The following is a 42,847-nucleotide window of genomic DNA, read 5'->3' as shown; positions in this document are numbered from 1 at the left end:
GGCTGGAACCACTCAGCCCGTCCGGCGTTTGAGGACGAGCCCTTAGGGCGATATCGGGTGCCCCAGGGCCGACGGAGTCGGCTGATTCGGGAAGGGGCGGGATTGGGGAAGAAGCCGCCGGAGGCGAGGCGGCGCCCTACCTCCGCAGCCACTTCACCTCATACCCCGCCATGTCGAACCGCTTCCCGTCCACCTTCGCACTGATGGTCCGATCAAGCGTGTTCACCACAAGAAGATCCTCCCCATCAGCGAGCACCTTCACATTGGGCCGGTCATCGGCCGCGACGGACACCCGCTGAAACCTTGTCCCGGGCGAAAACGCATCCCCGAACCGCTCCACAAGCTCCAGCATGGGCAACTCCCGCCCCCCGTCACCGAGTTGCGTGGAGCTCCACAGACACCCCGCACACGCCCGCCCCCTGTTCTGCGGATTCCAGTAGAACCCGCTGCTCACCCCGCCCTTGGCCATCGCGATCATCCCCGACGCCTGCACGGCGACCCGATGCCGCTCGGCCCACCCGTCCCGGTCGTCGTTGCTGTCCCCGGGCTCCACGTAGTACTCGGCCCACCACAACGGCAGCCCTCCGGTCTGCTTCCGCACCCACCGGCTCACGGCCGTGAACTTGTCCGTGGCCCCGAACTCGTCCGGGATCATGTCGTCGTCACGGGTGTAGCTGGAGCCGTCCACGACCACGAAGTCGGCGCCCGCCTTGTTCTTGTTCCAGTAGTCGAAGGCGTCGATGATCCGCTGGTCGACGCGCCCCCAGGGGCCCTTGAGGGTGTCCGAGGACTCCTCGGTGTCGCGCGGGTCGACGCTGTCCATCACCAGGTAGGGCCCGCCCACCATGATGTCCTTGTCGACCTTCTTGAGCTCCTTGTAGACGAGGTTGTAGAGCTCCGTGTACCCCTCGTAGTCCCAGCGCCCCTTCTCGTTGCTCCAGAAGCCCTTGAACTCGTTCCACACGATGAAGTGCTTGACGTCCGGGTAGCGTCGCGCGATCGTCCCGGCGAGCTTCGCGAAGTCCTTGTAGTGCTCGGGTTCGGGGGCCGTCTCCAGAGCGCCCTTGCTCCAGTCGGTGTTGTCGGCGCCGGGCTTGCCGCCCTTCATCCAGTCCGGGGAGCAGCACAGGGTGATGACCGGCGTGCCGTCGGTCCTGCGGATGAAGTCGATGCGGCTGTCCAGCTCGGAGAAGTCGTAACGCCCCTTCACCGGCTCGGGGTTGCCCGCGCCCCAGCCCATGATGTGCTGGTTCTGCGGGACGGACCGCTTCTTGTCGGAGAGCAGCGACTCGACCTTCTTGGTGGCCCCGTCCTCTCCCTGGTCGGCGCTGTACCGGGTGTGCGTGAAGCCCCAGCCCACGTCGGGGCCGGTCTTTCCGGGGACCTCGGGGGTGCCGTGCACCTTGTCGCCGTCACGCGTGGTTCCGGTGGTGTCCCCCTTGCCCTCGGGCAGTGTGGTGATGACGGTGAGGATCAGGGCCAGTGCGGCCACACCAACGCCGAGCAGTGCGGTGAGGCGCCACCGACCTGCTCCCGATTTCCACCCATGACGTCCCATCAAGGGCAAGCGTAACGGCGTGAGTTGGCGGTGGCACAGGTTCCGCGCGACAGCTCGGTAACGACGCACGGACCCGGCGTGAGGTGCCCCCAAGCCCGGACAGATCCCACGATCCGGGACGCACTGCAGAATGTGGATGCACGAGACGCATGGGTGCCGGATCATGGCGGCATGTCTGCGAACCCTCAGGACGCCCTGCCGATCCGGCTCAACGTCGACGACAGCGACTCGCCCTCGGACGTCGTGGACGCGCTGTTCCTCGGCCGCTTCGCCTCCGGGGAGCAGCCGTTCTCGCACAGCGTCAACATCGACCGGGTCAAGTCCGGCTCCACGCTGCTCCCCAAGGACGCGCGGGTGCTGCGCGCCGCCCGCGACGACGACCGCAGCGCCACGCTCGCCGAGGGCGACGGCTGGACACTGCTCGTCTCCCGCTGGAACAGGGGCGCGGACGTGACGGCCACGGCGACCACGGCGGAGCTCGCCGAGTCGGTCGTCAAGCAGGCGACGGACGGCGCGCAGGACGAGCCCGAACCCCAGCCGGAGAACGTGACGATGGGGTTCTGGTACGTGTCGCCGCGCCGCGGCCCGCACCGCACCACCCGGCAGATCTCGGCGGGCACATGGGAGGAGGTGCGGGAGAACTACACGGCGCCGGTGGCCGACGCGATGGACAAGCTGATGAAGACGGCGCCCGAGGACATCTCGGGCCGCCTGCTCCTCCTGCACGGCCCGCCCGGCACGGGCAAGACGTCGGCGCTGCGCACGCTCGCCCGCTCCTGGCGCGACTGGTGCCAGGTCGACTGCGTCCTGGACCCGGAGCGCCTCTTCTCGGACGTCGGCTATCTGATGGACATCGCGATCGGCGAGGACGACGGCTCGGCGAAGGGCCGCTGGCGGCTGCTGCTCCTGGAGGACTGCGACGAGCTGATCCGCGGCGAGGCCAAGCACACGGCGGGCCAAGCGCTCTCCCGGTTGCTGAACCTGACGGACGGGCTGCTCGGCCAGGGCCGCAACGTCCTGGTCGGGGTCACGACCAACGAGGACCTGGAGCGCCTCCACCCCGCCGTGGTCCGCCCCGGCCGCTGTCTGGCCCGCATCGAGGTGGGACCGCTGACGCGCACGGAGTCGGTGAACTGGCTGGGCCGCGAGGAGGGCGTGAGCCGCGAGGGCGCCACCCTGGCGGAGCTGTTCGCGCTGCGCAGGGGCTCGGGCCCGACGTCGGTCCCGGACCCGCGGGAGGGCGCGGACGCGGGGCTGTACCTGTAGGCGGCCCCGTCGCGTTCAGCCGGAGTCCCCGTAGGCGGCACGCAGCGCATCCCGTACGGCGGCCAGGGCGTCCTCCTCGGACAGCCCGAGCCGCCGGACCCGCTCGGCGAACGCCTGCGCCTCGTCGGCCGCGCCCTTCGCCGCCGCGTCCCCCGCGGCGGCGACGAAGGTCCCGTTGCGCCCGCGCGTCTCGATGACGCCGTCCGCCTCGAGGGCCCGGTACGCCTTGGCCACGGTGTTCGCGGCAAGCCCGAGCGACTCGGCGAAGCCGCGGACGGTGGGCAGCTTGTACCCGACGGGCAGCACGCCGGAGCGGGCCTGCTCGGCGATCTGGGCCCGAATCTGCTCATAGGGCGCGGCGCCCCCGCCCCGGCCATCGATATCGATCTTCAAGGTCACGGGGAGAGTCTCCCACTGAAGCCATCAGCCGGCCCCCTCCAGCCATCCGACGCCCCCTTCAGTCCGTCCGGCGCCCCCTTCAGCCCGTCCGGCGTTTGAGGACGAGGCCGTCCAGGCCGAAAGGGGGTCTAGGGGCAAAGCCCCAGGAAGGGCACCCCAGGGGCGACGGAGTCGCCGGATTCGGGAAGGGGCGGGATCGGGGAAGAAAAAACAAGAGGCGCCCACCCCCACGCGCCCGTACCGTGCGACCCCATGACAGTGCTCGTCCGCGACCTGGACCTCACCAACCCGTCGGACGCCGAGGCATTCGCCCACGTCCGCCGAGCCACCCTCCCCGCGATGCTCTCGACCGCCGCCTCCGTGGCGTTCGACGCAGCCCACGCACACCCCCACGCCCGCCACCGCCTCCTGGTGGCCGAGCACGAGGGCCAGGTCATCGGCACGGCCCAGGTGGGCCTCGCCCACGACAGCCCCGAGCCGGGCCTCGGCTTCGCCAACGTCTACGTCCACCCGGACCACCGCGGCCTGGGCGCGGGCTCGCTGACCCTCCGTACGGCCGAGGAGCACTTGGCGAGAGAGGGCGCGACGTCCGTCTACTCCTGGGTCCTGGAGACCCCGGAGAACCTGGCCTTCGCGGCGGCCCGCGGCTACGAGGCCCGCCGCCCCGCCCACTTCCTCCGCCTCGACCTGGCAACGGGCACGCTCCCTCCCCTGACCCCGCCGCCCCCCGGCGTGGAACTGCGCACGGCGGCGGACTACGCGGACGACCCGCGCCCCCTGTTCGACCTGGACGCGGAGACCGTCGCGGACGAACCGGGCGACATCCCCACGGAGTTCACGGACTACGCGCAGTGGCTGGCCGAGACCTGGCACCACCCGCTCCAGAACCACGAACTCACCACGGTGGCCGTGGCGGACGGCCGCCCCGTCGCGTTCAGCGTGGCCCGGACGGACGACGGCACGCGCTACTCGACCGGCATGACGGGCACCGCCCGCGCCTACCGGGGCCGCGGCCTGGCGAAGCTCGCCAAGAACGACTCGCTGCACCGCGCCCGCGCGGCCGGCTGCACGGAGGCGTTCACGGGCAACGACGCCGGCAACGAGCCGATGCTGGCGATCAACCACTGGTTCGGCTACGAGATCTGCGCGACGGAGGTACGCCATGTCCACCAGCTCACCTGAGGAACCGCCGATGACGACCATGTCGACCACGCCGAGCACGCCGAGCACGCCGACGATCGAGGTCACCCTCCTCAAATCAGGCCGCGAGAAGGTGAGTTACCCGGCGAGCCTCCTCCACGACGACGGCACCCGCATCACGGTCCAGGCGCCATGGGTGTACGAGGACAAGGTCCGCGACTTCGGCTTCGTGCGCTTCGAGCCGGGCGACGTCTTCACGGAGCACTACTGGCGCGACCGCTGGTACTCGGTGAAGGAGATCCGCGCGGCCGACGGCACCCTGAAGGGCTGGTACTGCGACATCACCCGCCCCGCGGCCCTGCACGGCACCCGCCTCTCGGTGGAAGACCTGGACCTGGACCTGTGGTGCTCGGCGGACCGCACCGAGGTGATCCGCCTGGACGAGGACGAGTTCGAGGAAAGCGCCCTGCGCACGACGGACCCCGCGGCGGCGAAGGCGGCCCTCCGGGCCCTGGACACCCTGGAACACCTGGCCAGGACAACGGGCCTACCCGTCCCCGTCAGTTGACGCCCGCACCCCGAGCACCGCATACCGCTCGTCCTCGACCGCTCTCCCCCACAGCGCCGGGTCGTCCGAGAGGCGCTCGACCCTGAGCTCCGTGGCCAGCGGTGCCAGGGCCCTCGTCACCCGCTGGGCCTCGATGCCCGCCGGGCTCAGCGTGCCCCAGACGCCCTCGATGAGGATCAGGCGGCCGCCGGGGCGGAGCAGGGTGCACCAGTGGCGGATTGCTGCCTCTGGGTCAGGGAGCATCCACAGGACGTGACGGGCGAGGACGACGTCGAAGGTGCGGTCCGGCACCGGGGGCGCGGCCGCGTCGCCGACCAGGAGCTCCGCCTCCCGGCCCGCCGCCGCGAACTTCTCGCGGGCCCGGGCCACCATCTTCGGCGCCAGGTCGACCGCCGTGACGCGGTGGCCGCGCTCGGCGGCGAGGAGCGCGAGGCTGCCCGTGCCGCACCCCAGGTCCAGGACCGTGGCGGAGGTGGGCGGGAGCCAGCTCGTGAGGCGGGCGGCCCAGGCCGTGCGGATTTCCGGGGCGCGCAGGCCGTGGTCCGGCTCGTCGTCGAAGGTCTCGGCCTCGTCGTCCCAGTTCACCGTGCTGATCGCGGTCATCTCGATTGCCATGCCCCGATCGTGACACCCGCCACTGACAACGGGCCTCCGATGAGAAAGCATCCCCGCACAGGTCTACAGCCTTGCCACCAGGGAAACCCGTAGGTACAAGGAGGCAGCCATGCGCCGTATGACCATGCAGAAGCCGGTGGTGAAGTCCGAGACCCGCAGCCGCCGGGTGCGGGACGAGCGGGAGCGGGACACCGAGGAGCGGGCCAGACCGCGCCCGGAAGTGCGCCGCGACATCCAGCGGACCTGGTGGCCCGACGGGTGAGACGGCCGTGCGGGAGCTCCGGACGGGGAAACCTCAACTGACCGGCCCCGGCAGCCTCTTGCGGTAGTGCAGGCGGTCGTAGGGGCCTGTCACCCTGCGCTCCACCAGCTCGTAGCCGTACCGGGGATAGATCTTCTGGTTCTCCCACATCAGCGCGTTGGTGAGCAGCCGCACCTCCGGCAGGCCGAGCCCGTGCGCATGGCGGTCGACGAAGTGCAGCAGCGCGCGGCCCACCCCGCGCCCGTGGGCGTCGGGGTGGACGGCGATGGTGTCCAGGTAGAGGTGGTCCTCGTGCGGGAGCAGGACCAGGACGCCGATGACCGGGTCACCGGTCACATACACCCGGCCCGCCGCCACGTCCGCCGCGTGGTCCCGTTCCATCGGGGCGGGGACGAGCCCGATGCGGGCGATGTAGGGGCGGAACGCGGCGTCGATCAGGGCCGACACCGCGGGCACGTCGGCGGCGGTGGCGAGCCGGATGTCTTCAGCGGTCAGGTCACTCATGCCTCTACGTCTACGCCACGGCGCCTCCCGCGCACCACCAGCTTGCGCACCAACGGCCACACCACGATGAGCGCGATCACCGCGTAGACCGTCACGGAGAACGGGGTGTCCACGAGTCCGCTGACGCTGCCGTCGCTGATCTGCAGGGCGCGGCGCAGCTGCTGTTCCGCGTTGGGGCCGAGGATCACGCCGATCACGGCGGGCAGCACCGGGAGCCCGTAGCGCCGCATGCCGAAGCCGATCAGGCCGATGATCAGGAGGATCACCAGGTCCAGGGCCTCGCCGCCCACCGCGTAGGCGCCGACCGCCGCGAAGAAGAGGATGCCCGCGTACAGGTAGGGCCGCGGGATGCGCAGGAGCTTCGCCCAGACCGGGGCCAGGGGGAGGTTCAGGGCCAGGAGCAGGATCATGCCGACGAAGAGGGACGCGATCAGGCCCCAGACCAGGTCGGGTTCGCGCTCGAACAGGAGCGGGCCCGGCTGGATGCCGTACTGCTGGAAGGCGGCGAGCATCACGGCCGCCACGGCGGTGGTGGGGAGGCCAAGTGTCAGCATCGACACGAGCGTTCCGGCCGCGGACGCCGAGGACGCCGACTCCGGTCCCGCCACGCCCTCGATCGCGCCCTTGCCCCACTCCTCCTTGTGCTTGGAGAGCCGCTTCTCGGTGACGTACGACAAGAAGGTGGGGATCTCCGCGCCGCCCGCCGGGATCGCCCCGAACGGGAAGCCGATCAGCGGGCCGCGCAGCCAGGACTTCCAGGTGCGCTGCACGTCCTGCCTGCCGAGCCAGGGGCGGCCCACGGGAATGGCCTCGCCGCCGGTGCGCCGCAGGTGCGCGGCGACCCACAGGGCCTCGCCGATCGCGAAGAGCCCGACCGCGACGATGACGACGTCGATGCCGTCGGCGAGCTGCAACGAGCCGAAGGTGAGCCGCTGTTGGCCGGTCATCTGGTCGAGGCCCACCAGGCCGATGGTCAGCCCGATCAGCAGCGAGGCGAGCCCTCGTATCCGCGACGAACCGAGCACCGACGTCACCGCGATGAACGCGAGCACCATGATGGCGAAGTAGTCCGGCGCCCCGATGTCGACGGCGAGCGAGGCGACCTTGGGCGCGAGCGCCACCAGGAGCACCGTGCCGATCATGCCGCCCGCGAAGTGGCCGATGGCGGCGGCCGCCAACGCCTGTGCCCCGCGGCCCGACTTGGCCATCGGGTTGCCCTCCATGGCGGCGACCACGGCGGCGGACTCGCCCGGGGTGTTGAGCAGGATGGAGGTCGTGGAGCCGCCGAACATCGCCCCGTAGTAGATGCCCGCGAACATGATGAACGCGCCGGTGGGTTCGAGCCCGTAGGTCACCGGCAGGAGCAGCGCGACGGCCATGGCGGGGCCGATGCCGGGCAGTACGCCGATGGCGGTGCCGAGGAGCACGCCGACGGCGGCCCAGAGGAGGTTGACGGGGGTGAGGGCGGTACCGAAGCCGTCCATCAGGGAGTTGAAGGAGTTCATGGCGTCACAGCACTCCCATCAGGGGCCCGCCCGGCAGCGGCACCCCGAGCAGGTTGTCGAAGACGAAGAAGGTGGCCACGGAGAGCCCGGCCGCGATCAGCGGGTCCCGGTCGAGGTGCCGGCTCCCCAAGGCGTAGGCGGCGCCCCAGAAGAGCAGCGCGCCCGCGACGGGGAAGCCGAGCGGCTCGATGAGGACGGCGGTGGCCAGGAAGACCCCGGCGAGCAGCAGCACGGTGCGCCAGTCGGCGGGCTCGGACAGGTCGATGTCCTCACCGCCCTCGGCCTCGCCGCGTCCTCCCCGCAGCACGTCGACGGCAAGGAGGACCGCGACGACAAGGAGACCGATGCCGACGACCACGGGCACGGTCTTCGGCCCGACGGGCCCGCGCTGGGTGATCTCGACGTCCATGGTGAGCGCGTCGGTGAGGACGAGGGCACCGAGCGCCAACAGCAGCACGCAGACGCCGAGTTCGGAGTGCTCGCGCAGCCAGCCGCGCCGGGACCCCTCTTGTTGAGCGGGGGCTTCCTTGGTCGTCGTGTTCACAGCCCCAGCTCCTTCAGTACGGACACCACGCGCCGGTCCTGGGCGTCGAGGAAGTCGCCGAACTCCGCGCCGCTCAGGTACGCGTCCTGCCAGCCGTTCTTCTTCAGGGAGGCGCGCCACTCCTTGGAGGCGTGCAGTTTCCTGACGAGCCCGGTGAGCTTGGCGCGCTGGGCGTCGGTCAGGCCGGGCGGGGCCACGATGCCGCGCCAGTTGGTGAAGTCGACGTCGTAGCCGGACTCCTTGAGGGTCGGCCCGTCGAGTCCCTTGACCCGCTTCGGCCCGGTGACGGCGAGCAGCCGCAGCTCACCGGCCTTGATCTGATCGAGATACTCACCGACTCCCGACACCCCGAAGGCGACCTTGTTCCCGAGGATGGAGGCAAGAAGCTCCCCGCCCCCGTCGAAGGGAACGTAGTTGACCTTCTTCGGCTCGATCCCGGCGGCGCGCGCCATCAGCATGGGCGCGAGGTGGTCGGGCCCGCCCGGCGAGGAGCCGCCGCCCACCGGCAGCTTCCCGGGCCGCTCCTTCCAGGCGTCGACGAGCTGCCGGATGTTCTTGTACGGGGAGTCCTTGGCGACCACCACGACGTCCGGCTCCTCGGTGAGCCGGGCGATGGGCGTGGTGTCGGCGAGGGTCTTGGGCGCGTGGTTGGAGCGCGCGGCGCCCACCACTCCGAGCCCCATGGACATGGCGAGCCTGCCGTTGCCGTGCTCGCCGACGAGCCGGGTGAGGCCGACGGTGCCGCCGGCGCCGGGGAGGTTGAACACCTCGATGTTGTGGGTGAGTCCGGCGTCCTCGGCGTTCTTCGCCGCGGTGCGGGCGGTGATGTCGTAGCCGCCGCCGGGGGTGTTGGGGACCATGAGGCGCAGGCCCGGGATCTGGGTGCCGGTGTCGGCGCCGCTGCCCGTGGTGAGCAGCGGCGGCGCCACGAGCACGAGGAGCGCGGCCCCGAGCAGGGCGAGGGGTGTGCGCGGTCGCACGTGTGCCACCACCTGTTTCTCGGCTTCTGTGAGGTGGCCCACATGTTGCCCACGCGTTAACGGGCTGTCTCCCTTCCGCGCTTAAGGAACGTTGTGGCCGTTGTGGTCACGGGGACCGCGCACCTACGCTGCGCCAGTGACAAAGGTGCTGGTCGTGGACGACGACTTCATGGTCGCCAAGCTGCACAGCCGGTACGTGTCCGCGATGGACGGATTCGTGGTGGCGGGCGTGGCGCACAGCGGCGCCCAGGCCCTGCGCGCGGCGGAGGCGGTCCGCCCCGATCTGGTGCTGCTCGACGTGTATCTGCCCGACATGGACGGCATCGGCGTCCTGCGGGAACTGCGCGCCGCGGAGGAGCGCGATCCGTCCCGGACGCCGGTGGACGCGCTGTTCATCACGGCGGCCCGGGACGCGGAGATCATCCGCGCCGCGCTGCGGGCGGGCGCCCTGCACTACCTCATCAAGCCCTTCAACCAGGCGGCCCTGCAGGAGCAGTTGAGGCACGTGGCGGCCCTGCGCGCCCGCCTCGACAACCTCGACGAGGCCCGCCAGGAGGACGTCGACCAGATCTTCGGCGCCCGCCCACCGGGTTCACGGGAGCTCCCCAAGGGCCTCGCTCCCCACACGGCAGACCTGGTGGAACGCACCCTGCGCGCCCACCCCGACGGCCTCTCCGCCACGGAGTGCGCCTCGGCGGGCACCCTCTCCCGCGTCAGCGCCCGCCGCTATCTGGAGTTCTTCACGGACACGGGCCGGGCGGAGGTCACGCTCCGGTACGGGGGCACGGGGCGCCCGGAGCGCCGCTACCGCTGGGTGGGCTGAGCCCTCCCGGGCAAGGCTCCGAATCGGGCATCCCGCGGGCTCCGGAATCGGGCATCTTGGACGCGACCTGAGTACAGCCTGAGCGCTCCCTTAAAGCGACCATAAGGATCTCCATCACGGGCTCCCAGCAGGCGATTTCGCGATTTCGAGGGGCTAGCTTTCTCGTCGCCCCCAACGTTGAACCGCTGATCGGAGAACCACCCATGGCCTCTCGCCGCAAGGTCGCCGCGATCGCCGCCACCGGCATCGCCCCGCTCGCCCTCACCGCCCTGGCCGCCTCCCCGGCCGCCGCGCACGGTTCGATGACGGACCCGGTGAGCCGCGTCTCCGCCTGCTACGCGGAGGGCCCGGACTCCCCGAAGTCGGCCGCCTGCAAGGCCGCCGTCGCGGCCAGCGGTGCCCAGGCGTTCTACGACTGGAACGCGGTGAACATCGCCAACGCCGCGGGCAAGTCGAAGGAGATCATCCCCGACGGCAAGCTGTGCAGCGCGGGCAACGACAAGTACAAGGGCCTGGACCTGCCGCGCGCCGACTGGCCGTCCACCGCGCTGAAGTCGGGGAACCACACCTTCCGCTACAAGGGCACCGCCCCGCACAAGGGCTCCTTCGAGCTGTTCATCACGAAGGCCGGCTACGACCCGTCGAAGCCGCTGAAGTGGTCGGACCTGGAGTCGAAGCCGTTCCTCAAGGTCACCGACCCGAAGATGGAGAACGGCGACTACGTCTTCGACGGCAAGATCCCCTCGCGCTCCGGCCGCCACCTGATCTACTCGATCTGGCAGCGCTCGGACTCCCCCGAGGCGTTCTACACCTGCTCGGACGTGACGTTCGGCAAGGACAGCGGCGGCTCGGCGAGCGCCCCGGCCCCGGCCGCCTCCGCCCCCTCCGAGAAGGAGATCGCGGACGGCGCCGACAAGTCCACCGTCGAGCACCACGGCCACGGCGACGCCAACGCCCACACGGGCGCCGACGCCACCGAGGCCGCCCCGGCCCCCGCCGGCGACGACGCCGCCTCGGGCGACAACCAGCCGGAGGTCAACGGCGGCGCCGACAAGCCCGTCAAGGCCGCGGGCGAGGGCGCGAACGAGAACCTCGCGGAGACCGGTGGCGACAGCAACACCCCGTACATCGCGATCGGCGGTGCCGCCGCCCTCGCGCTCGGCGCCGCGGCGATGTTCGGCTCGGTGCGCCGCCGCGCGGCCGGCCGCCACGGCCGCTGAGTCCTGACGCCCGCTGACGCCCACCACCTGTACCGCGTGTCTACGAGGTGCAGGTGGTGGGCGTCGCGCGTGCGGGATCAAGGGCGTTGGACACCTCGTGGTACGCGACCCGGTCTCCGAGCCCGATGGCCACATGCTCGGAGAGGTCGACCGGGCACAGGTCCTGCACCAGCACGTTCTTCACGTCGGGCCCGTCCAGGAACTGGCTCCGGTACGGGGTGACGACCTCGTCGTACTTCGTGGCGATGACCGTGTACCGCACCCCGGGCACGGTGTCCCCGCCCGCGTTGAGCTTCGTCAGGAACGCGGACCCCGCGACCTGGTCGGCGAGCCCCGGGGTGGCGAGCGTCAACAGGTCCTCGGCGCCCGGGAAGTAGGGCAGCAGGTTGGCGAGCCCGCTGAGCGTGGTCCCGTGGTTGTCGGGCGCGATCCCGACGAGGGCGTTCACCTTCGCGGCGCCCCCGAGGAACTTCAGGTAGTACCGGGGCATCATGCCGCCCTGCGAGTGCCCGACGAGGTCGGCCTCCGCGGCGCCGGTCGCGCCGAGCACCTTGTCGACGAAGGCGTCGAGCTGTCCGGCCGACTTGTCGATGGGGCCGAGCCCGTTGAAGAGCGGGACGCCGGGCAGCTGCCCGTAGTCGAGGGAGAAGACGCAGTACCCGCGCTGCACCAAGTAGGGCGCGAGGGCGAGCCAGTTGTCGACGGAGTTCCCGAAGGTCCCGTGCACCAGGACGACGGGCCGGGGGTGTGCGGCGGACGGCTTGCAGCGGTAGTCGTTCCACCCGCTCGACGGGGCGGCCGCGTCCGCGTTCGCGCTGTCGGCGTGCGCGGGGGCCGGGGCGAGGGTGGTGGCGGCGCCGGTGACGAGGAGGGTGGCAGCGAGCGCACGGAGCGCTCGTCTCCAGGGCAGCATCGTGATCTCCTTGCGGCTCAAGGGAGTTGAGCTGGGCCCGCCCTGTGTACGCGCGAGTAGTGGAGAAGTGAAGAGAGGTGACCCCTCAAAGCCCGTCCGGCGTTTGAGGACGAGGCCGTCCAGGCCGATACGGGGGTCCGGGGGCGGAGCCCCCGACAGGGCACCCCACCCACCAGGTGGCCCTAAGCAGCAAGGGTGCCCCGGACAACCGCCCCCACCCCGAACCGCTCCCGCGCCCTGTCGGCCACCGCCTCAAGAGCCCGGTCCCGCTCGCTCACGGGGTCCAACGACAGCTGTCGAGCGGCACGTTCGACAGGAAGGAGCCCCTCCGCACGGAGGGCGACCCCCCGCACCCGCGCCCGCTGCAGCCCCAGCCCCTCATACATCCGGTACGCCGCCTCGGTCAGCGCCCCCGAGGCCCCGCTGGGCTCGGCCAGCGCCCGCGTACGCGTGGTGGTGGACCGGTCCGCGTACCGCACCGTCAGGGTCAGCGAGCGGCACACCTGCCCCCCGCCCCGCAGCCGGATGCCCAGCTCCTCCGCGCCGGAGAGCAGCGCGCGACGATGCCGGAAGGGATCCAACTCGTCGCGCGGGAAGGGCCGTTCGACGGCGAGGGAGCGCGCGGCGGCGTTCGGCACCACCCGCCCCCGGTCGATCCCGCGCGCCCGCTCGTGCAGCTCGCGCCCCAGCTTCGCGGTGGTGAGCCGCTGCAGCGTGGACAGCGGGGCGGCGGCCACCTTGCCGAGGGAGTCGAGCCCGTACGCGCACAGCGTGCGGGCGGTCGCCCGGCCCACCCCGGGCAGCTCGACGACCGGCACCCGGTCGAGGAACTCCCGTACGGCGTCCGGCTCCTCGCCCACCACCCGGGTCACGCCGGGCACGGCGCCCCGTGCCGCCATCCGCGCCAGCATCGGCCCCGGCCCGCACCCGATCGCGCACTCCACCCCGTACAGGGCGAGCGCCCGCACCCGGACCAGCGCGGCGAGCTGCACGGCGTCCCGGCCGAAGTACCGCGCGGCCCCGCCCAGGTCCGCGAGGGCCGCGTCGGGCGGCAGGGCCTCCACGACGGGCGTGAACTCGCCGAGCAGACCGAGGAGTCGGGGGAACACGTCCGCCCCGTCCGGCAGCCCCGAGAACCGCACATACAGCACACTCATCCCGCGCTCCCCGGACTCTGATGCCACAACTTCCTTCCCCCGGCCGCCCCTTCACCCGCCGGACGCAGATCCGCCCACGGATGCATCTCGTACCCCGTCCCCATCCGGATGCGCCGCCCCTCCTCCTCGAGGGCACCCTCCTCCGTCTCCCTCTCGGGCGGCTCGGGCTCCGCCAGCCGCCCCGCGACCGCGTCGAGTCCGCCCTGCGCCCGCAGCTCCACCAGTTCCGCCAGGTTCCACGCCGCCGCGCCCACCACGCTGAGGCTGCGCGGGCCGCGGCGCTGCACCACCCCGCGGACGAGCAGCAGCCAGGAGTGGAAGACGGTGTGCGCGCAGCGTTCGTGCGCGTCGTCGAAGAAGGCCAGGTCGACCAGCCCTGTGCCGTCGTCGAGGGTCGTGAAGATGACCCGCTTCCCGGACCGGATGGGCGGTGTCTGCGTGGCCGCCTTGGCGCCCGCGACCAGGACGGTCGCCCCGTGCTCGGCCTCCCGCAGGCGCCGCGCCGTCAGCACGCCCAACTCCTCCAGGAACTCCCGGTGGTCGTCCATCAGGTTGCGGGAGGCGTCCATGGACAGGACGCCCAGCTCGGCGCTGAGCCGTTCCGCGTCGTCGAGGTCGGGCAGCCCGGCGGAGGCGGTCTGCCGCCCGCCGGACAGCGGCAGTTGCGCGCCGTGCGCGGCCCGGGAGCCGCGCTGCAGCTCCGTCAAGTGCAGTTGCAGATCACGGCGGTTGGCGCCGAACGCGTCGAGCGCGCCGACCTGGGCGAGGCGCTGTGCGAGCGGCCGCCCGGGCCGTGCCCGCTCCCAGAAGTCGAGCAGTGAGGAGTACGGCCGCCCGGCCGCGATCCGCGCCGCCTCGGCCGTGCTGATGCCGTGCACATCACTGAGCGCAAGCCGTACGCCCCATATATCCCGACCTCCTCGCTCTTTATCAGACACCAGTTCGATCTGATGAGCGACCGCGGACCGGTTCACGTCCAGCGGCAGCACCGGCACCCCCCGCCGCCGCGCGTCCGCGAGCAGCAGCCGCTTCGGGTACATCCCGGGGTCGTGGGTGAGCAGCCCCGCGTAGAAGGCCGCCGGGTGGTGCGCCTTCAGCCAGGCCGACTGGTACGTCGGCACGGCGAAGGCCACGGCGTGCGCCTTGCAGAAGCCGTACGAGCCGAAGGCTTCGATGATCTCCCAAGTCCGCCGGATCGTCTCGGCGTTGTAGCCGCGCGCGGCCGCGTGCTGGGCGAACCAGAAGCGGATCCGCCCCTGGGACCCGGGGTCGGACAGGCCCCTGCGCACCCGGTCCGCCTCGCCGCGCCCGCAGCCGGTCATGATGTCCACCATCTCGATGATCTGCTCGTGGAAGACCACGACCCCGTAGGTCTGTGCCAGCGGGCCCGCCAGGTCCGGGTGCGGATGGCGCACCGGCGCGCGCCCGTGCCGCGCCTCGATGAACGGCCGCACCATGTCGGCCGCGACCGGGCCGGGCCGGAACAGGGAGATGTCCACCACCAGGTCGCCGAAGGTCTCCGGCTGGAGCCGTCCGACCAGGTCCCGCTGGCCCGGCGACTCGATCTGGAAGCAGCCCAACGTCTCGGTGGACCTGATGAGTCGATAGGTCGCCGGGTCGCCCTCGGGCACGGCGTCCAGGTCGATTCGCTCCCCCGTGGCCCGCTCGGTCTCCGCCACCGCGTGCGCCATCGCCGACTGCATCCGCACCCCGAGGACGTCGAGCTTGAGCAGGCCGAGGTCCTCCACGTCCTCCTTGTCGAACTGCGACATGGGGAGGCCCTCGCCGCTGGTCGGCACGACCGGCGTACGGGAGAGGAGCGAGGCGTCCGAGAGCAGCACCCCGCACGGGTGCATGGCGACCCCGCGCGGCAGCGCGTCCAGCGCCTCGACCAGCTCCCACAGCTTCCCGTACCGGTCCATCTCCCCTGCCAGGGACCTGAGTTCGGGCAGCTCCGCCAGCGCCGCGCGGGCGTCGCAGGCGCGGATGTGCGGGAAGGACTTGGCGATCCGGTCGATGTCGGCCGGGTCCATGGAGAGGGCCGCGCCCACGTCCCGTACGGCATGGCGGACCCGGTAGGTCTCGGGCATCGCGACCGTGGCCACCCGCCGGGTGCCGAACCGGCGGATGATCGCGCGGTAGACCTCCAGGCGGCGGGCCGACTCCACGTCGATGTCGATGTCCGGCAGGACCAGGCGGCGGGTGGACAGGAAGCGCTCCATCAGCAGCCCGTGCGCGACGGGGTCGGCGTGCGCGATGCCGATGAGGTGGTTGACGAGGGAGCCGGCGCCCGAGCCGCGCGCGGCGACCCGGATGCCCAGCTCCCGTACGTCGTCGACGACTTGGGCCACGGTCAGGAAGTAGGAGGCGAAGCCGTGGTGGTCGATGACGGCCAGCTCGTCGTGCATCCGCTCCCAGTAGGCGCGGGCGTCGGTGCGCCGGTCGTAGCCGCGCAGCACCATGCCCGCCGCCGCCCGCGAGGCGAGGACGCGCTGCGCGGTGCGGCGCCCGGCGCCGACGAGGTGCGGCTCGGGGAAGCGCACCGAGCCGATGCCGAGGTCGTCCTCGGGGTCGACCAGGCACTCGGCGGCGGCCGCCTGGGTCTGTTCGACGAGGCGGTACGCGGTGTCACGCCGGTACCCGGCCGCCTCGACGATCCGCTCGGCGTCCCGCAGCATGGCGCCCGGGTCCTTCAACCACCGCTCCCCGCCGTCGAGTTGACCGGACGGGTCGATGGGCACCAGGCGGCGCGCGGCGTCCAGGACGTCGGCGACGGGGCCCTGGCCCTGGTCGGCGTAGCGGACGGCGTTGCTCAGGACGGGCCGTACGCCCTGGTCGGCGGCGAAGCCGACGGTGCGCGCGGCGAGCCGGAGCGAGCCGGGCCCGGTGCCCTTGCGGCCGTGGTGCACGGCCTCCAGGCGCAGCGCGTCGCCGTAGCTCTCGCGCCAGGGGCGCAGCAGGCGGGCGGCCTTGTCGGGGCGGCCCGCGGCCAGGGCGCGGCCCACATCGGAGTCGGGGCCGAGCAGCACGGTCAGACCGTCCCCGTAGTGGTCGGCCCAGGACAGCCGGGGCCGCTCCTCGCCGCCCTCGTGGGCGGTGGTGACCAGGCGGGCGAGGGAGGCCCAGCCGCGGGCGCCGTCGCGGGCGAGGAAGGTGACGCGCGGGGTCGACTCGTCGATGAAGGCACCGCCGCGCACGGGGGCCCGCCGCCGCCCGGTCCCGGGGTCCTTCTCCGGGACCGGCTCCGTCACCGCGAGCTCCACCCCGAACAGCGGCCGCACCCCGGCCTTCGCGCAGGCTTTGGCGAACCGGACCGCTCCGGCCAGGGTGTCCCGGTCGGTGAGGGCGAGGGCGTCCATGCCGCGCTCCCCGGCGCGCTCGGCGAGCCGCTCGGGGTGGGAGGCGCCGTACCGCAGGGAGTAGCCGGACGCCGTGTGCAGATGCGTGAACCCGGGCACACGCACCTCCTCAAACCTGTCCTTTTTCCTGCTCCCCTCTCCACCATAGACCAACTTTCGAACACGCGTACGATCCGTGCGAAGGGCCACTCGTTCGGCCCTCACCGCGCTCCCCCCGACTGCGTTCCGGGGCCCGGGGCCGGAGCGTGGGGGCATGAACCTCCTCCACCGCACCGGGCCCGCGGCGCAGGCCGTCTCCGTGAAGCGCATGGAGCCCACCGCCCAGGCCCAGCTGGGTCCGCTCGGGCTCACCGGCTTCATCGTCGTCACGATGATCGCCACCGGCATCGACGCCGGGGTCTTCCCCGAGAAGCTGCTCGACTCGGTGGTGCCGATGGTCGGCTTCTTCATCGGCGGCCTGGCCCAGCTGCTCGCCGGGCTCTTCCAGGCACAGCGCGGTGACACCTGGCACGCCACGGTCTTCGGCGGCTTCGGGCTCTTCTGGATGGCGAAGGCGCTGATGCTCCAGTGGGTGCTGCCGGGCCTCGACCCCGCGCTGCGCGGCGACACGATGGCCCTGTTCACGCTGCCCTGGGTCTTCGTGGTCTTCGTCCTGTGGCTGGCGAGCTTCCGCATCCACCTGGCCCTGCTGCTCACCTTCACCTGCGTCCTGGTGGTCTTCGTGGCGATGACCTGCAACGGCTTCACCGGGGCCGTGGGCTGGAACCGGATCGCGGGCTGGTTCGGGCTCGGCGCGACGGCCGGGGCGCTGTATCTGCTCGCGGGCCAGGTGATGGCGAGCACCTGGGGCCGCCCGGTGCTGCCGATGGGCCGCTTCCTGGCGCCGGACGCGCCGGACGTCAAGCCGGAGGACTGACCGAGGACTGACCGGGGCCGCCCCCGGCCGACCGCTCCTCGGGGCCACTGTCAGACCCGGGTGCGAGGGTGGAACGCATGATCCGCACACTCGCCGTCGAGAACTACCGCTCCCTGCGCAAACTGATCGTCCCCCTGGACCGGCTGAACGTGGTCACGGGGGCGAACGGCACGGGGAAGTCCAGCCTGTACCGCTCGCTGCGGCTGCTCGCCGAGTCGGCGCGCGGCGGCGCGGTGCCGGCTCTCGCGCGGGAGGGCGGGCTTCCCTCGGTGCTGTGGGCGGGCCGGAAGACCGCCGAGCCGACCGGGCTCCGCCTCGGCTTCGCGGGCGACGAGTTCGGGTACGCGGTCGACTTCGGCCTCCCCCAGTCCAGCGGCTCGGGGCCGAACGGCGAGCCGTCCATGTTCCAGCTCGACCCGGAGATCAAGCGCGAGTCCACCTGGGCGGGACCGGTCCTGCGCACCGCCGCGCTGCTCTGCGACCGCGCGGGCCCCGCGGTGCGCACACGGACGGCCGACGGCGGCTGGCACCGCACCCAGGGCATCCGGCCGTACGACAGCATGCTCAGCGAGTTCGCCGACCCGCAGCTCGCCCCCGACCTGCTCCGGCTGCGCGAGCTGATCCGCTCCTGGCGGTTCTACGACCATGTGCGCACCGACGCCGACGCCCCCGCGCGCGCCGCCCGCGTCGGCACCCGCACCCCGGTCCTCGACCATGACGGCGCCGACCTGGCCGCCGCACTCCAGACCATCCGCGAGATCGGCGACGACGCGGCACTCGACGCGGCCGTGGACGACGCCTTCCCGGGCAGCCAGGTACGCATCGCGGACAACGGAGGCCGGTTCGAGATCCAGCTCAGCCAGCGCGGCCTGCTCCGCCCGCTGGGCCCTGCCGAGCTGTCCGACGGCACCCTGCGCTACCTGCTGTGGGCCGCGGCGCTCCTCACCCCCCGGCCCCCCTCGCTCCTCGTCCTGAACGAGCCGGAGACCAGCCTCCACCCCGACCTCCTGCGCCCCCTCGCGGAGCTGATCGTCGCCGCGACGAAGGACACCCAGGTCGTCCTGGTGACGCACGCCCAGGCGCTGGCGGACGCGGTCGCCAAGGGCGCCTCCCGCCACCGCGTCGACGTCAACTCCATCGAGCTGGTCAAGGAGTCGGGCCGGACGGAGGTGGCGGGCCGGGAGAGCATGCTGGACGAGCCCCTCTGGTACTGGCCCCAACGCTGAGTGGCCGCCCCGTCGGACGGGGCGGCCACTCGGTCAGCTGTCAGGGTCACACGGCGGGCGTGCCCTCCTGGTTCCCGTAGTACGCCTGCTTCATCAGCTGCTTCATGTCGTCGATCATCGGCATCCGCGGGTTGGCGGGCGCGCACTGGTCGGCGTAGGCGTTCATGGCCTGCTGCGGCAGGGCCTCGATGAAAGCGGCCTCGTCGACGCCCTCGGCCTGGAAGGAGGCCGGGATGCCGCAGCGGTCGCGCAGCTCCTCGACGGCGCGGGCGTAGGACTCGACGGCCTGCTCGGGGGTGTCGGCCTTCAGGCCCAGCATGCGGGCGATCTCCTGGAAGCGCTCCGGGGCCCGGTAGACCTCGGCCTTCGGCCACGGGGTGGCCTTGTGCGAGACGGTGCCGTTGTGCCGGATGACGTGCGGCAGGAGCAGCGCGTTGGTGCGGCCGTGGGCGACGTGGAAGGTGTTGCCCAGGGTGTGCGCCATGGCGTGCACCAGGCCGAGGAAGGCGTTGGCGAAGGCCATGCCCGCGATGGTCGAGGCGTTGTGCATCTTCTCGCGGGCCTCGGGCGCCTTGCCGCCCTGCGTCACACAGGTCTCCAGGTTCTCGAAGATCAGCTTGATGGCCTGGAGGCACTGGCCGTCGGTGAAGTCGTTCGAGTAGGCCGAGACATACGCCTCCGTGGCGTGGGTCAGGGCGTCGAAGCCGGAGTCGGCGGTGACGGTGGCCGGGAGGTTCAGCGGAAGCACCGGGTCGACGATGGCGACGGACGGGGTCAGCGCGTAGTCGGCGAGGGGGTACTTCTGGGCGGCGGCCGGGTCGGAGATGACCGCGAACGGGGTGACCTCGGAGCCGGTGCCCGACGTCGTCGGGATGGCGACCAGCTTGGCCTTCTCGCCGAGCGAGGGGAACTTGTAGGCGCGCTTGCGGATGTCGAAGAACTTCTCCTTCGTGTCCCCGAACGCGATCTCCGGGTGCTCGTACATCAGCCACATGATCTTGGCCGCGTCCATCGGGGAGCCGCCGCCGAGGGCGACGATGGTGTCGGGCTCGAAGTCCCGCATCTGGGCGGCGCCCGCCTCGACGGTGGCGAGCTCCGGGTTGGGCTCGACGGTGTCGATGACCTGGATGGTGACCGGCTCCTGGCGGGAGTTGAGGATGTCGGTGACCTTCTGCACGAAGCCGATCTGGCCCATGGTCTTGTCGGTGACGACGGTGACGCGGTGCACGTCGGCCATCTCACCGAGGTAGCGGATGGAGTTCTTCTCGAAGTAGATCTTCGACGGAACCTTGTACCACTGCATGTTGTTGTTGCGCCGCCCGATTCGCTTGACGTTGATGAGGTTGACCGCGGAGACGTTGTTCGAGACGGAGTTGTGGCCGTAGGAGCCGCAGCCCAGGGTCAGGGAGGGCAGGAAGGCGTTGTAGACGTCGCCGATGCCGCCGAAGGTGGAGGGCGAGTTGACGATGACGCGGATCGCCTTGACGCGCTTGCCGAACCGCTCGGCGAGCTCCTCGTCCTCGGTGTGGATGGCGGCGGAGTGGCCGAGGCCGTGGAACTCGACCATCTGCGCGGCCAGTTCGATGCCGTCCTCGGTCGACTCGGCCTTCAGGGCGGCCAGGATAGGGGAGAGCTTCTCGCGGGTGAGCGGCTCGCCCTCGCCGACCTCGGCGCACTCGGCGAGCAGGATCGAGGTGTTCTCGGGGACCTCGAAGCCGGCCTGCTCGGCGATCCACTGCGGGGACTTGCCGACGACGGAGGCGTTCAGCTTGGCGCCGGAGCAGTTGTTGGCGAACGCGGTGGTGCCGAAGACGAACTCCTCCAGCTTGGTCTTCTCGGCCGCGCTGAGCACGTGGGCGCCGAGCCGCTGGAACTCGGCGAGCCCCTCCTCGTACACCTCCTGGTCGAGGATGACGGCCTGCTCGGAGGCGCAGATCATGCCGTTGTCGAACGCCTTGGAGAGCACGATGTCGTGGATGGCGCGCTGCAGCTTGGCGTCCTTGGCGACATAGGCGGGGACGTTGCCCGCGCCGACGCCGAGGGCCGGCTTGCCGCAGGAGTAGGCGGCGCGGACCATCGCGTTGCCGCCGGTCGCGAGGATCGTGGAGACACCCTCGTGGTTCATGAGCAGCCCGGTCGCCTCCATGGAGGGCTCCTCGACCCACTGCACGCAGTTCGCGGGGGCACCGGCCGCGACGGCCGCGTCGCGCACGATGCGGGCAGCCTCCGCCGAGCACTTCTGGGCGCTCGGGTGGAAGGCGAAGATGATGGGGTTGCGGGTCTTCAGGGCGATGAGCGCCTTGAAGATGGTGGTCGAGGTCGGGTTGGTGACCGGGGTCATCGCGCAGACGACGCCCACCGGTTCGGCGATCTCGGTGATGCCGTTGAGCTCGTCGCGGGCGATGACGCCGGCCGTCTTCAGGCCGCGCATCGAGTTGACGACGTGCTCACAGGCGAAGAGGTTCTTGACGGCCTTGTCCTCGAAGAGGCCGCGGCCGGTCTCCTCGACCGCCTGCTGCGCCAGCTCGCCGTGCTGGCTCAGGGCCGCGAGGGAAGCCTTCTTGACGATGTGGTCGACCTGCTCCTGGTCGTACGACTCGAACTGCCCGAGCGCGGTCAGCGCCCCCTCGACGAGCCCGTCCACCATCTCGTTGGCCTGCATGGCAGGAACTCCTTCATTGAGACCTTTTCTCCGATGTCTCAATTCGACACCTAATCGCTACGACGAAGGCGCCGAAAAGGGCCTCACCCTGGGGGCAATAGGTCCCTTCAAGATCAAGAACGCCTTCAATAAACCCACTCTGACCTGCACTGATTCGCAAGGCCCAAAGTCCCTTGCGAGCTTGTGAAAACTTTCACAAGAATTTCGAAAAAGTCCCGCCCCGGCGTCGGCCGGGGCGGGACACAAGCATTACTGGCCCTTTCGGAGAAGGGTCAGCCGATCTCCGCTCCGTACGCGCTCAGCGCCTCCGGCACCGGCTGGAAGAAGGTCTCCCCGCCGCCGGAGCAGTCGCCGCTGCCGCCCGAGGTCAGGCCGAGCGCCTTCTCGCCGTCGAAGAGGGCGCCGCCGCTGTCGCCGGGCTCGGCGCAGACGTCGGTCTGGATCAGGCCGTCGACCTGGCCCTCCTGGTAGTTCACGGTGGCGTTGAGCGCCTTGACCGTGCCGTCGTGGACCTGCGTGGTGGAGCCGCTGCGCTGCACCTTCTCGCCGACCGTGGCCTCGGCGGCTCCGGTGATCTTCTGGTTGCCGCCGCCGTAGAGGTTGACCTCGCTCGGGTGCGCCGTGTCGCCCGTGTACTTCACGAGGGCGTAGTCGTCACCCGGGAACTTGGAGTCCTCCGTGGTCGCGATCTCCGAGCCGCCCTGCGAGTCCGACCAGCTCTTGACCGCGTTGCCGCAGTGGCCCGCGGTCAGGAAGTACGGCTGGCCGTCCTTGACGACGTTGAAGCCGAGCGAGCAGCGGGAGCCGCTCCCCCAGATCGCGTCGCCGCCCGCGATGAAGGGTTTGAACTCGCCCTTGCTGCGCTTCAGTTCGACCTTGCCGCCCAGGGTCTTCATGACCGTGTTCAGCTTGTCGAGCCCGGCGCCCTTGACGGTGCGGTCGGCCGTGACGACCACCTTGTTGGTCGCCGGGTCCATCGCCCACATCGTGCCGGGCACGGCGGCCTTCCGGTCGAGGGTGGAGCGCGCGCTCTTCAGCTCGGCGAGCGAGTTCTGGACGAGTCTCGCCTTGGCGCCCGCTCCCTCGACGGTCTTCGCCGCGTCCTTGCTGAGCACGTTCACGACGAGGTGCTTGGCCTGGGCGTCGTAGTACGTTCCCGCGGCGTCCACGCCGAGGTCCTTGCCCAGGGTCGAGGCGAGGTTTCCGGCCTTGGCCGCCGAGAGGATGTCGGGGGTGGGGGTGGGTGCGTCCTCGCTCGCGTTCGCAGTCTGGAAGGTGATTCCCGCGGCGACCAGCGCGGCGATGCCCGCGCCTGCCACGGCGGCACGCCGCTTGGGTATGCGTCGGTGCTTCAACTCACGTCCTCCTGTGGGGGGATTCAGACCTTTCGGTGTGGGGACCGCGGGGCCTGAAGGCGTACGGGCACGGAGTCGGCGCACGGTAAGTAACCGCGTCCATGCCAAAAGGGCGCGGCCCACTATTCCGAGGCCATCCGGTAGCACACAAGGTCTACTTCAGGACGCGCGCACGACAACGCGCGTGCGCCCCCGGCGCGTTGCCGCACCCGGGTCGCACCACGTCGGTTCCCGCTGCAAACACCGCGAGCGAGGGGGTGGTCAGCAACGGGTGAGGACTAGTCCTGTCCGGTTCTCGACGCTCTCCGGGCCTCCGCATCACCCGGATCCGAATCATTCATTCCGGATTCCAGCCGTGCGGTGGGGTCGGTGAGCTCCTCGGGGTCCCTCTTCGCGACCGCGGGGGGCGGCTCCGGATCCGGCGCCGTCCCGCCCTGCGCCCGCTCAAGGAACCGGAGGAGCTCCACCGGGAAGGGCAGCACGAGCGTCGAGTTCTTCTCGGCGGCGACCGCCACCACGGTCTGCAGCAGCCGGAGTTGGAGCGCGGACGGCGTCTCCGCCATCTGCTGGGCCGCCTCGGAGAGCTTCTTGGACGCCTGCAGTTCGGCGTCCGCGTTGATGACCCGGGCCCGGCGCTCCCGGTCCGCCTCGGCCTGCCGCGCCATGGACCGCTTCATGGTCTCCGGCAGCGACACGTCCTTGATCTCGACCCGGTCGATCTGCACGCCCCAGCCGATGGCCGGGCTGTCGATCATCAACTCCAGGCCCTGGTTGAGCTTTTCGCGGTTGGAGAGCAGATCGTCGAGGTCGCTCTTGCCGATGATGGACCGCAGCGAGGTCTGCGCCATCTGCGAGACCGCGAAGCGGTAGTCCTCGACCTGCACGACGGCCTCGGCGGCGTCCACCACCTTGAAGTAGATGACGGCGTCCACCCGCACCGTCACGTTGTCGCGCGTGATGCCGTCCTGTGCGGGCACGGGCATCGTCACGATCTGCATGTTGACCTTACGGAGCCGGTCGACGAAGGGCACGATCATGGTGAACCCGGGCCCGCGCACATGCTTCTGGAGCCTGCCGAGGCGGAGCACCACACCCCGTTCGTACTGTTTGACGACGCGTGCCGCCGCGAGTCCGTAGACCGCCGCGACCGACCCGGCGGCCACCGCCACCGTCACCAACTCCTCGACCATGCCGGCCCCCAGGGTCCGAATTGGGCGTGTTGGGTGTGTCCTTCGAAGGTAACTCCGCGACGGGAGCCGTCAAAGGGGGCGTCGGGCACCGCCCGCACGGCGAGAGCCCCCGTCCGGCGTCCGGACGGGGGCTCCCCTGCTGCTGGCTGCGGTCAGGCGGGTCGTACGGGGGTCAGTAGACGCTCACGCCGTACGCGTTGAGCGCCTCCACGACCGGCTGGAAGAACGTCGTGCCGCCCGACGTGCAGTTGCCGCTGCCGCCGGAGGTGAGGCCGATGGCCTTGGTGCCGGAGTACAACGGGCCGCCGCTGTCGCCCGGTTCGGCGCAGACGGTGGTCTTGATCAGACCGGAGACGACGTCGCCGCCGCCGTAGTTGACGGTCTGGTTGAGCGCGGTCACCCTGCCGCTGTGCGTGCCGGTGGTGGAGCCGCGCCGGGTGACCGACTGGTTGACGGTCGGGTTGCCCGCGCTGGTGATGTCCTGGTTGCCCACGGTGCCCGGGTGGCTCACCGAGCCGGAGTACTTCACCAGGCCGTAGTCGTTGCCCGGGAAGCTGGAGCCCGCGGTGGAGCCGATCGTGCTGGAGTGCGCGGAGTTGGACCACCAGGTGCCCGCACCGTCGGTGCAGTGCCCCGCGGTGACGAAGTAATAGGTGTCCCCCTTGCGCACGTTGAAGCCCAGCGAGCAGCGCCAGCTGGAGGCGTAGATGGCGTCGCCGCCGGAGATCAGCTTCTTGAAGGTGCCCGGGGTGCGCTCGATCTTGAGGGCGTCCGCGTTGGCGCCCGCGGCACTCTTCAGCCTGGCGATCTCGGCCTGGGAGACCGTGCTGTCGACGGTGACGACGAGCTTCTTGGTCTTCGCGTCGACACCCCAGGCGGTGCCCGCGACGTCGGCGCCGCGGACGGCGTCGCTCGCCGTGCTCAGCTGGGCGGTGCTGAAGGTCCGGGCGCTGTCGTCGGCCGCGCTGGTGGCGGCGGGAACGACGACGGCGGCGGTGGCGACGAGTCCGGTGGCGGCGGCGAGGAGTCGGGTGCGTCTCGCTATGCCGCTGCGGGGGGTGGTGCGCTTGATCCTCACTGTCGTTCCTCCCGAGGGGAAGTCAGGGGGCCCGCGTTGGCCACAGGCCCGTGAGGCGCAGCCGAAGAGCCGGTCCGGATTCCGGACGCGTTGTGCTCCTGACAAGCGCTTCTCGGGAGTATTCGGGGAGCGGAGGGGCCGCACAAGGACAGCTTTCGGCCAACTGTCAAAAACACGACGACCTGCCCCGGCAGGTGTCGTACCGTCCGTACGCCTGCCGGGGCTTGGGTCATCGGCTGTGCCTGTGACGCGTCAGCGGCGGATCAGGTTCCGCTCAACGTCCGCTCCCCCGCCGCGATGTCCACGTCCAGGGTGTTGCCGGGCGGCGGGAACGGGCACAGGAAGTGGTCGGCGAAGGCGCACGGGGGCAGCAGCGACCGGTTGAAGTCGACCGTCGTACGGCCGTCGGCGTCGGGCGCCGCCGGGCGCAGAAAGCGGAAGCGGTGGCTGGAGGTCCCGCTCGTGCCGTCGGCGAAGACGGCCCACAGCGATCCGTCGCCCTCCACGGTCACCTGCAGCGTGTGCTCAACTCCCCCGAGTCCAAAGGCCAGTTCACCGTCCAGGCCGAGCCCGCGCTCCGCTCCGTCCGCGTTGCCCACCCGGACGGTGCGGTTCTCCCCGTACGGGGTGAAGCGGCCCGGCACGGACCAGCGGGCGTCGTACGCGGTGGCGTCGATGCCCCGGAAGGCGGCGCGCGCGGCGGAGCCCGGGTCGAAGTCCCGTACCGCCCACAGCCCTTCCCGCGCCAGGACCACCAGGCGCCGCTCCCCCAGCGCGAGCCGCGCGTCCGCGACCGCACCGGTGTCCACGCCGAGCCGGGCCTCGCCGTCGAGCGGCTTCCCGTCGAGGGTGAGCCCGTCGGCGGCGCTCGCGGTGAGGACGACGCCCGTGCCGTCGGCGGACTCGCGCCACCGTCCGGGCAGGTTCGGCAGATGCCCGTCGGCGTGGTCGGAGAGCCAGTGCGTGCCGGTGAGGGCGAGCGGCCCGTAGGGGGCGGCGACCGTCTCGGTGCGCTGCTCGTGCCAGTGCTTCCACAGGTCGGCGTCGGTCATGCCGTGCGGGTCCTTTCGTGGTGCGGTGCTGCGGGTGTGCGCAGCCCCAGGTGAGAGCGCAGGGTGGTGCCCTCGTATTCCGTGCGGAAGACGCCCCGCTCCTGGAGCAGCGGCACGACACGGTCCACGAACGCGTCGAGGCCGCCGGGGGTGAGGTGCGGGACGAGGATGAATCCGTCGGCGGCGTCGCCCTGCACGAAGGCGTCCAGCTCGGCGGCGACCGACTCGGGGGTGCCGATGAACGACTGCCGGCTGGTCGTCTCGATCACGACCTGCCGGATGGACAGGCCCTTGGCCTCGGCCAGGGCGCGCCACTTCTCGGCGACGGCCAGCCTGTCGGCGATCCGCACCCGGCCCTGGACGAGCGTCGAGTCGGGGGCAGGGTCGATCTCGGGCAGCGGCCCGTCGGGGTCGTACGCGGACAGGTCGACGCCCCACACCTGCTCCAGGGCGAGGAGGGCGTTCTGCGGGGAGACCTGCTGCCGCCGGATCCCTGCGGCCCTCTCCTGCGCCTCGGCCGCGGTGTCCCCGAGGACGAAGGTCACGCCCGGCATGATCTTGAGGTCGTCGGCGTCCCTCCCGTACCGCGCGAGCCGCGCCTTCACATCGGCGTAGAAGGCGCGCCCTGCCTCCAGGGTGCCGTGCCGGGTGAAGACGACGTCGGCGGCGGACGCGGCGAACTCCCGCCCCTCGTCCGAGTCCCCCGCCTGGATCACGACGGGGTGGCCCTGCGGCGGCCGCGGCACGGTCACCTCGCCTTCGATGTCGAAGTGCCGCCCCCGGTGCGCGAAGGGCTCGGGGCCCGGGGCGTCCGGGTCCGCCCAGGAGTCCCACAGCTCCCGGGCGGTCGCGACGGACTCGGCGGCACGCGTGTACCGGTCGGCCCGGTCGAGGTAGCCGCCGCGCCGGAAGTTCTCGCCGGTGAAGGCGTCCGAGGAGGTGACCACGTTCCAGGCCGCCCGGCCGCCGCTGAGGTGGTCCAACGAGGCGAGCCTGCGGGCGAGTTCATAGGGTTCGTTGAAGGTCGCGTTGACGGTGGCGGCGAGCCCGAGCCGCTCGGTGACGGCCGCGAGCGCGTTCAGGACGGTGATCGACTCGGGCCGCCCCACCACGTCCAGGTCGTGGATGCGCCCGTTGTGCTCGCGCAGCCGCAGCCCCTCGGCGAGGAAGAAGAAGTCGAAGAGGCCGCGCTCGGCGGTGCGGGCGAGGTGCTCGAAGGAGGCGAAGTCGATCTGCGACTTCGAGCGGGGGTCGGCCCAGACGGTGGTGTTGTTGACGCCGGGGAAGTGGGCGGCGAGGTGGATCTGTTTCCTGCCGGTACGAGGACTCATGAGGCGGCGCCCACCCGTGCGTACTGGTTGGCGGGCCGCGCGAGCCCCAGGTGCTCCCTGAGGGTGCTGCCCGGGTAGAAGGTGCGGAACAGGCCGCGGTGCTGGAGCAGCGCCACCGTGCCGTTGACCAGGCGTTCCAGGTCGCGGACCGGCTGGGCGGGGGTGAGGTGGAAGCCGTCGACGGCGCCCGTGGCGTGCCAGTCGGCGATGAGGTCGGCGAGGTCGACGGGGCCGCCGCGGTAGAGCGGCCCGTCGGCGGTGGGCAGCGGGCCGCCGCCGTGCCCGGGTTCGGCGGCGTGCTCCCCGCCGCCGAGGTCGACGACGAGGGTGGCGAGCACCCGCAGCCCGTCCGGGTCGCGCCCGGACGCGGCGGCGAGGGAGCGCAGTTCGGCCCGTGCGGCACCCGCCGTCGCGGGGCTCGCGGCGCGCACGAGGGCGACGTCCGCGTGCCGGGCGGCGGTCTCCAGGGCGCCGGGCGCGGTGGCGTCGACGACGGTCACGGGGTGGCCCTGCGGCGGCCGCGGCACGATCGAGGGGCCCTTCACGGAGAAGGTCCCGCCCTCGAAGTCGACGTAGTGCAGCTTGTCCCGGTCGATGAAGCGGCCGGTCGCGACGTCCCGTATCTCCGCGTCGTCCTCCCAGCTGTCCCACAACTTGCCCGCCACGTCGGCGACTTCACCGGCCTCCCGCCAGAGCGCGGCGCGCGGCGCGGCGGGCCTGCGCCCGAAGAGCCGGGCCTCGGCCTCGGTCGTCGACACGTCGGGCTGCCAGCCCGCGCGGCCGTGGCTGACCCAGTCCAGGGTGGCCACGGCCGCCTGGACGTGGAACGGCTCGGTGTGCGTGGTCGTGACGGTCGGCACGAGCCCGATGCGCCCGGTGGCGGGGGCGAGCCGGGCCAGGACGGCGAGCGCGTCGGGCCCCGGCCGCGCGAAGGTGTCGCCGAGCGTCACGAAGTCGAGGGCGCCCGCCTCGGCGAGCAGCGCCAGCTCGGCGTAGGGGCCCGCCTCGTACGCCCCGGTCCGGTCGATGGCGGCGGCGAGGTGCAGGGGGCCGCGGCCGGTGGGGGGTGCGGTCATCGGTGGTCCTTTCTCTGAGTTCCTGGAAGGCCGCTGTCACGGCTTCGGCAGCCCGGGCGGGTTGATCTCCGACTTCTTCACGGCTTCGCTCGACAGCCCCCAGCGCTTGAGGACACGGCCGTAACTGCCGTCCTTGATCACGTGGTTGAGGGCCGCGGCATACGCGTCGACGAGCCCGCTGCCCTTCTTCGTGGTGGCCGCGATCTCGCCCTGGACGGCCGCGCCGCCCCCGGAGAGGGTGCCGACGATCTTCGTCCGGCCCGCGGCCGCCACGTGGTAGGAGGTGGACGGGCTGGGGCCGAGGTAGGCGTCGATGCGGCCGGACTGAAGGGCCAGGTAGTAGTCGGAGTCCTTCTGGAAGTACTTGATGCGGACGGGCTCGCGCCCGGCCTTCTCGTTCCGCCTGCTCCAGTCGACGAGGATCTTCTCCTGGTTGGTGCCGGAGGAGACGGCGACGGCCTTGCCCGCGACGTCCTTCGGGCCGCGCACCTTCCAGTCGGCGTCCTTGCGCGCCTCGAAGGCGATGTTGTCGAGCCGGTAGGTCGCGAAGTCGTACTTCTCCTTGCGCTCCTCGGTGACCGTGACGTTGGCGAGGACCCCGTCGAACTTGCCGCTGTCCAGGCCGACGAAGAGGTTCTCCCAGGACACCTGCTGGAAGGCGGGCTTGAGGCCCAGGGTGTCCGCGAGCAGGATCGCCAGGTCCACCTCGGAGCCGATGCGGGTCTTGTCGTCGGTGGCGTAGAAGCCGAGGGGCGCCGTGGAGTCGGCGCCGCCGCCGAGCCGCAGCGTGCCGCGCTCACGGACCTCCTTCGGCAGCAGCGCGGCGATCTCGGGGACCTTCTTGCCGCGTACGCGGTGCTGGTCGGGCCCGATGTTGATCGAGCCGACCTTCTTCGTGCCGGCCGCGCCCGCACCGGTCGCGGCGTCGCTGTCGCCGCCGCAGGCGCTGAGCAGGGGCGCGGCGGCGAGGGCGGCGACGGCGAAGGTGAGGGCGGTGCGGCGGGACGGCATGGCGGGGCTCCTCGGCAGCGGGCGGTCGGCCGGGTTCGGGCGGTTCACAGGACTCAGGTGCTTCACAGGACTTTGGACAGGAAGGCGCGGGTGCGGTCCTCGCGCGGCCGGTCGAGCACGTCGGCGGGTGCGCCCTGCTCGACGATGCGGCCCTCGTCCATGAAGACGACGGTGTCGGCGACCTCGCGTGCGAAGCCGATCTCATGGGTGACGACGATCATGGTGGTGCCCTGTCGCGCCAAGTCCTTGATGACATCGAGGACTTCGCCGACCAGCTCCGGGTCGAGCGCGGAGGTCGGCTCGTCGAAGAGCAGCAGCTTCGGTTCGAGGGCGAGCGCGCGGGCGATGGCGACGCGCTGCTGCTGGCCCCCGGAGAGCTGCTTGGGGTAGGCGGCCGCCTTGTCGGCGAGCCCGACCCGCGCGAGGAGCTCCCGCGCGGCCTTCTCGGCCTCGGCGCGCGGCCGCTTCAGGGCGGAGACGGGGGCCTCGACGACGTTCTCCAGGACGGTCAGGTGCGGGAACAGGTTGAAGTTCTGGAAGACGAAGCCGATGTGGGTGCGCTGGCGCAGCACCTCGCGCTCGCGCAGCTCGTACAGCTTGTCGCCGGAGCGCCGGTAGCCGACCAGCGCCCCGTCGACACTGATCCAGCCGCTGTCCACCTTCTCCAGGTGGTTGATGGTGCGCAGCAGCGTCGACTTCCCGGAGCCGGAGGGCCCGAGGACGACGGTGACCTCGCCCGCGCCGACCTCCAGGTCGACTCCCCGCAGCACCTCCAGGGCGCCGAACGACTTGTGGACGGAGCGGAGTTCGACCATGGCGCTCATCGCGTGGCCCCCTTGGAGAAGTGACGTTCGACGTAGTGCTGGAGGACGGAGAGCGCCGTGGTCAGGAGGATGTACCAGGCGGTGGCGACCAGGAGCAGCGGCACCACCCGGCCGTTGCGGCCGTAGACGACCTGGACCTGATAGAAGAGCTCGCCGATGGCCATCACGGAGACGATGGAGGTGCCCTTGAAGAGGGAGATCACCTCGTTGGCGGCGTTGGGCAGGATCGAGCGCATCGCCTGCGGCAGGACGATCCGGCGGATCTGCCGCAGCCTGGGGATGCCGAGCGCGGCCGCGGCCTCCAACTGCCCGCCGTCCACGGCGAGTACGCCCGCCCGGACGATCTCCGCGGCGTACGCGGCCTGGTGCAGCGCGAGCCCGAGGACGGCCGCGCTCATGGCGCCGACGAGCCCCATCGTGTCGAAGGAGAAGAACCCGGGCCCGAAGGGGATCCCGAACTGCAGCTCCTTGTACAGATACGCCAGGTTGAACCAGAACAGCAGCTGCACGATGAGCGGGATGGAGCGGAACGCCCAGATGTAGGCGAAGGCCACGGACTTCAGGAACGGGCTCGCGGACAGCCGCATGAAGGCGAGCACGACACCGAGCGCGAAGCCGAGCGCCGTCCCGTAGAAGGTGAGCTGGAGGGTGACCCAGACGGCCTTCAGGATCACGTCGGCGGTGAAGAACTCCGCGAACACCTCCCACTCCCAGCCGGGGTTGGTGGCGAGCCCGTGCGCGAACTGGACGAGCAGCACGGCCGTCACGGCGACGGCGGCCCAGCGCCAGGGGTGGCGCACGGGCACGACCTTCAGGGAGCTGTAGTCGACGTCCGCGGCGGCGTCGGGCGGCGGCGATGTCTCTTTGTCGATGGGTGGATCGCTGGTCAAGGACACGGAAATTCCCGGGAGTTCGGACGAGCAGGGCAAGGGGAACGGGAACGCTCAGACGGCGTCGCGACAGGAGAGGTCGCGCAGGAACGTGAGCACGGCCCGGGCGGTCGCGTCGTTCTGCCGGAAGGACGGGCTGTTCGTACGGGGCCGGGTGAAGGCCCCGGCGCCGCGCGCGTTGGTGTGCGGGCCGAGCGCGAAGCGGCGCGGGTGCGGCGCGCCCGCCCGGTCCAGGACCCGCCCGTCCGCCGGGTCGACAGCCAGGAGCCCGGCGGGAGTCGCCTGCGCCCCCTCCGCGTACAGCTCGCGCAGCAGCGGGTCGCGGGTGCGCTCGAGAGTGGGCTGGGGCAGCCGCGCCTCGACGAGGGCGCGGGCCTCGGTGACGTGTCCGGGGAGCGTGGGGCTCTCGGCGCGGAACACCCCGTCCTCGGCGCGCACGCTCACATCGGCGCCGAGGAAGCGCACGACGCCCGCGCGCGACAGGGCGAGCAGCTGCCGCAGGCGCGGCCCCGGCGGCCCCGACGCGAGGTAGCTGAAGAAGCCGTGCCACCAGCCGCCGAGGTCGCCGAGGCGCACCAACTGCCCGTACACGGACAGCAGTCCGAGGAAGACGGCGAGGTCGGGGCTGTGCTCCGGGTCGTGTCGGCGGTCGAGGTCGGCGGTGACGTAGCGGCGCAGTCCGTCCTGGAGCGCTTCGTACGAGGTGTGGCGCACGCCGTCCAGGGGGCGGTCGAGCGCGGTGAGGTCGAGGCGGTCGGCGGGGTCGGGGACGGCGGCGGAGACGAGGGCGTGCAGCTCGGGGCTGCCGGGCGGGCAGGCCGCGTACTTCTCGTCGAAGTCCGTCCAGTCCATGGCCGTGCGCCCGGGGTGGGCGGTGAACAGGCGGTGGTAGTGGGCGAAGCCCAGCTCCTTCTCGATGAGCGGCCACACGTCGCGCCGGAAGTCGTGGCCGTCCGGGCGGGCGAGCAGCTCGTCGATCTCGGCGGGTCCCAAGTAGCGGGGCAGCGGCGGCCGTTCGCCCGTCCAGTCGTAGCCGATCTTCGAGTGGTAGGGGACGCCGCGCCGGGAGCCCACGTACAGGACGGGCTCGCGCCCCGAGGGGACGTATGTGTCCCCCTCGTAGCGTCCGCCGCGCCCCTCGGTGAGCAGCACCATCAGGTCGACGAAGGCGAGCCCGAAGCCGCGCACGATGACGCTCTCGCCGGGTGCGAGCGGCGAGAGGTCGCTGTCGGCGGTGAAGTCGGGCGGCATGTGCACGAGCCCGTGCCGCTCGGCGTAGGCCGCCAACTCGGCCTGCTCAGAATCGAGTTCGGCGTCCAAGTGCCCCTGGGCGAGGATGACGAGGTCGGTGACGAGCGGCCGGGGCCGCCCCTCCAGCCAGACCTGCTGCCGGCCCTCGCGGGACCCGCTGACTCGCAGGGCGCGGCGCCGGTGTTCATGGACGGTGACACCCGCGGGCAGTGCGCTCAGCGCCCGCTCGTACACCCAGCGCAGATAGCCGCTCTGGGTGCGGCGGCTGACGAAGGTCCGCCCGTCGAGCCGCCCCCACTCGTGCAGGGCGGGCCCTTCCTTGACGGGACCGGCGAGCTCCACCGTGTCGTCGGTGAACAGGGTGACGTCCTGGGCCTGGGAGTTCATCCACAGCAGCGGCGACTGGTCCCGCCGCCAGATCCGCCCGCCGCCCGGCGGGTACGGGTCGACGAGATGGATGTCGACCTCGGCGCCGGACGCATCTCCGGCCCCTGAATCCCCGCCCCCTGAATTCCCGTACAAGAGCGGCACGTTGGCGGCGATGCGCTCCAGCAGACCCGTGCCGCGCGGCCCCGCGCCGACGATGACGAGGGAGCGCCTCATCGCGACCGCTCCGACCCGCGGGCGTAGTGCCGCTCCACGTAGTACTGGCCGACGCTGAGCACCGAGGTGACGACGACGTACCAGATGGTGGCGACCAGGAGCAGCGGGATCACCTGGTAGGTGCGGTGGTAGACCAACTGCACGGAGTAGAGCAGGTCCTGGACCGCGATGACGCTGACGATGGAGGTGCCCTTGAGGGTGCCGATCAGCATGTTCCCTGCGGGCGGCACGATGGCGCGCATGGCCTGCGGAAGGACGACCCGCCGCCAGCGCCGCCACGTGCCGAGCCCGAGCGCCTGGGCCGCCTCGATCTGGCCGCGCTCCACGGAGAGGATGCCGCCGCGCACGACCTCGGCGGCGTAGGCGGCCTCGTGCAGGGTGAGCCCGACGATGGCGATGGTGACGGGCCCGAGCAGGTCGACCGTCTTGATGCCGAAGAGGGTCGGGTAGAGCGCCCCGATGTTGAACCAGAACAGCAGCTGCACCAGGATCGGCGCCGACCTGAACAGCCAGACATAGCCCCAACTGACGCTCCGCAGCACCGGGTTGGCGGAGAGCCGCCCGATCGCGAGCAGGGTGCCGAGCGCGAAGCCGGCGGCCATGACGACGGCGGTCAGCCAGAGCGTGAGCCAGAGCCCGCGCAGCACGGCCGCCGTGGTGAAGTACTCCCCGACGACGTCCCACTGGAACTTGTCGTTGCGCACGACGGACTGGGCGACGAGCGCGAGCAGGGCCAGGACGAGGGCGGCGGCCGCCCACTGGCCGGGCCGGCGGCGGGGCACGATGCGCGGGACGCCGGGAAGCGCGGCGAGCGCGTCGAGGTCGGCGGGATCTTCGGGAGGGGTGGCCCCGGATTTTACGAGGGTGTCGGATGACGACATGCGAAGGCTCCGTGGATACGGGAGATCGAACACGGGTGGTGCCTTCACACGGCAGAACACCGCCGGACCGAGCCCCTCAGCACGCTCCGGCGTTCAAGGGTTCGAGAGTACGGGGCCAATTCCCGTCGCTGTCAAGGCTGTCCAGGATGTGGGCGATACGTCTCACGACGGTTGACGCGGAACCGGATGCCTGTTCCACTTGGCCCATGCATCCACAGCAGTGGCTGGTCACGCGCTCCCACATCGACTTCGGTCGCGTGTGGTCGTCTTCTTGTTGAAGTCTCCGTTGACGCACCCGGTGCGCTCTTCCTGAGCCGACCCCGCTGCGCGCTCCCGCACGCCGTCATCTCCCGTGCGCCCGCGCCGAGTTGCCCTCGCCTTCACACGCGTACGCCGTGACCCCGCCGTTTCCGGTCTCCGGCGCCCCTCCCCTCGTACCACCGCACCACCTGCCTGCTTCTCCCTGCCTGCTTTCTCCTTGCCTACCTTCCGCGCGTCCGCCCGGAGTTGGAGTACGTCACCCATGAGCACGACCCCGCGCACCCGGCTGCGCACACGCCTGCATGCCCAGCGCATCCCCGCCGCCTTCGCCCTGATCACCGCCGCCACGCTCACGCTCACCGCCTGCGGCTCGGGCGGGGGTGACGGCGGGGCGGGCGGCGCGGCGCCCGCGGGCAAGAGTGCGAAGATCCCCACGACGGACGTGGTGTCGGCGGTCAAGAAGGACGAGGCCGCGGCGAAGCTGCTCCCCGCCGACGTCCGCGCGAAGGGCTCGCTCCGGCTCGCGACCTCCGTCGGCGGCACCCCGCCGGGCACCACCTACCTGGAGGACGGCAAGACGCTCGTCGGCCAGGACGTCGACTTCGCCGACGCCGTCGCCAAGGTGCTCGGCGTCGAGCTCGACCGGGAGGAGGCGAGCTTCGAGGCGATCCTGCCCGCCCTCGACAGCGGCAAGTACGACCTCGGCACCGGCAACTTCGGCGTGACGGACGAGCGCCGCAAGACCCTCGACTTCGTCACCTACATCAACGACGGCCAGGGCTTCGCCGCCCGCAAGGACAGCGAGCTCACCAAGGTCACCGACTTCACGCAGCTGTGCGGCCTGAACGTGGCGACCGGCGCGGGCACCACCTTCGAAGCCACCCTGGAGGACAACAAGCACCTCTGCTCGAAGGCGGGCAAGGAGCCGTACTCGGTGAAGACGTACGCCGACTCGAGCGCGATCTGGTCCTCGCTCCAGCAGGGCCGCACGGACGTCGTGATGTCCACCATCAACGGCCTGCGCTACGCGGTGAAGCAGCAGGAGGGCGTGAAGTTCCTCAACGAGTTCCACCGGCTCGATGTCGGCTTCGCCTTCAAGAAGGGCACGAAGCTGGCCCCCGCGTTCCGGGCCGCGGTCGACCAGCTCATCAAGGACGGCACGTACGAGCGCATCCTGAAGAAGTGGGGCACACAGCCGTCCGCGATCAAGAAGTCGCAGATCTCCCCGCCGGAGATCAAGGACTGACCGGCAGACCGGCCCCCGGCGCCCGAGGGGCCGTCAGAGCCCACAGTCACAGCAGGAGCAGCACTCGCAGATCCCGCAGCAGCCGCCGTCGCAGCCCCCGCAGTCACAGCTGTGGCAGCACCCCTCGCGCTTCTTCCGGGACCACGGCCCCTCGAAGTGCTCGGCACAGCACACCTTGCAGGTGCAGCAGAGACCGATCGCGACGGCGCACCCCGCCCAGAAGCCGCGCTTGCCGGGCTTCGGCGGGGGCGGCGGCCCGAACGCGCCGGGGTCACCGGGCCCACCGGACCCACCACCCCCGAAGGGATTGCCACCCCCGCCACCGTACGGATTGCCACCGCCCCCGTACGGATTCTGCGGGTCGTACGGTCCCCCGCCACCGGACCCGTACGGCCCGCCCTGCTGCGGCGGCGCCCCATAGGGCCCGCCGTACCCGCCGCCGCCCTGATGGGCCGTCACTTCATGGGCGGGGCCGTGGCCGTGACCGCACGACTCGGTGCCGAAGGCGCGGTCCACCGAGCGCTTCAGCTCGTGCGCGAGCAGCAGGTGCGCCAGCTTGCCGTCCGTGAACTCGGCGTCACGCAGCGCGAGCCGTATCCCGTGCACCGCGTCATCGGCGAGCCGCCGCGCCTCGGCCAGGGACGTCCCGGTCGCGGCGAGCGGGTTCCAGGCACCCGACGCGGCGTCAGCTTCCTTGTCCTCCACGGCGTCAAGGAGATGTGCGAGCCGCCCGAAGAGCCGCCCCGCCTCGGCCAGCGGCGCCGCGTTGCCCGGCCGCCCGGCGAGGACGGCGGTGTGCGCGAAGGCCGCGGCGGTCGCCGTCTCGGTGGGTTCGGTGACGGTGAGCAGCGAGGTGCCCGGGCCCGCCAAGGTCTCGATCCCGGCCTGCCGTTCGACGGCGTCGACCAGCACGGCCGTGTCGAAGCCCACATCAGCGCCGGTCTTCGCCCCGGCCCGGTCCCAGCTCCGCGCGACCCTGCGGGCGGCGGCGGCCACCGGCTTGCGCGCCAGGATCCCGTCCCCGTCGACGACATGGTCACGGACCTTCGCCGACGCGAGCACGAGGGAGACCGCCGCGGCGAGCCGCGCACCCTCGCCCTGCGCGACCGACGCGGTGCGCATGCCGCGCAGCGGACAGGGCCCCGCGGTGCGCCGCCAGCCGGTGCTGCGCTCGGCCTGAGCCTCCGTCAGAACCGAGATGATGAGCCCGTCGTAGTTGGTCACGACCCGGGCGAACTGCCCGTGGTCACCGCGCAGCGCGAGGCAGAGCCCGCACAGATGCGCCATCCACTGGGTCTTCAGACCTTCGCCGAGACGATGGCTGCAGGGCCTGACGATTCCGAACAAGACGACTCCCCCGTGAAGTCCGATGCCGGCCGCTGAGGGCCGTTGTGGATCAACTGCGGCATCGTAACCGGGGTTCCGTTCACCCGGACGCACCGCCCGTCACCCATACGGCACGAAGAATCATATTTCACTCACTGTCAGCAGCCGTATACGGCAAGACCCTTGAGGATCCCCGTGTGTCAAGGCGTTGACTCTGCACCAGTACCGTCACGAAAACCCCGCGCGGCGACTATCCACTTGGCGCACCATCCGCATCATGGACGACGATAGGGATGCGGAACGGAAAGAGACCGCTGCGAGAGGAGGCGTCCATGGGATCGGTGCGCAAGGCGAGTGCCTGGCTTGGCCTCGTCGACGACAACAATGACGAGCGCTACTACGACGGTTACGAAGACGACGGAGCCGAGGGACCCGAGTCCGCCGACGCCTGGGTCACCGACCCGCGGGTGCGGGTGGCGGCCGAGGCCGCCGAGGAGCAGGGCCGCCGGATCGGCACGGTCACCCCGGACAGCTTCCGGGACGCACGCGGCATCGGCGAGCTCTTCCGGGAGGGCGTCCCGGTCATCATGAACCTCACGGCCATGGAGCCCTCCGACGCCAAGCGCGTGGTGGACTTCGCGGCCGGGCTCACCTTCGGGCTGCGGGGTTCCATCGAGCGCGTGGCGACGCGGGTCTTCCTGCTCACCCCGGCCGACACCCAGATCGTCAACGGCGAGGCCGCGAGCCGTCCCGCGGACGGCTTCTTCAACCAGAGCTGAGGGCAGGGCCGCTCACCGCGGTCGCGGTGAGCGCCTTGTCCCCCAGCGCCTCAGCGGACCGACTCGGTGCCGACTCCGGCCGGGTCGCGGGGGGCCGGTATCCCCGGCTCGCCCTGCGCCGCGGAGGCGGCGCACTCCGCGGACCGCGGCAGCTTCAGCGCGGCGAGCGCACCGAGCAGCAGCAGCCCCGCGCTGACCAGCAGCGTGACGTGCAGTCCGTGCACGAAGGAGTCCCGCGCCGAGACCCGCAGGCTCTCCCCCGCGCTGCCGCCGAGCCGGTCGGCGACCTGATACGCCTCGCCCAGCGAGTGACTCGCGGCCGCGCTCGACTGGGCCGATACACCCGGCACGGAGGAGAGACCGGGCGCGTAGGCCGCGTTCATGACGCTGCCGAGGAGCGCGATGCCGATGCCCGCGCCCAGTTGATAGCTGGTCTCGCCGATCGCGGCGGCGCCGCCCGCCTGGGACTGCGGCGCCTCGCTGAGCATCGACTCGTACGAGCCGAACAGCGTGGTCTCCAGGCCGAAGCCGAGCAGCACGAAGCCGCAGAGCAGCAGCGGCGTGTTGTCGCCGTCACCCATGCCGGTGAGCAGGACCACGGCGGCCGCGGTCACACAGAAGCCGAAGGCGACCATGGCGCGCGGCCCGAAGCGGTGCAGCATCCGCGAGCCCGCCAGGCCCGCGGCCATCGCGGCGAGCGTCAGCGGCAGCAGCCGGAGCCCGGTCTCCAGCGGCGAGAGACCGAGGACGAGCTGGAGGTACTGCGCGGCGATCAGTTCGAGGCCCACCAGGGCGAGCATCGCGAGCACGATGCAGCCGACCGACGTGCTGAACGCGGGCCGCGCGAACATCGCCAGGTCCACCAGCGGATGCGTGCGGCGGCGCTGGCGCCGCACGAAGGCGGCGAGCAGCGCCCCGCCGACGGCGAGGGAGACCAGCGTCGTCATGCCGAACGGCGACTCCCCGCTGCCGAGCCGCTTCACGCCGAGCACGACGCCGAAGAGCCCGGCCGCCGCCATCAGCGCGCCGATCACATCCCACGGGCCGTCGCGGTCACCGGTCGACTCGGGCAGCAGCATCCGGCCGACGGGCAGGCTCACCAGCATCAGCGGGATGTTGATGAGGAAGACCGAACCCCACCAGAAGTGTTCGAGGAGGAAGCCGCCGAGCAGCGGTCCGACGGCCGCGCCCACCGCGGCGACGGCACTCCAGATGCCTATCGCGAGCGCCCGTTCGCGCCGGTCGGGGAAGACCTGGCGGAGGATCGAGAGCGTCGCGGGCATGATCATCGCGCCGCCGACGCCGAGCAGCGCACGGGCCGCGATCAGGACGTGCGGGGTGTCGGCGAGGGCCGCCACCGCGGAGGCCACGCCGAAGAGCCCGTATCCGAAGAGCAGGACGCGTCTGCGGCCCACACGGTCGCCGAGCGTGCCGAAGAGGATGAGGAGCGAGGCGCAGACCAGCGGATAGACGTCCACGATCCACAGCAGCTCGATCGCGCCGGGCCTGAGGTCCTCAGTGACGGCGGGCACCGCCACGTGCAGGACCGTCGCGTCCACGGCGACGAGCAGCAGGCTGACGCAGAGGACGAGGAGGACGAGCCAGCGGTTGGCACAAGGACCGGCGCCGGAGAGACGACGGCCGGTCGGTGCGGCGGCCGTGGTCGTCCCGGACATGTGCGTACCTCCAAGTGATCCCTCGCGCATCGGCCACGTGGGGACGGAGGGGTGGGGACTCCCAGCTCCGGCGGTCGCGAAGGGCGAGTGAGCCGTCAGACTACGCGAGTTCACCGCAGGGGCGCGTGGCGGACCTCTCATGGTTGCACGGTGGTGATGTGGCGTGTGCCACCCGCCGGGGCGGTGACCGGCGTCCGGACCGGTGCCCCGAGGGGGCATCCGGCGGTGTGCTGCGCCGATAATCGAGCCCGTGACCGATCTTGATCAACGCCCTTCGTCCGCCGCCGGAGCCGGCGCGGCCGCTCCGCTGCTGCGCCGGGCGGCGCCCGCGCTGCTCGTGTACGCCGGGGTGCGCGCGCTCGGGCTCGCGGTGCTCGCGGCGTGGTGCGCGGCGACGGGCAAGAGCCCGCACACCCTGTTGACCGCCCGCTGGGACTCGCTCTGGTACACCCGCGTCGCCGACCACGGCTACGGCTGGCAGGTGCGGCTGCCGAACGGCGACGTCCACTCGAACCTCGCGTTCTTCCCGCTCCTGCCGTGGCTGGAGCGCCTGGTGTCGGCGGTGAGCCCGCTGTCGTACGCGGACGCGGGACTGGTGGTGAGCTGGGTCGCCTCGCTGGCCGCGGCATGGGGGATCTTCGCGGTCGCCGCCCATGTGTACGGGCGCAGGGCCGGGGTCTGCGCCGTCGCGCTGTGGGCGGTGCTGCCCGTCGGGATCGTGCAGTCGATGGCGTACAGCGAGTCGCTGTTCACGGCGCTCGCGGCCTGGTCGCTCTACGCGGTCGTGACCCGGCGCTGGGTGACGGCGGGCCTGCTCGCCTCCTTCGCCGGGCTGACCCGGCCGGTCGGGGCCGCGGTGGTGGCCGCGGTGTGGGTGGCGGCGGCCGCCCTGGTGCGGCGGGAGCGGCGGGCGGACTGGCGCCTGGTGCTCGGCGTCGTGCTCGCCCCGCTCGGCGCGGCCGGCTATGTGCTGTGGGTGGGGCACCGCACGGGCGGCGGCCTCTTCGGCTATCTCGACGTGCAGAAGGGGTGGGGCAACGGCTTCGACGGGGGCCTGGCCTTCGCCCGGTTCATCGGCGACAAGTTCACCTCGTTCCCCTCGGCCCTCGCCGGGATCGGCCTGATCGTCGGGGTCGCCCTGGTCGTCTGGCTGTATGTGCTGTGCGTGCGCCGGGGGCAGCCGCTGCCGCTGCTCGTCTACTGCGGGATCGTGGTGGCGCTCGCCCTGTGCGCGCAGGGCTACTTCGGCTCGAAACCGCGGCTCCTGCTGCCCGCCTTCCCGCTGCTCCTGCCCGTCGCGGTGGCCCTGGCCCGGCTGCGTACGTCCAGGTCGGCGGCGGTGCTCGGGGTGGTGGCGGCGGCGAGCGCGGTCTACGGGGCGTTCTGGCTGAACGGCTCGGGTCCGCCATGATCGTTTTTATGGTCCCGGGCGGCCCGCCCGGTGAGCTCCCGGGAAATTGAGCACCAGCACCCGGTGAACGCATTTATAAGGGCGATATAACGCCCCCGGTAAATGATCTATGAATTCGCCGGGCCCCGTCGGAAATTGCTGAAACCTCGGGAATAAAATTCGCCCTGAGATCAATCCCACATCACATCGTCATCACAAAGCCACTGATTCGACCTAGCGCCGCACTCACTCGCTGTAACGTCGATTGGGTGCGTACCGAACGAAACCTCACCCGTCTCGACCGGGTCTTCGCCCGGCTAGACCGTGAGCCGGAACGACCGGTCGGCCTCGATGAACCGAGGATGAGCCGGCACAGGGTCGTGCTCTTCAGCGCGACCCTCGCCTTCTATCTGGCCATCGTCGTCGCCGTCGTGACCACCTCGTGGCTCGTCCGCTTCGACTGGCAGGTCATGTTCTTCCGGCCCTACCAGCAGTGGCCCGAGATCCACGCCTTCCTCGACTACTGGGTCGTCCTCGGCCAGCGCGGCCCGACCGCCGTCATGGTCGCGGCCTGGCTCGGCTGGCGCTCCTGGCGTCAGCACACGCTGCGCCCGCTGCTGATGTTCGGTGCCGCCCTGCTGCTGCTCAACGCCACGGTGGGCGCCGCGAAGATCGGCATGGGCCGCCTCGGCCCCCACTACGCCACGGTCATCGGGTCGAACGAGATGTGGCAGGGCGGCGATATATTCCCCTCCGGCCACACCGCCAACGCCGTGGTGACCTGGGGAATCCTGGCCTATCTGGCCTCCACCCCGGTGACCCGCCGCTACCTGTCCGCGCTCTCCGCCGTGGTCTCCCTCAGCGTCGGCCTGACCACCGTCTACCTGGGCACGCACTGGCTGAGCGACGTGTTCCTCGGCTGGGCCGCGGGCCTGCTCGTCCTGCTCGCGCTGCCGTGGGTGGAGCCCCTCATCGCCCGGGTCGAGGGCTGGATCTTCGGTGTCCGCGAGACCTGGCGCAACCGCCGCGCCGGCGCCGGCGTTCCCGTTCCGGCCCCCGCCGGAGCCTCCGCGCTCTTCCCGCCGCGCAGCCCCACGGAGGGCGTCGGCCCCGCCCGCGAGCCGATCGGCGCCGTCCGCAGCGCCCGCTCCCCCGCCTACCTCGCCCCCGGGCCGCACACGACGCGCTCCGAGCGGACCCCGGTCACGCCCGTCGGCAGCCGCCGCCCGCAGCACCCGGAGCGCGTGGCCCGAGGCACCACGTCGGCCCGCCCGGTGGCGGGCGGCTGACCCGAGAACAGCGGGGAGACCGGTACGCACAACCCCTCCCCGCACGGCGAAGGCCCCGGTTCCGACGAGGAACCGGGGCCTTTTGCCTGCCGTCTTGCGCTGGCCGAAGGTGGCCAGAGGTGGCCGGCCGGAGGCGTCCGTCAGAGGTGGCCGAAGGTGGCCGTCAGAGGGGTCCGTCAGCCCTTCCAGCAGCGCTTCACCGTGCCGCCGTCGACCTCGAAGTTGAGCCGCCCTGCCAGGTACTCCATGGTGATGATGGTGCCCGGAGCCAGCGATCTGACGGTGGACCAGCCGCGCTCACGGGCCCGCAGCTCGGCCTGCTCGGCGGCGAGGCCGACATAGGAGTCCGGGGCGTCATCGGGTTCCACGGGCGGTGTGGGGATAGGTGCCATGGGCGCCAGGCTAACCGTGCACCATGTGTGACGAGTCCCTCTCTGGTCACGCTTATGTCACAGGACCTCCACCTGCGTTTCGCTCCAACTCCGTCACACGTACGGGCGGTTCCGTACTTGTCCCGACGTAATTCAGGAGCGAGTCGGAGCCCTTCGAAAGCTCCCCGGCACACCCCCCTGCGAGATCTCCTCCGGCGCCCTCCGAGAGGTAAAGCAGCACTCAATTGAGAGTCTGGCGGCGCCTTTACAGCACCTCCCCATTTTGCTATTTCGGGGCGCACGTGGGGATGTGACGGCGCATAGGAATTCATGGTTCCCCCACAGTCCAC

37 protein-coding genes are annotated in these 42,847 nt (G+C 71.5%); 12 read left to right on the top strand and 25 right to left on the bottom strand.

Translation table 11 applies throughout. From position 1 onward, the window contains the following. Positions 1-136: 136 nt before the first annotated feature. Positions 137-1,558: a xylan 1,4-beta-xylosidase gene (locus ACFWYM_RS34485; RefSeq protein ID WP_384846292.1), complete on the bottom strand. Its 1,422-nt coding sequence runs from the start codon at positions 1,556-1,558 to the stop codon at positions 137-139. A 171-nt stretch (positions 1,559-1,729) separates the two neighbouring features. On the opposite strand from ACFWYM_RS34485, the gene ACFWYM_RS34480 reads away from it, so the two are divergent. Beyond that, a complete protein-coding gene (locus ACFWYM_RS34480; RefSeq protein WP_384846290.1) occupies positions 1,730-2,824 on the top strand; it encodes a DUF5925 domain-containing protein in 1,095 nt (364 codons plus the stop codon). Between the two features lie 15 nt (positions 2,825-2,839). On the opposite strand, the gene ACFWYM_RS34475 is transcribed toward ACFWYM_RS34480, so the two are convergent. Beyond that, positions 2,840-3,223, bottom strand: coding sequence for a GntR family transcriptional regulator (locus ACFWYM_RS34475; RefSeq protein ID WP_384846287.1), 384 nt, complete (start codon positions 3,221-3,223; stop codon positions 2,840-2,842). Positions 3,224-3,475: 252 nt separating this feature from the next. Between ACFWYM_RS34475 and ACFWYM_RS34470 the strand changes: the two genes are divergently transcribed. Together ACFWYM_RS34470 and ACFWYM_RS34465 are read left to right on the top strand one after the other, a co-directional pair. Continuing rightward, positions 3,476-4,405, top strand: coding sequence for a GNAT family N-acetyltransferase (locus ACFWYM_RS34470; RefSeq protein WP_384846285.1), 930 nt, complete (start codon positions 3,476-3,478; stop codon positions 4,403-4,405). A 19-nt stretch (positions 4,406-4,424) separates the two neighbouring features. Next, entirely contained in the window at positions 4,425-4,931 is a 507-nt protein-coding gene (locus tag ACFWYM_RS34465) for a DUF402 domain-containing protein (RefSeq protein WP_384846304.1), read from the top strand. On the opposite strand, the gene ACFWYM_RS34460 is transcribed toward ACFWYM_RS34465, so the two are convergent. Further along, the gene (locus tag ACFWYM_RS34460; RefSeq protein ID WP_384846283.1) at positions 4,911-5,546 is read right to left on the bottom strand and encodes a class I SAM-dependent methyltransferase; all 636 of its coding nucleotides are present in this window, start codon (positions 5,544-5,546) and stop codon (positions 4,911-4,913) included. The genes ACFWYM_RS34465 and ACFWYM_RS34460 overlap by 21 nt on opposite strands. A gap of 109 nt (positions 5,547-5,655) precedes the next feature. On the opposite strand from ACFWYM_RS34460, the gene ACFWYM_RS34455 reads away from it, so the two are divergent. Continuing rightward, the gene (locus tag ACFWYM_RS34455; protein ID WP_384846281.1) at positions 5,656-5,808 is read left to right on the top strand and encodes a hypothetical protein; all 153 of its coding nucleotides are present in this window, start codon (positions 5,656-5,658) and stop codon (positions 5,806-5,808) included. A 33-nt stretch (positions 5,809-5,841) separates the two neighbouring features. Here ACFWYM_RS34455 and ACFWYM_RS34450 read toward each other — a convergent pair whose 3' ends face one another. Genes ACFWYM_RS34450 through ACFWYM_RS34435 form a run of 4 tightly spaced genes read right to left on the bottom strand, consistent with a single transcriptional unit; the run spans position 5,842 to position 9,341 of the window. Beyond that, positions 5,842-6,303 (bottom strand): GNAT family N-acetyltransferase, encoded by a 462-nt coding sequence (locus ACFWYM_RS34450; RefSeq protein ID WP_384846302.1) that lies wholly within the window; start codon positions 6,301-6,303, stop codon positions 5,842-5,844. A gap of 5 nt (positions 6,304-6,308) precedes the next feature. Beyond that, positions 6,309-7,817, bottom strand: coding sequence for a tripartite tricarboxylate transporter permease (locus ACFWYM_RS34445; protein ID WP_384846279.1), 1,509 nt, complete (start codon positions 7,815-7,817; stop codon positions 6,309-6,311). Between the two features lie 4 nt (positions 7,818-7,821). Further along, positions 7,822-8,361, bottom strand: a complete 540-nt coding sequence (locus ACFWYM_RS34440; RefSeq protein ID WP_384846277.1) for a tripartite tricarboxylate transporter TctB family protein — start codon at positions 8,359-8,361, stop codon at positions 7,822-7,824. After that, positions 8,358-9,341: a Bug family tripartite tricarboxylate transporter substrate binding protein gene (locus ACFWYM_RS34435; RefSeq protein WP_384846275.1), complete on the bottom strand. Its 984-nt coding sequence runs from the start codon at positions 9,339-9,341 to the stop codon at positions 8,358-8,360. The genes ACFWYM_RS34440 and ACFWYM_RS34435 overlap by 4 nt, the downstream gene beginning before the upstream one ends. 136 nt (positions 9,342-9,477) lie before the next feature. Here ACFWYM_RS34435 and ACFWYM_RS34430 point away from each other — a divergent pair, with 136 nt between their 5' ends. Both ACFWYM_RS34430 and ACFWYM_RS34425 read left to right on the top strand, forming a co-directional pair. Continuing rightward, positions 9,478-10,164: a response regulator gene (locus tag ACFWYM_RS34430; RefSeq protein WP_384846273.1), complete on the top strand. Its 687-nt coding sequence runs from the start codon at positions 9,478-9,480 to the stop codon at positions 10,162-10,164. Positions 10,165-10,367: 203 nt separating this feature from the next. Continuing rightward, positions 10,368-11,384, top strand: coding sequence for a lytic polysaccharide monooxygenase (locus ACFWYM_RS34425; protein ID WP_384846271.1), 1,017 nt, complete (start codon positions 10,368-10,370; stop codon positions 11,382-11,384). 40 nt (positions 11,385-11,424) lie between these two features. Here the strand turns inward: ACFWYM_RS34425 and ACFWYM_RS34420 are convergent, their stop codons facing one another. From ACFWYM_RS34420 to ACFWYM_RS34410, 3 genes are all read right to left on the bottom strand, one after another. After that, positions 11,425-12,297 (bottom strand): esterase/lipase family protein, encoded by an 873-nt coding sequence (locus ACFWYM_RS34420; protein WP_384846269.1) that lies wholly within the window; start codon positions 12,295-12,297, stop codon positions 11,425-11,427. Positions 12,298-12,479: 182 nt separating this feature from the next. After that, entirely contained in the window at positions 12,480-13,454 is a 975-nt protein-coding gene (locus ACFWYM_RS34415; protein ID WP_384846267.1) for a hypothetical protein, read from the bottom strand. Continuing rightward, entirely contained in the window at positions 13,451-16,912 is a 3,462-nt protein-coding gene (locus tag ACFWYM_RS34410) for a DNA polymerase III subunit alpha (RefSeq protein ID WP_384846265.1), read from the bottom strand. Before ACFWYM_RS34410 ends, ACFWYM_RS34415 begins: the two co-directional genes overlap by 4 nt. 154 nt (positions 16,913-17,066) lie before the next feature. Between ACFWYM_RS34410 and ACFWYM_RS34405 the strand changes: the two genes are divergently transcribed. Beyond that, positions 17,067-17,729: an acetate uptake transporter gene (locus ACFWYM_RS34405; protein WP_384846263.1), complete on the top strand. Its 663-nt coding sequence runs from the start codon at positions 17,067-17,069 to the stop codon at positions 17,727-17,729. 77 nt (positions 17,730-17,806) lie between these two features. Next, the gene (locus ACFWYM_RS34400; RefSeq protein WP_384846261.1) at positions 17,807-18,955 is read left to right on the top strand and encodes an AAA family ATPase; all 1,149 of its coding nucleotides are present in this window, start codon (positions 17,807-17,809) and stop codon (positions 18,953-18,955) included. A gap of 46 nt (positions 18,956-19,001) precedes the next feature. On the opposite strand, the gene adhE is transcribed toward ACFWYM_RS34400, so the two are convergent. The 12 genes from adhE to ACFWYM_RS34340 all read right to left on the bottom strand — a co-directional run bounded on the left by adhE (position 19,002) and on the right by ACFWYM_RS34340 (position 34,159). Next, the gene (gene adhE, locus ACFWYM_RS34395; RefSeq protein WP_384846259.1) at positions 19,002-21,617 is read right to left on the bottom strand and encodes a bifunctional acetaldehyde-CoA/alcohol dehydrogenase; all 2,616 of its coding nucleotides are present in this window, start codon (positions 21,615-21,617) and stop codon (positions 19,002-19,004) included. Between the two features lie 272 nt (positions 21,618-21,889). Next, positions 21,890-22,972: a S1 family peptidase gene (locus ACFWYM_RS34390; protein WP_384846257.1), complete on the bottom strand. Its 1,083-nt coding sequence runs from the start codon at positions 22,970-22,972 to the stop codon at positions 21,890-21,892. Positions 22,973-23,250: 278 nt separating this feature from the next. Next, the gene (locus ACFWYM_RS34385) at positions 23,251-24,162 is read right to left on the bottom strand and encodes a slipin family protein (protein WP_384846255.1); all 912 of its coding nucleotides are present in this window, start codon (positions 24,160-24,162) and stop codon (positions 23,251-23,253) included. A gap of 172 nt (positions 24,163-24,334) precedes the next feature. Then, the gene (locus ACFWYM_RS34380; RefSeq protein WP_384846253.1) at positions 24,335-25,240 is read right to left on the bottom strand and encodes a S1 family peptidase; all 906 of its coding nucleotides are present in this window, start codon (positions 25,238-25,240) and stop codon (positions 24,335-24,337) included. A 263-nt stretch (positions 25,241-25,503) separates the two neighbouring features. Continuing rightward, positions 25,504-26,292, bottom strand: coding sequence for a DUF1684 domain-containing protein (locus tag ACFWYM_RS34375; protein ID WP_384846251.1), 789 nt, complete (start codon positions 26,290-26,292; stop codon positions 25,504-25,506). Further along, the gene (locus ACFWYM_RS34370; protein ID WP_384846249.1) at positions 26,289-27,623 is read right to left on the bottom strand and encodes an NtaA/DmoA family FMN-dependent monooxygenase; all 1,335 of its coding nucleotides are present in this window, start codon (positions 27,621-27,623) and stop codon (positions 26,289-26,291) included. Before ACFWYM_RS34370 ends, ACFWYM_RS34375 begins: the two co-directional genes overlap by 4 nt. Further along, positions 27,620-28,699 (bottom strand): LLM class flavin-dependent oxidoreductase, encoded by a 1,080-nt coding sequence (locus tag ACFWYM_RS34365; RefSeq protein WP_384846247.1) that lies wholly within the window; start codon positions 28,697-28,699, stop codon positions 27,620-27,622. Before ACFWYM_RS34365 ends, ACFWYM_RS34370 begins: the two co-directional genes overlap by 4 nt. A gap of 36 nt (positions 28,700-28,735) precedes the next feature. Then, the gene (locus ACFWYM_RS34360; protein WP_384846245.1) at positions 28,736-29,710 is read right to left on the bottom strand and encodes an ABC transporter substrate-binding protein; all 975 of its coding nucleotides are present in this window, start codon (positions 29,708-29,710) and stop codon (positions 28,736-28,738) included. 62 nt (positions 29,711-29,772) lie between these two features. Further along, positions 29,773-30,534, bottom strand: coding sequence for an amino acid ABC transporter ATP-binding protein (locus ACFWYM_RS34355; protein WP_384846243.1), 762 nt, complete (start codon positions 30,532-30,534; stop codon positions 29,773-29,775). Continuing rightward, positions 30,531-31,430 carry an amino acid ABC transporter permease gene (locus ACFWYM_RS34350; protein ID WP_384846241.1) on the bottom strand — a complete coding sequence of 300 codons (900 nt, stop codon included), beginning with the start codon at positions 31,428-31,430 and terminating at the stop codon, positions 30,531-30,533. Before ACFWYM_RS34350 ends, ACFWYM_RS34355 begins: the two co-directional genes overlap by 4 nt. A gap of 48 nt (positions 31,431-31,478) precedes the next feature. Beyond that, on the bottom strand, positions 31,479-33,278 hold the full coding sequence (locus tag ACFWYM_RS34345) for an FAD/NAD(P)-binding protein (protein ID WP_384846239.1): 1,800 nt from the start codon (positions 33,276-33,278) through the stop codon (positions 31,479-31,481). After that, positions 33,275-34,159, bottom strand: a complete 885-nt coding sequence (locus tag ACFWYM_RS34340; RefSeq protein ID WP_384846237.1) for an amino acid ABC transporter permease — start codon at positions 34,157-34,159, stop codon at positions 33,275-33,277. Before ACFWYM_RS34340 ends, ACFWYM_RS34345 begins: the two co-directional genes overlap by 4 nt. 523 nt (positions 34,160-34,682) lie before the next feature. Between ACFWYM_RS34340 and ACFWYM_RS34335 the strand changes: the two genes are divergently transcribed. Next, positions 34,683-35,666, top strand: coding sequence for an ABC transporter substrate-binding protein (locus tag ACFWYM_RS34335; protein ID WP_384846236.1), 984 nt, complete (start codon positions 34,683-34,685; stop codon positions 35,664-35,666). A 33-nt stretch (positions 35,667-35,699) separates the two neighbouring features. Here ACFWYM_RS34335 and ACFWYM_RS34330 read toward each other — a convergent pair whose 3' ends face one another. Next, entirely contained in the window at positions 35,700-37,013 is a 1,314-nt protein-coding gene (locus ACFWYM_RS34330; protein WP_384846234.1) for a DUF5685 family protein, read from the bottom strand. Positions 37,014-37,324: 311 nt separating this feature from the next. On the opposite strand from ACFWYM_RS34330, the gene ACFWYM_RS34325 reads away from it, so the two are divergent. Beyond that, entirely contained in the window at positions 37,325-37,771 is a 447-nt protein-coding gene (locus ACFWYM_RS34325; protein ID WP_384846232.1) for a cell division protein SepF, read from the top strand. A 50-nt stretch (positions 37,772-37,821) separates the two neighbouring features. Here the strand turns inward: ACFWYM_RS34325 and ACFWYM_RS34320 are convergent, their stop codons facing one another. Next, positions 37,822-39,447 carry an MFS transporter gene (locus ACFWYM_RS34320; RefSeq protein WP_384846230.1) on the bottom strand — a complete coding sequence of 542 codons (1,626 nt, stop codon included), beginning with the start codon at positions 39,445-39,447 and terminating at the stop codon, positions 37,822-37,824. A 250-nt stretch (positions 39,448-39,697) separates the two neighbouring features. On the opposite strand from ACFWYM_RS34320, the gene ACFWYM_RS34315 reads away from it, so the two are divergent. Together ACFWYM_RS34315 and ACFWYM_RS34310 are read left to right on the top strand one after the other, a co-directional pair. Further along, positions 39,698-40,858 (top strand): hypothetical protein, encoded by a 1,161-nt coding sequence (locus ACFWYM_RS34315; protein WP_384846228.1) that lies wholly within the window; start codon positions 39,698-39,700, stop codon positions 40,856-40,858. 248 nt (positions 40,859-41,106) lie between these two features. Then, positions 41,107-42,126, top strand: coding sequence for a phosphatase PAP2 family protein (locus ACFWYM_RS34310; RefSeq protein WP_384846226.1), 1,020 nt, complete (start codon positions 41,107-41,109; stop codon positions 42,124-42,126). Between the two features lie 176 nt (positions 42,127-42,302). Here the strand turns inward: ACFWYM_RS34310 and ACFWYM_RS34305 are convergent, their stop codons facing one another. Next, positions 42,303-42,518: an I78 family peptidase inhibitor gene (locus ACFWYM_RS34305; protein ID WP_384846224.1), complete on the bottom strand. Its 216-nt coding sequence runs from the start codon at positions 42,516-42,518 to the stop codon at positions 42,303-42,305. Positions 42,519-42,847: the final 329 nt, after the last annotated feature.

The sequence above is a fragment of the Streptomyces sp. NPDC059009 genome (assembly GCF_042740175.1).
GTDB lineage: Bacteria > Actinomycetota > Actinomycetes > Streptomycetales > Streptomycetaceae > Streptomyces.
Note: the sequence above shows the minus strand (reverse complement) of the source record. Positions and strands in the feature narration are given on the sequence as shown.

Excerpts from the sequence above, each read along its gene's own strand:
- ACFWYM_RS34465 (WP_384846304.1), top strand. The coding sequence starts at position 4,425 with ATGTCGACCACGCCGAGCACGCCGAGCACGCCGACGATCGAGGTCACC.
- ACFWYM_RS34385 (WP_384846255.1), bottom strand. The coding sequence starts at position 24,162 with ATGGTCGAGGAGTTGGTGACGGTGGCGGTGGCCGCCGGGTCGGTCGCG.
- ACFWYM_RS34345 (WP_384846239.1), bottom strand. The coding sequence starts at position 33,278 with ATGAGGCGCTCCCTCGTCATCGTCGGCGCGGGGCCGCGCGGCACGGGT.
- ACFWYM_RS34325 (WP_384846232.1), top strand. The coding sequence starts at position 37,325 with ATGGGATCGGTGCGCAAGGCGAGTGCCTGGCTTGGCCTCGTCGACGAC.
- ACFWYM_RS34455 (WP_384846281.1), top strand. The coding sequence starts at position 5,656 with ATGCGCCGTATGACCATGCAGAAGCCGGTGGTGAAGTCCGAGACCCGC.
- ACFWYM_RS34320 (WP_384846230.1), bottom strand. The coding sequence starts at position 39,447 with ATGTCCGGGACGACCACGGCCGCCGCACCGACCGGCCGTCGTCTCTCC.
- ACFWYM_RS34425 (WP_384846271.1), top strand. The coding sequence starts at position 10,368 with ATGGCCTCTCGCCGCAAGGTCGCCGCGATCGCCGCCACCGGCATCGCC.
- ACFWYM_RS34445 (WP_384846279.1), bottom strand. The coding sequence starts at position 7,817 with ATGAACTCCTTCAACTCCCTGATGGACGGCTTCGGTACCGCCCTCACC.
- ACFWYM_RS34415 (WP_384846267.1), bottom strand. The coding sequence starts at position 13,454 with ATGAGTGTGCTGTATGTGCGGTTCTCGGGGCTGCCGGACGGGGCGGAC.
- ACFWYM_RS34365 (WP_384846247.1), bottom strand. The coding sequence starts at position 28,699 with ATGACCGCACCCCCCACCGGCCGCGGCCCCCTGCACCTCGCCGCCGCC.
- ACFWYM_RS34485 (WP_384846292.1), bottom strand. The coding sequence starts at position 1,558 with ATGGGACGTCATGGGTGGAAATCGGGAGCAGGTCGGTGGCGCCTCACC.
- ACFWYM_RS34405 (WP_384846263.1), top strand. The coding sequence starts at position 17,067 with ATGAACCTCCTCCACCGCACCGGGCCCGCGGCGCAGGCCGTCTCCGTG.
- ACFWYM_RS34480 (WP_384846290.1), top strand. The coding sequence starts at position 1,730 with ATGTCTGCGAACCCTCAGGACGCCCTGCCGATCCGGCTCAACGTCGAC.
- ACFWYM_RS34420 (WP_384846269.1), bottom strand. The coding sequence starts at position 12,297 with ATGCTGCCCTGGAGACGAGCGCTCCGTGCGCTCGCTGCCACCCTCCTC.
- ACFWYM_RS34400 (WP_384846261.1), top strand. The coding sequence starts at position 17,807 with ATGATCCGCACACTCGCCGTCGAGAACTACCGCTCCCTGCGCAAACTG.
- ACFWYM_RS34460 (WP_384846283.1), bottom strand. The coding sequence starts at position 5,546 with ATGGCAATCGAGATGACCGCGATCAGCACGGTGAACTGGGACGACGAG.
- ACFWYM_RS34370 (WP_384846249.1), bottom strand. The coding sequence starts at position 27,623 with ATGAGTCCTCGTACCGGCAGGAAACAGATCCACCTCGCCGCCCACTTC.
- ACFWYM_RS34470 (WP_384846285.1), top strand. The coding sequence starts at position 3,476 with ATGACAGTGCTCGTCCGCGACCTGGACCTCACCAACCCGTCGGACGCC.
- adhE (WP_384846259.1), bottom strand. The coding sequence starts at position 21,617 with ATGCAGGCCAACGAGATGGTGGACGGGCTCGTCGAGGGGGCGCTGACC.
- ACFWYM_RS34335 (WP_384846236.1), top strand. The coding sequence starts at position 34,683 with ATGAGCACGACCCCGCGCACCCGGCTGCGCACACGCCTGCATGCCCAG.
- ACFWYM_RS34340 (WP_384846237.1), bottom strand. The coding sequence starts at position 34,159 with ATGTCGTCATCCGACACCCTCGTAAAATCCGGGGCCACCCCTCCCGAA.
- ACFWYM_RS34305 (WP_384846224.1), bottom strand. The coding sequence starts at position 42,518 with ATGGCACCTATCCCCACACCGCCCGTGGAACCCGATGACGCCCCGGAC.
- ACFWYM_RS34375 (WP_384846251.1), bottom strand. The coding sequence starts at position 26,292 with ATGACCGACGCCGACCTGTGGAAGCACTGGCACGAGCAGCGCACCGAG.
- ACFWYM_RS34360 (WP_384846245.1), bottom strand. The coding sequence starts at position 29,710 with ATGCCGTCCCGCCGCACCGCCCTCACCTTCGCCGTCGCCGCCCTCGCC.
- ACFWYM_RS34355 (WP_384846243.1), bottom strand. The coding sequence starts at position 30,534 with ATGAGCGCCATGGTCGAACTCCGCTCCGTCCACAAGTCGTTCGGCGCC.